Annotated in this window: 63 protein-coding genes and 1 pseudogene; 35 read left to right on the plus strand and 29 right to left on the minus strand. The window is 42.9% G+C overall.

Features of this window, described 5'->3' with window-relative positions:
* Both A9957_RS00680 and A9957_RS00685 read right to left on the minus strand, forming a co-directional pair.
* Window positions 1-417 (minus strand): annotated as a pseudogene (locus A9957_RS00680) (ArsR family transcriptional regulator); the annotation flags it as partial.
* Between the two features lie 149 nt (window positions 418-566).
* Window positions 567-2,039, minus strand: coding sequence for a cobyric acid synthase (locus A9957_RS00685; RefSeq protein WP_292342835.1), 1,473 nt, complete (start codon window positions 2,037-2,039; stop codon window positions 567-569).
* Between the two features lie 82 nt (window positions 2,040-2,121).
* Here A9957_RS00685 and cbiT point away from each other — a divergent pair, with 82 nt between their 5' ends.
* The 7 genes from cbiT to A9957_RS00720 are packed head-to-tail and all read left to right on the plus strand — an operon-like array spanning window position 2,122 to window position 6,365.
* Window positions 2,122-2,697: a precorrin-6Y C5,15-methyltransferase (decarboxylating) subunit CbiT gene (gene cbiT / locus A9957_RS00690; protein ID WP_292342837.1), complete on the plus strand. Its 576-nt coding sequence runs from the start codon at window positions 2,122-2,124 to the stop codon at window positions 2,695-2,697.
* Entirely contained in the window at window positions 2,691-3,308 is a 618-nt protein-coding gene (locus A9957_RS00695) for a cobalt-factor II C(20)-methyltransferase (RefSeq protein ID WP_096711877.1), read from the plus strand. Before cbiT ends, A9957_RS00695 begins: the two co-directional genes overlap by 7 nt.
* Window positions 3,309-4,037 carry a cobalt-precorrin-4/precorrin-4 C(11)-methyltransferase gene (locus tag A9957_RS00700; protein ID WP_096711876.1) on the plus strand — a complete coding sequence of 243 codons (729 nt, stop codon included), beginning with the start codon at window positions 3,309-3,311 and terminating at the stop codon, window positions 4,035-4,037.
* A gap of 17 nt (window positions 4,038-4,054) precedes the next feature.
* The gene (locus A9957_RS00705; RefSeq protein WP_292342839.1) at window positions 4,055-4,546 is read left to right on the plus strand and encodes a cobalamin biosynthesis protein CbiG; all 492 of its coding nucleotides are present in this window, start codon (window positions 4,055-4,057) and stop codon (window positions 4,544-4,546) included.
* Window positions 4,543-4,896 carry a cobalamin biosynthesis protein gene (locus A9957_RS00710; RefSeq protein WP_105459907.1) on the plus strand — a complete coding sequence of 118 codons (354 nt, stop codon included), beginning with the start codon at window positions 4,543-4,545 and terminating at the stop codon, window positions 4,894-4,896. The genes A9957_RS00705 and A9957_RS00710 overlap by 4 nt, the downstream gene beginning before the upstream one ends.
* A complete protein-coding gene (gene cobJ / locus A9957_RS00715; protein WP_096711873.1) occupies window positions 4,880-5,662 on the plus strand; it encodes a precorrin-3B C(17)-methyltransferase in 783 nt (260 codons plus the stop codon). Before A9957_RS00710 ends, cobJ begins: the two co-directional genes overlap by 17 nt.
* On the plus strand, window positions 5,652-6,365 hold the full coding sequence (locus tag A9957_RS00720) for a precorrin-8X methylmutase (protein WP_096711872.1): 714 nt from the start codon (window positions 5,652-5,654) through the stop codon (window positions 6,363-6,365). The genes cobJ and A9957_RS00720 overlap by 11 nt, the downstream gene beginning before the upstream one ends.
* Here the strand turns inward: A9957_RS00720 and A9957_RS00725 are convergent, their stop codons facing one another.
* The 7 genes from A9957_RS00725 to A9957_RS00755 all read right to left on the minus strand — a co-directional run bounded on the left by A9957_RS00725 (window position 6,366) and on the right by A9957_RS00755 (window position 11,181).
* Window positions 6,366-7,007, minus strand: coding sequence for a cytochrome c biogenesis CcdA family protein (locus A9957_RS00725; protein WP_096711871.1), 642 nt, complete (start codon window positions 7,005-7,007; stop codon window positions 6,366-6,368).
* A gap of 18 nt (window positions 7,008-7,025) precedes the next feature.
* Window positions 7,026-7,529, minus strand: a complete 504-nt coding sequence (locus A9957_RS00730; RefSeq protein WP_105459909.1) for a co-chaperone YbbN — start codon at window positions 7,527-7,529, stop codon at window positions 7,026-7,028.
* 79 nt (window positions 7,530-7,608) lie between these two features.
* Window positions 7,609-8,289, minus strand: a complete 681-nt coding sequence (locus A9957_RS00735) for a 2,5-diamino-6-(ribosylamino)-4(3H)-pyrimidinone 5'-phosphate reductase (RefSeq protein ID WP_105459910.1) — start codon at window positions 8,287-8,289, stop codon at window positions 7,609-7,611.
* A 27-nt stretch (window positions 8,290-8,316) separates the two neighbouring features.
* A complete protein-coding gene (locus A9957_RS00740; RefSeq protein WP_096711868.1) occupies window positions 8,317-9,174 on the minus strand; it encodes a CBS domain-containing protein in 858 nt (285 codons plus the stop codon).
* 35 nt (window positions 9,175-9,209) lie between these two features.
* Window positions 9,210-9,659, minus strand: a complete 450-nt coding sequence (locus tag A9957_RS00745) for a universal stress protein (RefSeq protein ID WP_096711867.1) — start codon at window positions 9,657-9,659, stop codon at window positions 9,210-9,212.
* Window positions 9,660-9,686: 27 nt separating this feature from the next.
* Window positions 9,687-10,796 carry an amidohydrolase family protein gene (locus A9957_RS00750; protein WP_096711866.1) on the minus strand — a complete coding sequence of 370 codons (1,110 nt, stop codon included), beginning with the start codon at window positions 10,794-10,796 and terminating at the stop codon, window positions 9,687-9,689.
* Window positions 10,797-10,851: 55 nt separating this feature from the next.
* Window positions 10,852-11,181, minus strand: coding sequence for a pyrimidine dimer DNA glycosylase/endonuclease V (locus A9957_RS00755; protein WP_096711865.1), 330 nt, complete (start codon window positions 11,179-11,181; stop codon window positions 10,852-10,854).
* 135 nt (window positions 11,182-11,316) lie between these two features.
* Here A9957_RS00755 and hisS point away from each other — a divergent pair, with 135 nt between their 5' ends.
* From hisS to A9957_RS00820, 12 genes are all read left to right on the plus strand, one after another.
* On the plus strand, window positions 11,317-12,558 hold the full coding sequence (gene hisS, locus A9957_RS00760) for a histidine--tRNA ligase (protein ID WP_292342840.1): 1,242 nt from the start codon (window positions 11,317-11,319) through the stop codon (window positions 12,556-12,558).
* Window positions 12,559-12,839: 281 nt separating this feature from the next.
* Entirely contained in the window at window positions 12,840-12,992 is a 153-nt protein-coding gene (locus A9957_RS00765) for a uroporphyrinogen decarboxylase family protein (protein WP_241645886.1), read from the plus strand.
* 109 nt (window positions 12,993-13,101) lie between these two features.
* Window positions 13,102-13,416 (plus strand): DUF6951 family protein, encoded by a 315-nt coding sequence (locus A9957_RS00770; protein WP_096711863.1) that lies wholly within the window; start codon window positions 13,102-13,104, stop codon window positions 13,414-13,416.
* A gap of 47 nt (window positions 13,417-13,463) precedes the next feature.
* The gene (locus A9957_RS00775) at window positions 13,464-14,561 is read left to right on the plus strand and encodes a uroporphyrinogen decarboxylase family protein (RefSeq protein WP_243641535.1); all 1,098 of its coding nucleotides are present in this window, start codon (window positions 13,464-13,466) and stop codon (window positions 14,559-14,561) included.
* A gap of 73 nt (window positions 14,562-14,634) precedes the next feature.
* Entirely contained in the window at window positions 14,635-15,330 is a 696-nt protein-coding gene (locus tag A9957_RS00780) for a class I SAM-dependent methyltransferase (RefSeq protein WP_292342843.1), read from the plus strand.
* Window positions 15,331-15,392: 62 nt separating this feature from the next.
* Window positions 15,393-15,764 carry a GTP-binding protein gene (locus A9957_RS10625; RefSeq protein WP_279387845.1) on the plus strand — a complete coding sequence of 124 codons (372 nt, stop codon included), beginning with the start codon at window positions 15,393-15,395 and terminating at the stop codon, window positions 15,762-15,764.
* 154 nt (window positions 15,765-15,918) lie between these two features.
* Window positions 15,919-16,377: a 30S ribosomal protein S15 gene (locus A9957_RS00795; RefSeq protein WP_128754262.1), complete on the plus strand. Its 459-nt coding sequence runs from the start codon at window positions 15,919-15,921 to the stop codon at window positions 16,375-16,377.
* A gap of 202 nt (window positions 16,378-16,579) precedes the next feature.
* Complete coding sequence (locus A9957_RS00800; protein WP_096711858.1) at window positions 16,580-17,902, plus strand: DHH family phosphoesterase; 1,323 nt, start codon at window positions 16,580-16,582, stop codon at window positions 17,900-17,902.
* A complete protein-coding gene (locus A9957_RS00805; RefSeq protein WP_241645881.1) occupies window positions 17,886-18,122 on the plus strand; it encodes a KEOPS complex subunit Pcc1 in 237 nt (78 codons plus the stop codon). Before A9957_RS00800 ends, A9957_RS00805 begins: the two co-directional genes overlap by 17 nt.
* Window positions 18,115-18,651 carry a uracil-DNA glycosylase gene (locus tag A9957_RS00810; protein ID WP_096711857.1) on the plus strand — a complete coding sequence of 179 codons (537 nt, stop codon included), beginning with the start codon at window positions 18,115-18,117 and terminating at the stop codon, window positions 18,649-18,651. Before A9957_RS00805 ends, A9957_RS00810 begins: the two co-directional genes overlap by 8 nt.
* 122 nt (window positions 18,652-18,773) lie before the next feature.
* On the plus strand, window positions 18,774-20,282 hold the full coding sequence (locus A9957_RS00815; RefSeq protein ID WP_096711856.1) for a serine--tRNA ligase: 1,509 nt from the start codon (window positions 18,774-18,776) through the stop codon (window positions 20,280-20,282).
* Between the two features lie 122 nt (window positions 20,283-20,404).
* Window positions 20,405-21,007 carry a 30S ribosomal protein S3ae gene (locus A9957_RS00820; RefSeq protein WP_292342844.1) on the plus strand — a complete coding sequence of 201 codons (603 nt, stop codon included), beginning with the start codon at window positions 20,405-20,407 and terminating at the stop codon, window positions 21,005-21,007.
* A 26-nt stretch (window positions 21,008-21,033) separates the two neighbouring features.
* On the opposite strand, the gene A9957_RS00825 is transcribed toward A9957_RS00820, so the two are convergent.
* From A9957_RS00825 to A9957_RS00835, 3 genes are read right to left on the minus strand one after another with little or no spacing between them, the layout of a single operon-like run.
* Window positions 21,034-22,746, minus strand: a complete 1,713-nt coding sequence (locus A9957_RS00825) for a glutamate--tRNA ligase (protein WP_292342846.1) — start codon at window positions 22,744-22,746, stop codon at window positions 21,034-21,036.
* A gap of 38 nt (window positions 22,747-22,784) precedes the next feature.
* A complete protein-coding gene (locus A9957_RS00830) occupies window positions 22,785-23,084 on the minus strand; it encodes a hypothetical protein (RefSeq protein ID WP_096711853.1) in 300 nt (99 codons plus the stop codon).
* Complete coding sequence (locus tag A9957_RS00835; protein ID WP_096711852.1) at window positions 23,084-23,809, minus strand: fumarylacetoacetate hydrolase family protein; 726 nt, start codon at window positions 23,807-23,809, stop codon at window positions 23,084-23,086. Before A9957_RS00835 ends, A9957_RS00830 begins: the two co-directional genes overlap by 1 nt.
* 181 nt (window positions 23,810-23,990) lie before the next feature.
* Here A9957_RS00835 and A9957_RS00840 point away from each other — a divergent pair, with 181 nt between their 5' ends.
* Window positions 23,991-24,317, plus strand: a complete 327-nt coding sequence (locus tag A9957_RS00840) for a hypothetical protein (protein ID WP_128754259.1) — start codon at window positions 23,991-23,993, stop codon at window positions 24,315-24,317.
* Between the two features lie 3 nt (window positions 24,318-24,320).
* Here the strand turns inward: A9957_RS00840 and A9957_RS00845 are convergent, their stop codons facing one another.
* The 10 genes from A9957_RS00845 to ahbD all read right to left on the minus strand — a co-directional run bounded on the left by A9957_RS00845 (window position 24,321) and on the right by ahbD (window position 33,453).
* Entirely contained in the window at window positions 24,321-25,097 is a 777-nt protein-coding gene (locus A9957_RS00845) for a dihydroorotate dehydrogenase electron transfer subunit (protein WP_128754258.1), read from the minus strand.
* Window positions 25,097-25,996, minus strand: a complete 900-nt coding sequence (locus A9957_RS00850) for a dihydroorotate dehydrogenase (RefSeq protein ID WP_292342848.1) — start codon at window positions 25,994-25,996, stop codon at window positions 25,097-25,099. The genes A9957_RS00845 and A9957_RS00850 overlap by 1 nt, the downstream gene beginning before the upstream one ends.
* Window positions 25,997-26,002: 6 nt before the next feature.
* Window positions 26,003-26,929, minus strand: a complete 927-nt coding sequence (gene hemC / locus A9957_RS00855; protein ID WP_096711845.1) for a hydroxymethylbilane synthase — start codon at window positions 26,927-26,929, stop codon at window positions 26,003-26,005.
* A 14-nt stretch (window positions 26,930-26,943) separates the two neighbouring features.
* The gene (gene hemL, locus A9957_RS00860) at window positions 26,944-28,206 is read right to left on the minus strand and encodes a glutamate-1-semialdehyde 2,1-aminomutase (protein WP_096711844.1); all 1,263 of its coding nucleotides are present in this window, start codon (window positions 28,204-28,206) and stop codon (window positions 26,944-26,946) included.
* A 19-nt stretch (window positions 28,207-28,225) separates the two neighbouring features.
* Entirely contained in the window at window positions 28,226-29,203 is a 978-nt protein-coding gene (gene hemB / locus A9957_RS00865) for a porphobilinogen synthase (protein ID WP_292342849.1), read from the minus strand.
* Window positions 29,204-29,218: 15 nt separating this feature from the next.
* The gene (hemA, locus tag A9957_RS00870) at window positions 29,219-30,490 is read right to left on the minus strand and encodes a glutamyl-tRNA reductase (protein ID WP_096711842.1); all 1,272 of its coding nucleotides are present in this window, start codon (window positions 30,488-30,490) and stop codon (window positions 29,219-29,221) included.
* Between the two features lie 24 nt (window positions 30,491-30,514).
* Entirely contained in the window at window positions 30,515-31,210 is a 696-nt protein-coding gene (locus A9957_RS00875; protein WP_096711841.1) for a bifunctional precorrin-2 dehydrogenase/sirohydrochlorin ferrochelatase, read from the minus strand.
* A gap of 23 nt (window positions 31,211-31,233) precedes the next feature.
* Window positions 31,234-31,704: a siroheme decarboxylase subunit beta gene (gene ahbB, locus A9957_RS00880; protein WP_096711840.1), complete on the minus strand. Its 471-nt coding sequence runs from the start codon at window positions 31,702-31,704 to the stop codon at window positions 31,234-31,236.
* Window positions 31,694-32,149: a siroheme decarboxylase subunit alpha gene (gene ahbA / locus A9957_RS00885; RefSeq protein ID WP_096711839.1), complete on the minus strand. Its 456-nt coding sequence runs from the start codon at window positions 32,147-32,149 to the stop codon at window positions 31,694-31,696. Before ahbA ends, ahbB begins: the two co-directional genes overlap by 11 nt.
* Before the next feature lie 242 nt (window positions 32,150-32,391).
* Window positions 32,392-33,453 (minus strand): heme b synthase, encoded by a 1,062-nt coding sequence (gene ahbD / locus A9957_RS00890; RefSeq protein ID WP_096711838.1) that lies wholly within the window; start codon window positions 33,451-33,453, stop codon window positions 32,392-32,394.
* Between the two features lie 136 nt (window positions 33,454-33,589).
* Here ahbD and A9957_RS00895 point away from each other — a divergent pair, with 136 nt between their 5' ends.
* The 15 genes from A9957_RS00895 to ablB all read left to right on the plus strand — a co-directional run bounded on the left by A9957_RS00895 (window position 33,590) and on the right by ablB (window position 47,240).
* On the plus strand, window positions 33,590-33,709 hold the full coding sequence (locus A9957_RS00895; protein ID WP_096711837.1) for a CcmD family protein: 120 nt from the start codon (window positions 33,590-33,592) through the stop codon (window positions 33,707-33,709).
* A gap of 10 nt (window positions 33,710-33,719) precedes the next feature.
* Entirely contained in the window at window positions 33,720-34,100 is a 381-nt protein-coding gene (locus A9957_RS00900; protein WP_096711836.1) for a cytochrome c maturation protein CcmE, read from the plus strand.
* Between the two features lie 28 nt (window positions 34,101-34,128).
* The gene (locus A9957_RS00905; RefSeq protein ID WP_105459919.1) at window positions 34,129-35,007 is read left to right on the plus strand and encodes a polyprenyl synthetase family protein; all 879 of its coding nucleotides are present in this window, start codon (window positions 34,129-34,131) and stop codon (window positions 35,005-35,007) included.
* Between the two features lie 12 nt (window positions 35,008-35,019).
* A complete protein-coding gene (locus tag A9957_RS00910) occupies window positions 35,020-36,204 on the plus strand; it encodes a radical SAM protein (RefSeq protein WP_096711834.1) in 1,185 nt (394 codons plus the stop codon).
* Window positions 36,205-36,468: 264 nt separating this feature from the next.
* Entirely contained in the window at window positions 36,469-36,795 is a 327-nt protein-coding gene (gene ahaH, locus A9957_RS00915; protein ID WP_096711833.1) for an ATP synthase archaeal subunit H, read from the plus strand.
* Window positions 36,788-38,722, plus strand: coding sequence for a V-type ATP synthase subunit I (locus A9957_RS00920; RefSeq protein WP_292342850.1), 1,935 nt, complete (start codon window positions 36,788-36,790; stop codon window positions 38,720-38,722). The genes ahaH and A9957_RS00920 overlap by 8 nt, the downstream gene beginning before the upstream one ends.
* 4 nt (window positions 38,723-38,726) lie before the next feature.
* A complete protein-coding gene (locus tag A9957_RS00925; RefSeq protein WP_172425447.1) occupies window positions 38,727-38,957 on the plus strand; it encodes a V-type ATP synthase subunit K in 231 nt (76 codons plus the stop codon).
* Between the two features lie 55 nt (window positions 38,958-39,012).
* The gene (locus tag A9957_RS00930) at window positions 39,013-39,564 is read left to right on the plus strand and encodes a V-type ATP synthase subunit E (RefSeq protein WP_292342851.1); all 552 of its coding nucleotides are present in this window, start codon (window positions 39,013-39,015) and stop codon (window positions 39,562-39,564) included.
* 7 nt (window positions 39,565-39,571) lie between these two features.
* Entirely contained in the window at window positions 39,572-40,645 is a 1,074-nt protein-coding gene (locus tag A9957_RS00935) for a V-type ATP synthase subunit C (protein WP_292342852.1), read from the plus strand.
* Window positions 40,645-40,947, plus strand: coding sequence for a V-type ATP synthase subunit F (locus tag A9957_RS00940; protein WP_105459924.1), 303 nt, complete (start codon window positions 40,645-40,647; stop codon window positions 40,945-40,947). Before A9957_RS00935 ends, A9957_RS00940 begins: the two co-directional genes overlap by 1 nt.
* Window positions 40,938-42,674, plus strand: a complete 1,737-nt coding sequence (locus A9957_RS00945; RefSeq protein WP_096711828.1) for an ATP synthase subunit A — start codon at window positions 40,938-40,940, stop codon at window positions 42,672-42,674. The genes A9957_RS00940 and A9957_RS00945 overlap by 10 nt, the downstream gene beginning before the upstream one ends.
* Before the next feature lie 2 nt (window positions 42,675-42,676).
* Window positions 42,677-44,059 carry an ATP synthase subunit B gene (locus A9957_RS00950; RefSeq protein WP_096711827.1) on the plus strand — a complete coding sequence of 461 codons (1,383 nt, stop codon included), beginning with the start codon at window positions 42,677-42,679 and terminating at the stop codon, window positions 44,057-44,059.
* A gap of 17 nt (window positions 44,060-44,076) precedes the next feature.
* The gene (locus A9957_RS00955) at window positions 44,077-44,694 is read left to right on the plus strand and encodes a V-type ATP synthase subunit D (RefSeq protein ID WP_096711826.1); all 618 of its coding nucleotides are present in this window, start codon (window positions 44,077-44,079) and stop codon (window positions 44,692-44,694) included.
* 409 nt (window positions 44,695-45,103) lie between these two features.
* A complete protein-coding gene (gene ablA / locus A9957_RS00960; protein WP_128754254.1) occupies window positions 45,104-46,417 on the plus strand; it encodes a lysine 2,3-aminomutase in 1,314 nt (437 codons plus the stop codon).
* Entirely contained in the window at window positions 46,410-47,240 is an 831-nt protein-coding gene (gene ablB / locus A9957_RS00965) for a putative beta-lysine N-acetyltransferase (RefSeq protein ID WP_096711824.1), read from the plus strand. Before ablA ends, ablB begins: the two co-directional genes overlap by 8 nt.
* A gap of 31 nt (window positions 47,241-47,271) precedes the next feature.
* Here the strand turns inward: ablB and A9957_RS00970 are convergent, their stop codons facing one another.
* The 7 genes from A9957_RS00970 to A9957_RS01000 form a co-directional block, all read right to left on the minus strand.
* Window positions 47,272-48,675 (minus strand): hypothetical protein, encoded by a 1,404-nt coding sequence (locus tag A9957_RS00970; RefSeq protein ID WP_292342853.1) that lies wholly within the window; start codon window positions 48,673-48,675, stop codon window positions 47,272-47,274.
* 10 nt (window positions 48,676-48,685) lie between these two features.
* On the minus strand, window positions 48,686-49,426 hold the full coding sequence (locus A9957_RS00975) for a hypothetical protein (protein WP_241645879.1): 741 nt from the start codon (window positions 49,424-49,426) through the stop codon (window positions 48,686-48,688).
* 56 nt (window positions 49,427-49,482) lie between these two features.
* Window positions 49,483-49,956, minus strand: coding sequence for a hypothetical protein (locus A9957_RS00980; RefSeq protein WP_128754252.1), 474 nt, complete (start codon window positions 49,954-49,956; stop codon window positions 49,483-49,485).
* A 9-nt stretch (window positions 49,957-49,965) separates the two neighbouring features.
* Entirely contained in the window at window positions 49,966-50,775 is an 810-nt protein-coding gene (locus A9957_RS00985; protein WP_128754251.1) for a hypothetical protein, read from the minus strand.
* Between the two features lie 12 nt (window positions 50,776-50,787).
* Window positions 50,788-51,396: a hypothetical protein gene (locus tag A9957_RS00990; protein WP_241645877.1), complete on the minus strand. Its 609-nt coding sequence runs from the start codon at window positions 51,394-51,396 to the stop codon at window positions 50,788-50,790.
* A gap of 1 nt (window position 51,397) precedes the next feature.
* Complete coding sequence (locus A9957_RS00995) at window positions 51,398-51,904, minus strand: hypothetical protein (RefSeq protein WP_292342855.1); 507 nt, start codon at window positions 51,902-51,904, stop codon at window positions 51,398-51,400.
* 175 nt (window positions 51,905-52,079) lie between these two features.
* Window positions 52,080-52,599: glycerophosphoryl diester phosphodiesterase membrane domain-containing protein (locus tag A9957_RS01000; RefSeq protein WP_292342856.1), on the minus strand; the 520-nt coding region annotated here is incomplete at its 5' end.

Below are 52,599 nucleotides of genomic sequence, written 5' to 3' on the forward strand. Positions count from 1 at the left end.
GTGGTACACATTGAAAATTTCCACATTAGTATCACTGACAATCTTCGAATCATAAAGACTACCTATGGATTCGAGTAAGGGTTGTGGTATAGCCTCCATATAATGGGACTTCCAGAATTCTTTATGTTCCAATACAGTACCCATGGTCATGACAGAATCTGCAACTCTGGAGGCTACAATTTTACCCAGGGGTGTTAGCCTGTATTCATGTTCTACACTTTCTATCAACTTATTGGATTCAAGAATTCTTATCTTTGGCAGCAGGGCCTGTGAAGTACTTCCTGTCACTTCACGTAGTCTTGCCAGTGTGTTGTTGTCTTCATCATAGAGTGACAAAAGCATCTGTGCCTGCAACCTTGACCTGTAGATAGCCTGCACATCCTTTTTTACATCCTCATATATATCGAGTATATCCATCCGATCTCACTCTCTTTCTGGAAGACAGTGGCATTTAATCTATTTAATAATTTCATATTGGATAATTTTGGATATAGCAGCCGCTTTTCATAGACAAATCCAAAAAAAAAGAATATGGCAAACCAAAAGCGTCCTTTGTATATCCACCTTCAATTCTCTTTCAGGCCCAGAATAGAATATATTGTCCCGATATCCAGGTATTCTTCCATTATCTGTGCCAATTCTTCGTAAGGGTCATCTTCGAGATCTTCTTCATTGTACTCGATTCCCTTTTTCTCCAGAAGATAGGAAACAAAGGCTTTCCTTATGTTGGCATTGGAAAACAAACCATGTAGATAGGTTCCCACTACCATTCCGCTTTCATCAACGCAACCATCGTCACCAAATACCGGAGTATTTGAACCAGTATCTCCCATGTGGATTTCATAACCGCATATGGTTTCACCTTTTATTGAATCAAAAAAGGGACTTGCCCTGTTTACTTTCTTGGTTACCTGAACGGTTTTTTTCTTATATGCATCAAAGATGGTATGGATATCCAGCAGGCCAAGTCCTTCATAGCTCGCATCCGCTTCACCCTCAATCGCTGCATCTTCTATTTTTTTACCCAGCATCTGGTAGCCTCCACAAATGCCCAGGATAGGTACCTTCCTGTACAGGGATTTAATCTTTTCAGCCATGCCGCTCTCAAGCAAATCCTGCAAATCACTTATGGTGTTCTTGGTACCGGGAATTATCACGGCATCAGGTGTGCCTAATTTATCATCCAGATTCACATAGCGTATATTTACAAGGCGTTCCAGGGGTTCAAAATCTGTAAAATTGGAAATTCTGGGAAGCCGGATTACAGCCACATCGACATCATACATTCCTGATGGAGATGACTTGTCCCCGATGGACACCGAATCCTCGGAAGGGATTCCAAGTTTTGAATAGGGCATGACACCCAGTACAGGAATGCCGGTAATCTGTTCCAGCTCATCCACACCAGCCTGGAGTATGGCGGGGTCTCCCCTGAATTTATTAATTATCATTCCCCTGACATTTTGCCTGACATCTTCAGGCAGAAGCTGGATAGTACCATAAAGACTTGCAAATACCCCACCTCTTTCGATGTCCCCGACAAGTATTATTGGCGCATTGGTAATCCTTGCAGTACCCAGGTTTACAATATCCCTTTCATAAAGATTTATTTCAGCCGCTCCGCCTGCACCTTCCATTACGATAACTTCATAATCGTTCCCCAGTGTTTCAAGTGCCTGGCGAAGTACGCCATGAGTTTCTTCTATTGAATCGTAGTAGGCACCTGCACTTTTGTCGGCATAAGGTTTGCCCATAAGTATGACCTGTGAAACCCTGTCACCTTTTGGTTTCAGAAGCACGGGGTTCATCTCAGCTGTGGGTTCAACACCTGCAGCCATTGCCTGTATTGCCTGTGCGATTCCTATTTCCTTGCCATCCGTTGTGATCCACGAATTCAGGCTCATGTTCTGTGCCTTAAACGGGGCAACCCTGTATTTGCGGGAAAATATTCTGCAAAGCCCGGTGACTATCGCACTTTTGCCTACATGCGACGCTGTACCCAGAACAAGTACACTTTTGGGAATACCATCTCCTTTCATTTACAACAACCTTTTATGTAGCTAGTGATATTGTATAGGTACAATATCCAATCAATTCCAATAAACTTTACTTGGGAAAACAATGTCTGAGCTACTACATATAAGCGGCGGGCCTACGAAACCCGAAATAATAGCTGTATCATTATCTAAACTTGACTTGAGTGAAGGATGCACCTTTTATGATATAGGATGTGGTACAGGTGCAGTTTCCATTGCTGCATCAAAGTTGGCAAGGAATATAAAATTCACTGCCATTGATGCGCGTCAGGAAGCCATTGAAGTTGCAGAAAAGAATTTCAAGAATTTCGGACTCGATTGTGTAAAGCTCATACACGGTGAGTCATCAGAAGTTCTTGAACAACTTCCTCCCGAAAAAAAAATTGATTGTGCCTTTGTAGGCGGTACAAAGAATATTGATGCTATTCTCAAATCTCTTGTAAAACATGAAGCAGGAAGCATCATCGTCAATGCAGTAAGGATTGAAACTGTGGTTTCTGTAATAAACCAAATGAAAGAACTTGGAATTTTTGACACTATTACTAATATATCAATATCAAGAGGATATCCAATTACCGGGGAAACCATGTTTAAACCAGAAAATCCCGTGTATATGATATCCGGAAAATACAGTAACATTCAAGGTGATAAAAAATGTTGATAGGAGTAGGACTTGGACCGGGTGACCCGGATCTTCTCACGCTTAAAGCTGTAAACGTCCTTAAGGACAGTGACAAGGTGTACGTGCCTGGCAAAATGGCAGAGGAACTGGTTAAACCATATACTGATTCGGAAATACTGGATTTTCCGATGTTGCGTGATTATGATGTGCTAAATGAAATATGGAAAAAGAATGCTGACATCATTGCCAATGAAGCAAGAAATGGAACTGTTGTATTCGGTCTGATCGGCGATCCTAACTTTTTCTCAACATTTACACATTTAAAGAGAGTCATGCGTAAATACTATCCGGACGTTGAAACTGCAACAGTGCCTGGTATCAGTTCAATTACTTCTTTTGCCTCACGTACCGATTCAGAAATCGATTCCTCTTTTGAAGTATCGGATGGTTCTGACAAAAAATCAAAGATTGTACTGAAGGCAAAACATACACAGGACATTATCCGTAATCTGGCAGAAGAAGGATATGATAATTTCATATTTGCTGAAAGGCTGTTCCTGGATCGGGAAAGGATTATAAAGGGCAAGGAGAACATTCCCGGGAAAGGTAATTACTTCAGTATTCTCTATGCAGAAAAAGGGGGTAAATAAATGGATGACAAAATCGCTTTTGTCGGTGCTGGTCCGGGAAACGCCAAATTGATCACCGTACTTGGTAAGGAAAAACTGGAAGAGGCCGATATTGTGGTATATACCGGTTCACTGGTAAATCCTGAAGTGCTCGAATATTCAAAAGGCAAAAAGATAGACAGCTATGGAATGACCCTTGAAGAGACTACCAAAGTGATGGTGGATGCACTTAATGAAGGCAAGAAAGTTGTCCGGCTTCACAGTGGAGATCCATCCCTTTATGGTTCTATCATCGAACAGATGGAAGAATTGAAAAAATACGATATTGAAGTCGAAAGGGTACCCGGAGTATCCTCTGTTTTTGCAGTTGCTTCATCTCTTAACACCCAGCTGACATTAAACGGTGTTTCCGATTCCCTTATAATAACCCGTCCCGCAGGCAAAACACTTGGGGAAGATAAAATTCCTGCCCTTTCCAGACATGGTGAAACGATGGCAATCTTTTTGGGGACCCAGAAGATTGAACAGATCATGGAAAAACTGGAATGTCCTTCAGACACTCCGGTTGCTGTAATTTACCATGCATCCTGGGATGATGAACAGGTAATCTACGGAAACGTGGAAACAATTGCCCAAAAGGTCAAAAAAGCAGGAATCCAGCGCTCTGCCATGATTATTATCGGAGGTGTGGTGGATCCGAAAAATTACAGGAGGTCACACCTATACGGAGTACACCAGCCACCGCTGTAATAACTTTCAATCGTAATATGGATGTGGCCCGCCAAATAGCAGAACATGTGGGAGCAGACCTGCTTATCTATAGCAAGGATATTTTCAAGGAAGCCTTTGAAAAATATGACCGGATAATTGCTGTGTTTGCTACAGGTATAGTTGTCCGGGACATCGCTCCTCTCATTAAAGATAAGTGGACAGATCCGGCGGTTGTTGTGGTGGATTCGAATCTCAATTTTGCAATCCCTGTCCTGGGTGGGCACCATGGAGGCAATGAACTGGTCCGAAAGATTGCTGAAATTGGTGCGACACCCGTGATAACAACGGCAACTGAAGTCCATAATCGCAACTCTGTCGAGGGTATTGCCAAAAAAATGGGATGCGACATAGTGAACAAGGAATCCACAAAGGATGTGAATTGTGCACTGCTGGAGCAGGATGTCGGGATTTTGAAAATAAAGGGACCAAAAATTGTGATCGTGGACAATGATGTGTCCGTACTTAAAAGTGAACAGGAAGACACATGATTATAGGAATCGGTGCACGCAGGGGAATCCACAAGGAAGAAGTCCTCGAAGCCATCGCACAGGCACTGGAAACAACAAATACCAGAAAGGAAGATATCGAAGCACTGGCCTCAGCCGAACTTAAAAAAGATGAACAGGGACTTAAAAGTGCAGCTGAAACTATAGGTGTGCCAATTCACTTCCTGTCCCACTCCAGGATTAACGAAATAGATGTACCTTCTATATCAAGGGCATCAAGATTTGGACTTAAAGGTGTGGCAGAACCCTGTGCACTTGCACTTTCTACTAACAAGAATCTGATAATGAAAAAGAAAGTATATGGAAGGATAACAATTGCAATCGCAGAATGATAAAAAAGGAAAACTCTATGTAATCGGGATTGGGCCCGGTTCGGTGGAACAACTTACCATTGCATCCAGGGATGCCATCCTGAATTCTGACTACATAATTGGTAATGGCACATATCTTGATCAGGTCAAGGAACTCCTCAATGACCAGGAAATTATCAGGAGTCATATGGGAAAGGAAGTTGACCGTGCCAAAAAGGCAGTGGAACTTGCAGAGAACAATGTTGTCTCAATGGTAAGTGGTGGGGATGCCAATGTATATGGCATGGCCGGTCTTGTGCTGGAAGTTGCCGAACATTATGAACTGGATGTGGATATCGAAGTCCTGCCTGGCGTTACCGCCATCACAGCAGGAGCAAGCGTACTGGGTGCACCTATTGTCAATGATTTTGCAGTGATAAGCCTCAGTGACCTGTTAACTCCATGGGAACGTATAGAAAAAAGGCTCAGGGCTGCTTCAGAGGCGGATTTTATCATATCTCTCTACAACCCGAAGAGCAGACAACGTAATTCCAACTTCCGGCGGGCCATTGAAATAATACAAAAAACAAGGGATGGATCATCTCCTGTGGGCCTTGTGAAGAATGCACTGCGAGGGGATTCCCAGGAAATGAAGGTAACAACCCTTGGCAAGGTGCTGGATTATGACGACTGGGTGGATATGAGGACCATGATATTGGTCACAACCCCTGAATCCCGTATATGGGGCAAAAAGGGCATGGAAAAGATAATAACCCCCAGGGGGTATCAGAGAAAATATGACTACTGAAGAACAAAACAGTCTGGAACTCGACAAACTTGTGGAAATCACAATGGAAGCAGAACCTGAACTCGTGGAAATGTGCAGGGATATGGGCGCCCAGACAGAAGAAGCAAAAGCCATTTACATGACCAGCAGGCGTATTGCCAGCAAACTGGTTGGAGATGATTCTCCTCAGGGACGTGTCAGGCAGAGATGCATGATATCCACAGGCGATCCTGAAGTTGCCGAAATAATGCGCTTTACGAATGACCCAATAAAAGCAGGAGTAGAAGCTATCAAAAACGGTGCTCCCATTTTTGTCGACATCAATATGGTTAAAGCCGGTATTACCAAAAAGGGGCATGATTGCCCGGTAATCTGTGTCCTTGATGAGGATAAGGATGCAGAAATTGCTCACAAATATGGTATTACAAGAACAGCAGCCGGATTTTTGAATTGCCGTGACAGGCTTGAAGGAGCAATCGTAGCCATAGGAAACGCTCCTTCCGCTGCATTTGCAGTATGCCGGATGATCGACCATGGGATAAAACCCGCTCTTGTGATTGGAACACCTGTAGGATTTGTCAATTCCGCTGAATCCAAGGAGGAGGTTCGCAAACGGGACATTCCTTCAATAACCTGTGTAGGTACGCGGGGCGGGACACCTATAGCTGTAGCCTGTGTCAATGAAATTGTGGCGATCAAAAGAGATGAAGAAACCTGTGACTGATCAGAAGGTCACAAAAGGGTTGATGCTGAGCATCCAGATACCTGCGATAATCAGCACCAATCCAGCTCCTTTTTTTATATAATTCTGATATTTTGCAACATTGCCATAATTACCCGTAAAATGGGCGGAATAGGCAACCAATAACATCGGTATCGCAAAGCCCAGGGAATAAATGGAAAGCATCGCTGCTCCGTAGTATATATTCCCTTCAACAGCTATCCTGGTGAGCACTGCGCCGAGAATCGGGCCGATACAGGGAAGCCACACAACCCCAAGAGACAGGCCCAGGAGCAATCCGCCGCTTAATCCCCGATTTGCGCTGGCAGGTACGGGAACTTTTGAAAAGATATTGAATATTTCCACATTGCTGACCATAACGATACCAAAACCTATAATGACAGCAGCAGCCAGGATGTTAAGGTAGGCCAGGTAGTCGTGCAGAGCATAACCAAATGCAGAAGTTACAATTCCCATCGATACAAAGGATATGCATAATCCCAAAACAATGGAAAGGGGCCTGAAACGACCCCGGCCTGTTGAGGAGGCGAATAGGGCAGGCAGCAGGGGAAATACGCAGGGAGAAGCAATGCTAGCAATACCTGCAACAAAGATCGCAATGGGAGTTATGGTGTCGGCAACCATTTGTATCCCGCCTTTATATCATGATGTATTATTCTGCCTGTAGGCGATAGCATTGTCCAGTGCCTGCCGGAGGGTATTGTCGTCTGTCAGCCCCACATAACGTGTGGATCTCCGGTCAAAAGAAACATTGCCCTCAGGTCCCATGAACAGATACCTGTCATCCTTAATTCCTGCAATGACACTCATGTCGGGTATTGAATACACTTCGAAGAAAGAGGCTACACGAGGCTCTTCATTAATGTTCACCATGATCACAGAGGCCTTTCCCTTATAATCATCTGCAATAATATCCAGAATGAAATCCTGGTCCCTACAGGGGGCGCAGGTAGGTGAACCGAATTTGATGAGCACAGGTTCCTTTTCCAATAAGGTGTTCAGTTGCTCGATATCCTTAATGTTCGACTCCTGTACAATGGTTTCCTGTTGCTGGTTAACTTCGGGAGCTGTACAGCCGGTAGTCACAAATGCCAATAGCATCACAATCAGCACAAATCCGTACGTAATTCTGTTACCCGCTATCATCCACTAAAAGAGTGGTATATTAAAATATAAGTATTATGCATGGTATCCCCAAATATATACAAAACCCGGATGTAAAAAATCAGGCATTTTTAAGTTTCCACTTCAACAGTACTCCTTCCTCCATCTTTTCAGCACCTATAAGAGAACATACCGGCATGTCGGCTTCACCAAACCCATCACCGTCAATAAGAGTAGGAGCGGTTGCCCCTCCTATTATGAGATTTCCTATAAAGGAATATATTTCGTCCACAAGCCCGTTTTTTACAAGCCCCCAGTTAAGGCTGGCGCCACCTTCAACCATAAGCCGGTGTATGCCCATTTCATCAAGTATGGATAACAATTCAGGAAGATCCACCTGATCTCCGCCAATCATTATGACCATAGCCTTTTTTCTCAGTGATTCGACCCTGTCAAAAGCTGCACTTTCAGAAACTGCAATTATTCTTTTACCAGCACCCTTCCTGAATATATCAGCATCTGTTGGAATACGTGCCTTGCTGTCCACCACGATTCGTACGGGATTTTCATCGAGTCCATTTGCAAGCCTTTTAGCCCGCTTTTCATCGGATTTGACAGTAAGGCTGGGATCATCAGCAAGAACAGTTCCAATTCCTACCATTACTGCATCAGAACTTGCTCGTAATTCGTCCATTCTTTCAAAATCCACATCCCCTGATATCCTTACCTGACGCCGCTGTCGGGTGGATATTTTCCCGTCAATGGACATTGCAGCATTTATAAATGTAAAGGGAGTGGGCATGGAATCCCTTCAGCTTCAATTATAAGATTAGCTATCAATCAATGCTTTCATGAGATAACGGTCTCTCAGCAGTCCAATGAATGCACCGTTTGCATCCACCACAGGAACCTGATCGACCCTGTTTCTTTTCATCTTAAGGGCACATTCACTAACACTCATATTACTGGATGCCTTGATCAGATCGGTGACCATCACTTCTTTTACAGGCACATCCGGAACTTTTATTCTGGATACGCTATAATATATGCTGAGAGTATCCCGCATGGATTCCCACGTCCATTCATCATCGTCAGAACCAGCAGACATATCCGACATTTCAAGGGAATCTTCTATGACACTTGCACTGATAATATCACGATCAGATATTATACCTACCAGATCAAGTTCTGAATTAAGAACCGGAACTGCTTTTATATGTGCAAGTTCCATGTTCCTGGCAACTAAGGGCAAAGGTGTTTCACACCATACCGGACCAACACCTTTTCTGCCCAGATATTTACTTATTGGATCATCGAGTTGCATAGAGGCCATACTTGCAACAATATCGGCAACTGTTACCATTCCCTCGAGTTTGCCGTCATCATCCACAACGGGCAACCTTCTGAAACCATAATCAATTAGGTATTGAGCAGCTTTTTTGATATTATCTTCCGGTTTTATCTTTATGGGGTCCCGTGTCATAAGCAAAGCAATCTGTTCTTCTTCAGGATTGCTCAGGAGATTACTTCTACTTACGATACCAACCACCCGATTATCTTTGATCACCGGCACGCCGGATACCTTTTTATCTTTCAGTATACTCAGCACTTCGTCTCGTGAACCGGGCAGACTGGCTGCGGCGACATCAGTCACCATGATATCCTTAATAAGGGTTTTTTCTGGCATTTTTAAATAACCTCAATAAAATCTTTTATTGATTTTTATTCTTCTCCATTTCCCCTTACTACCATAACGGGGACATGTGAGTTGCGGGTGACCTTTTCTGCAACGCTTCCAAGAAGGAATCTGTCAAGTCCACTTTTACCGTGGGTACCCATGACTATAAGGTCAATTCCATTGTTTTCAGCAAAATCAATTATCTCATGACCTGGATCGCCTTCAAGCAACTTTGACTCTATTTCGATATCTTCTCCGGTGTCAGATATCACTTTATCGGTTATTTCCTGCCCTTCCTTTTCAAGAATTTCATACATCATTTCCCATCCGCCATCCATGGGAATGGAATCAAATGATGCGGTATCCACGACATACGCCACGTATACTCTGGCACCACTGAGTTTTGCCAGTTCAATTCCGTAAGAGACCGCTTTTTTGTTCTCTGTGGAACCATCGGTAGCGATCAGTATCTTTTTGTAGATTTCACTTGCCATGTTTGATCTCTCGAATAAATGAATAGATTAATGGATTATTGATAAAATATCGTCTGGCCTTGCCCGACGAACAAGACCACTTAATACATCCTGTATTCCTTTTAGATTATTTGACGTGCCATCCAATACCATCAGATTTGCCTTATCCCCTTCCCGCAGAGGGCTTTTTCCCTCCATCTCCAATATCGATGCCCCATTAAGTGTGCACATTTTAAATACTTGTCTATCCTCAAGTCCAAACACCTTTGAAAGGAACTCCATCTCAGAGAACATATTTACAGAATTCAGCATAACATTGTCAGTACCTACGCCCACATTTATACCGGCTTTCAACATTTCAGCAACAGGTGCCATCCCCACTCCTGTAAGGAAATTGGACCTGGGACAGACAACTACCGGAATCGATGCATCGGCAACGTTTTTGAGGTCTGACTGTACTGCCTGTGTCAGATGGACAAGCATATCAGGCTGCAGGGATAGGGCATCTTTAATATCGTGGTGGGATTTTTCACCGGCATGTATGCAAAAAGGACTTCTGGATTTGTGACAGGTATCTGCAATCTGTGCCAGTAGATTCAAATCCACATCATGTGCACCGCTCATACCTATACCATCGGCCTGGGAAAGAAGTAGGGATACCCCCTCCTGCACAGGCATATTGAACTCCCTGCTGTCGGGTCTTGCAAATATCCTGGAATCAATATCCATATCTTTTAATGCATCTTTCAGTGCCAGCACGCCCCTGTTTCCTCCCTCCCGGAAATCTGCAAAACTGGTGGTTCCTGTGGCAAGCATGTCCCTGATGGAAAATTTCATGTATTCTATAAGTTCCCTGTCAGAAGTTTTTGCAAGAATGCGGTGTTTTAAGCCATCCGGTGGCCTGACCAGACTGTTCAGGTCCCTTTGTATCACAAAATCCTCAGGCAGGCCTATGCAGGGGTCTTTACAAACCGAGTCCCCTATATGGGTGTGACAGTTGGTAAAACAGGGAGCAATAATATTTTCAGAAGATGTCTGCTCCTCACATACTTCATGTATTATACCATCCCGGATACATACATAACCTTTCACCAAAGACAGATCATCCCCATAGAGGATGTTACCATAAATAATCTGTTCACGGGTCATTGGGGACATAATCCTGTATGCATATGTATTAATAATTATAAAATTAACGCTGGATATATCCTATTTAAATTTTGCAGTTACAACCTTTTTTCCTGAGAGCGTCTTTTTGCTCATCGATGGATGTTATAAGAGTGTCCTGCCTGGATCCCCCTGTCGCAAGGGTAGGTTCAAGGGGACTGTGGTGGTTATACTCCCGCTTCTTCATTTCACTAACAATATTTTCATGGCGCAGGTAGAGGGCGTGTAATTTACCTTTCCAGCGAAGAGTTTCAGGATGATTGGAATAAGCCTTTTTATTTTTAGTGATAATGGACCAGAGAGCATGCAATTCCCTGTGTTCTCCAAGCAGATGCTGTCTGCAAAGGTCGGATGGTGGTAAATCCCATATCCTCATGTAATATAGATTGGTTTGTTCTTATTTGAAATTAACAATCTGTGATTCAGGCATCAAAACAAAAAATATATTTAACAATGATGTAACCTACTGAATCTTCAATTACAATCATTAATTCATATCAGGTTAGATACGATGAAAATCAGCAGACCAAGAGGAACAAGAGATTTCCTTCCTGAGAATACGCGATTGAGACGTTTTGTTGAAAACAGAATGAGAGACGTAGTTTCCAGATGGGGATATCACGAAATAATCACCCCTACCTTCGAAAATCTCGAACTTTTCACCCTCAAATCCGGAGAAGGGGTTACAGGGGAGATTTACAATTTTTTTGATAAGGGTGGCAGGGAGCTTGCCCTGCGTCCGGAACTTACGGCACCTGTCATGCGTATGTATGTGAACGAAATGCAGGCAACCCCCCGTCCGCTAAAACTTTTCTATTTCGAAAATTGCTTCCGTTATGAGAGGCCCCAAAAGGGACGTTTCAGGGAATTCTGGCAATTTGGGGTTGAGACTATTGGCAGCAGCCGTCCTGACGCTGATGCCGAAGTAATAGCTCTTGCAGAAGAAATGATCGAATCTGTAGGGATCAAGGGAGACCTGCATGTAGGGCATCTGGGGATTATCCGTCATATACTTGAAGGACTCGAACCGGAGCAACAAACAAAGATAATGAGGCTTGTGGACAAAAAGGATGATACCGGACTTGATGAGTATCTTGAACAAATCAATGCATCAATAGAGCTTCGCAATGAGCTGTTTGAACTTGTCAGTATCACCGGAGATGGTGCAATAGAAAAAGCAAGGCAAATTGTAGGGGATATTGACGAACTCCAGATTTTTGAAGAACTGACACAAATCCTGGATGCCTATAATGTGAAATATTCTGTGGACTTTGGTATTGCCAGGGGCCTTGATTATTACACTGGTATGGTTTTTGAGATATATGCCAGCAATCTTGGTGCCCAGAACCAGATATGTGGGGGTGGCTCCTACCAGTTGATACAGCTTTTCGGGGGAGGAGATGTTCCTTCAACCGGATTTGGACTTGGTTTTGATCGTATAATGGAGATATGCGAACTTGAACCTGAGCAAAAAAGGGAAGTTGTGCTTGTGGCAACAGATGACACCCGGCTGGATGCAATAGGGATTGCGCGCGAATTACGTAGGGATGTGCCGGTATATCTCGATATAATGCAGCGAAACTTCAAGGGCCAGCTGTCTCATGCCAATAACATTGGTGCCCGATATGTAGTGATAGTGGGCAAGAGGGAAATGGAGGCCGGCAAGGTTACCCTGAAGGATATGGAATCAGGTGAACAACACCAGTTGACTGTTGAAGATGCCAGGGAGCATATTCTCAAAAGTGGATGGTAACGGATATCACCTAATATGTGATAGCCAATGCAGATTATGTATTGTATCAATAATACTAATTCCATTAATTTAGAAGTATAGTATCATGAGTTGTAAATACTGCAAATTATCTTATGGGAAACCTGTAATTCATAGAAACAGAGGAATGGTAATCAATTAAGCACTCCTGCAAAACCAATAGTAAAAAGCAAAATAATAAATAGCATGGAGTCCCAAGCTATTTTTCACACTGTTTACTATATAACTGAATTCTATGTATGGACAAATGTGTATAAAAACATTTGTTTCTTACTAAAAAATGTCTTTCAGATGAAATCGATGTGCTTTCTCCAGGAAGTGGAATAAATCCTAAAACTCCTTTTGAGAATGTAAAGGCACTTGTTCGAGCAAGAGATGAGTACTATGCCAAAAAATCCCATCCTGCAAAAAGGTAAAAAATCCCATCAAAAATATAGACAAACAACCCAATTACAACAATTTGTGGCCATTAATAATAGCAGTTTTTATGAAATTCTATTGCTCTATTTGTGAGGAGGAAAGCAAATGACAGAAATAACTGTATATTCGAATGTATGTGATTTTACGCATAAAATAAATGGGAAATTGGATGGTGACAAGATCATCATCGATATAGACACACCCTGTGAAAAGGTCAAGAAGATGTCCCATCTGGAAGTTCCTATGATGGACCTGTTCGATATAAAGGACAACTGTGTCATGCAAAAGGCCCAGGAAGCAAAATGCAGTGTTACATGCCTTGTTCCCTGTGCTGTCCTCCATGTGTGCTGTCTGGAAGCAGGCATGATGTCGAAATCTTTGGTCCATAAGACAGGGGATGTTCGTATAGAATTTGAATGATCTTTGGAATAGGGAATTAATACGAATAATCCGGGGAGAGTGATATATTGTCAGAGAAAATGACGTCCAAGGAGCGGTTTGTTAATGCTCTCGAGATGAAGGATGTGGACAGGATGCCTTATGGGTATCTCTGGTTTGGGGCAGGCAACGGCGTCCTGGAGCGCATGAATGCCAAGATGAGTGATGTCTACTATTCTGCAGAGGGAATAGCCAGGGCGCAGATACTTGCAAGGCAGATGTACCATCATGACAATGTTATGTCTCCCTGGGGATGTCTGCTTGTTGAGGCAGAAGCACTTGGCACCCGGCTGAACATCAAGGATAACCGGTATCCTACGATAGCCGGGTATCCACTAAGCTCTGCAAGTGAATATGATCGGATTAATCCCCTTGATATTGAAATGTCCCACAGGATCGATACGGTTGTACATTCAGTAGGGATACTCAAAAAGGAGCTCAAGGACGAGGTCTTTATCACAGGTGCCATGCTTTCCCCTTTGATGCTTGCTTCTCAGTTACTTGAAGCCAGCAGTCTTTACATAGAAATGCTCACTGAAAAAGAGAATGTTCATGAGTTACTTGAAAGACTCACACAAAGCTGTATCCTGTATGCTGACCGGCTGATTGAAGAAGGGGTTGACGGCATCTTCGTTGAGAACGGGGGGAACACTGCAGACCTTTTTAGTCCAGATATGGCTGAGGAATTCATGCTCCCTTATACAAAACAGCTCTATGCACATATCCAGAATAATGGCATTTATGTAATCTCCCATAATTGTGCTGAACATGCCTTCCATGATATGGAAGCATCTTTAAGACCAGATGCCCTGAACTTCGCTTTCGGGGATGTTAACACTCTGGGCAAGAAGTATGGTATCGAATGTACAGAGATTCATAAGAAGGTCGGATGTAGTCCAAGATATTGTTTTAAGGAACTTGAAAAACATGGTATCTGCCTTATGGGTAACATCAATCCCAATGTTTTCTGCAGGGATTCTTTAGATGATATTGAGCACGAGGTAAAAAGTTGTATGGACTGTGCTCCAGAAAAGGGTTTTATTCTCTCGACAGGCTGTGAGATCCCTCTTAGCACACCGATCGAGGAAATGGAAACCCTCTGGAGATCGATAAGTCCTCGTTTGTGAGCAGGGTCATACGGACGATCTATCTTCAAATCCTGTCTCGAAATGAATTGAACCTTATTGGAGAAGTGGTCCCATGAATCAGAAAATAGCATGTATGGACGAAGAAATATTGAATAAGCAGCAGTGTCATTGGGAAAATGTATTTTTAAAGAACAATTCGATGTTCGGTGAAAGATGCAGTGGTCCTGCCATGGAAGCAGCAGAACTCTTCAAGGAAGAGGGTAGAACAAAGATTCTTGAACTTGGAGCAGGTCAGGGAAGGGACACTTTGTTCTTTGCAAATAATGGTTTCGAGGTATATTCTCTTGATTACTCCAGACAGGGGATTGAATGTATAGATCAGAGGTCCCGGGATATGGGACTATCTGGATCGATAACAGCCTTGCAGCATGATGTCAGGGAATCTCTGCCTTTCGATGATGGGTCTTTCGATGCCTGTTTTTCTCATATGCTCTACTGTATGCCCCTAAAAACATCTGAACTTGTATTCATTTCAAAAGAGATCAGGAGGGTCCTGAAACCAGACGGTCTGAACATATTCACCACAAGACACACAGGTGATCCTCAATATCGAACAGGAGTTCACTGGGGAGAGGACATGTGGCAGATAAAGGGTGGATTCATTGTCCATTTCCTGAGCAGGGAGAAGGTGAAGCGCATTTCGCAAGGGTATGATATCGTTGATGTAGAGGAATTTGAAGAAGGGCAGCTTCCAAAAAAACTTTTCAAGATCGCCCTTAGAAAAAAAGCAATAAAAAAATTGATATGATTGTAAATGAGAGTATCGCGGAAAATATCTAATTGGGACTATACCCATAGAATATCCCTGACCTGTCGTTTGATCCTATCGTACATGTTGTGGATGCCAGCAGCTTTGGATATGAGATCGACAATCTCTCGAAGTTTGTAATTACACAGATCGAGGAGTCCGTTATACTGTGCCTGAACAAGGTGGACATCGCTGATCATGAATATTTGATATCTGTCAGGCAACTTCTTAAGACCATCAACCCTGATGCCAGGATCTTTGAATTTTCGGCAAAGATGTTGGATGAGGGCTTCTCACAGTTCATCGATGAGCTGGCAGGTAAGATGCACCTGAGAAGTAAAAACATAGAGGATGGAGGATTCGAGGAAGTATATTCAAAAAAGGCAAGATGTGAAAGGGTGCATAAGAACATAAAGTGGACTGTGAATATTTGATAATCTCCATGCATACAGCCGTAATGGCACAAAATATATAACCCATGTGCCTTTAATTAGCACCACTTCGCCAATACAGGGAATCTCCCAATGTTCATACCTGTAACTTTATCGCCACTTTAAATTTAAATCAAAATAATAAGGAGTAATCATAATGGCAAAAATGCACACTCGCAGAAAAGGCCAGGCAGGGTCCACAAAACCCATTCGTACAGAAGTACCCGCATGGTCTTTGCAGGATGCAGAAGAAATCGAAAAGGTGGTTCTTGACTTGTGGAAGCAAGGCAATCCCACCAGTGTCATCGGAATGAAGTTGAGGGATAACTATGGAGTTCCTGATGTCAAACTCGCTACAGGAAAGAAGCTCACCGCTATCCTGAAAGAGAATGAAGTAGCAGCTGGTGTTCCTGAAGATCTGTACAATCTTATCGTAAAAGCTATTGGTCTGAGAAAACATGTTGCAGCCAATAACAAAGATGTACATAACAAACGTCCTCTTCAGCTTACCGAATCCAAAATTCGCAGACTGGTTAAATATTATAAGGCAAACAAAGTCCTTCCAGCCGAATGGAAATATAAACCAGAAACTGCAGAAATGCTTATTACTAAGTAAACGGGAATTTGTACAATTCCCCAACTTTTTTAATTTAGTTTTTTCCTGCTGTATCTTCGGTTAATTGCCATTTATTAAAGGCAATGTGAAGGCAAACCCACACAAATCAATAGAAGTATAAATGTGTGCTACATAATGAATCCTTTAATATCAAAATCACTCCATCTATAATTAGCATATGTGGACTGGCAGGTGAAAGTTTTTGGAAAAATTGCGACCCAGTGCAAAAAGGGCATCTGAAAAAATCAGTGAATACTCACGTGTAAGACTCATATCCCATAATGATGCAGACGGGATTACCGCAGCAGCTATAATGTGCCATGCCCTGCTGAGGGAAGATATAATTTTCCACGTAAGCATTGTAAGCCGGCTAGATGAAAATGTTGTGGAAACAGTTAACAATAGCACTGATAATGGTGATCTCGTACTTTTCTGTGACATGGGGAGCGGCCAGCCTGAATTGATTGAAAAAGTCAAAAATGACACCATTATAATAGACCACCACGCACCTGTGGGTGACACAACGGCACACATAATGGTAAACCCTCATCTTGCAGACATAGATGGTGCTTACTATATGTGCGCCTCAACCACTGCTTATGTTGTCGCAACAGAACTTAATCCCGAAAATAAAGAGCTTGCAGGGCTTGCAATTGCAGGTGCCATAGGGGATAAACAGCTTTTTGACAGGGAGAATGGCCAGATCCTGAAAGAAGGAATTGAAAGTGGCTCTATTTCCATAAGGAAAGGATTAAAGATAGGAGATGGTGATCTGGCAGAAGTGCTGGAAAGAACACCTGAACCCTACCTTGACATAACAGGTGAAAAAGAAAAGATCGCAAACTTCCTTAATATTCTGGGTATCAGTGGCCCAGTCGAGGAACTTGATGAAAATCAGATGAAAAAACTTACTTCTGCCGTGGCACTTAAACTGACAAAAAAAGCCAGTCCTGAAGCGATTGATGCCAGTATCGGTGAAGTCTACATTCTCAATCATGAGACCATTCCAAATGTCTACGACATGGTAACCCTCCTCAATTGCTGTGGCAAACTTGAACGTGGGGGTCTTGCCCTTACTGCCTGCCTGCGAGATGAAAAGGCTGCAGAAGAAGGCTGGAAGATTGCGGAACAATACCAGCAAGTTTTGATGGGGCAAATCAAAAAGGCAGAGAAGAAAATTCAAAAACTGCAGCATCTCAGATATATTCAGGGAGAAGACATGGAAGCCACCGGCATGATTGCAGGTATTGTCATCAGGTACATACACCCTGATCTGCCCTTCATTGCCCTGAACAAAGTTGATGATGTTGTAAAAATTTCAGGAAGAGGAACCCGCAAACTTGTTGACGGTGGACTGGATCTTGCAGTTGCCTTAAGAGAGGCAGCTTCCGGAGTAGGAGGTAGCGGAGGGGGACATAATATAGCATCCGGTGCGGCCATACCGCCAGGAAGTGAGGAAGAGTTCCTGAAAGCCCTGGATTCCATTATCGCAAAACAGCTGGGAAACAATGCAGATGAAAATTAAAAGCACTCTTAAACTGCCTGTAGGCCAAAGGGGAAAAACAATTATTGAGTCATTAAGGCCGGACAATCTTGCGAACATGGAAAGTAAAATCCTCCCCGATGAAAATTCCATAACTTTGAGGACAGAAAAACTTTCTTCCCTGATATCTGTTATGGACGATCTCCTTATGAATGCCAAAATTGCCGAAGACCTGGATTTCAATGGAGCAAAAAATGATTAATTCATTCAAAGATTTAGAGGGAAAAATAAATTCATGTACTGCATGCCAGCTCCATGAATCTGCAACCCACAAAGTAATAATGAAGGGGGGGGAAAATCCAAAAGTACTTTTCATAGGTGAAGCCCCCGGCAAGAATGAGGATGCAAGTGGAATACCTTTCTGTGGCAGGGCCGGCAAAATCCTGGATGATATGATAGAAGATATGGATATTCAGCAGAATGATTGGGCGGTGATCAATACAGTCAAATGCAGACCTCCTGATAACCGTAGGCCACGTAAAGGAGAACTTGCCGCCTGTCGGGCTTTTTTTGAAAGGCAAATCGAAATGCTTGATCCAGATGTGATAATTCTGCTCGGAAATACTGCTGAGGAAGCTTTTTTGGGAAACAGGCAACTTCAATGGGGTGAATGCAGGGAAATAGATGGGAAAAATGTGGTGAAATTCTATCATCCTGCAGCCCTCATCTATACCAAAAGTCGCCAGTCTGAACAGCAAGAGTTTATAGAAAAAAACAGTGCATTATGGTAAGTACATTCTTTTTCCAACATGCTGGTTTGTGCCATCAGGTAAAACTTATAATAATTAGTAACAATAACTGAGTCGCTGTAAGGACTTTATTAATCATTATTTAATCATTTCGAGGAAATATAATGGATCTGGAATTCAGATTAAAAGCTGCCTTCAAAACTAGCGGGGACCCCGCACCCGCCGTAGATACCATTCAGGAGTTTCTTGAGGGAGAAGCCCCAAAGATACTCGCCAAAGGAGCACCAGAAGGGGAAGGAGCAAGAATTAAAAGATGGAATGTAAAGGATAACCGGATAAACATTGAGATAGTCTCCGGCCGGTATGTCCGATCTCATGATGCAATTATCCGGCTGCGTAAACCTCTTGCTGGCAAAATTGGAAAGGAATACCATCTGGGCATCCGGGGTATTGATGTTGATGAGTTTGTCATAAAAATGGCTTCTGAAAAATCAGTCGGAGATCTGAAGATACCACATGTCAGTTCAATGGATTATGACGGAGAATACATCACACTCAATCTGGATGTTGGAGAAGCAGAACTTGAAAACCGTATTCCTGACAGAATACTTACCCTTATGGAGGACAAGATAAGAGAAAAGGTCTATGGCGGCAAGACCGAACACTGGAACCTTCTGTGGCAGAGTGAAAAAAAAGCACACCCATTTGAGAAGGATCCTACCCAGGAAATGCTAGAAAAAGGGTGGATTAAAAGAGGGGCCAGCAGAGGACAATGGATCCACGGTCCCCAGTCCACGAAATTGTTCCGCACTTTTGAAAAGATTGTTCTTGAGGAACTTCTTGAACCCCTGGGATACCAGGAAATGATTTTCCCGAAACTTGTTCCCTGGGATGTGTGGAAAAAATCCGGGCATGCCAAAGGGGTCTACCCCGAAATCTACTATGTATGCCCCCCGAAGACCCGTGATCCGGAATACTGGGAAGAGGTCGCTGACTACTACAAGGTTACAAAAGAAGTGCCTACAGAACTAATCAAGGAAAAAATCGGCGATCCTATAGGTGGTCTGTGCTATGCCCAGTGTCCCCCCTTCTGGATGTATTTACAGGGCGAAACCATACCAACAGACTCGTTCCCCCTGAAGGTATTTGACCGCTCCGGGACATCCCACAGGTATGAAAGTGGTGGCATCCACGGCATGGAACGTGTTGATGAATTCCATCGTATCGAAATTGTCTGGCTGGGTACAAAGGAACAGGTAGTCAAAGCCTCAGAAGAGCTCCACGAACGCTATATGCATATCTTCAATGAAATCCTGGACCTTGAATGGAGAAAGGCCTGGGTCACACCATGGTTCATGGCACAGGAGGGACTTGCAGGTGTATCGGATGAGCAAAGTGCCGGTACTACAGACTATGAGGCGCCTCTGCCGTACAGGGGAGAGGACGGCGAATGGCTTGAGTTCCAGAACGTGAGTGTCAACGGGGATAAATATCCTTCCGGTTTTAATGTGAAAAGCCAGTCGGGAGACAAACTCTGGTCCGGATGTTCGGGTGTTGGGCTGGAAAGGTGGACCTCGGCTTTCCTTGCACAGAAAGGCCTGGATCCGGAAAACTGGCCGGCAAAATTCCGGAAGCGTTTTGGAGAAATGCCTGAAGGAATAAGGTTCTTCTAAACTGGATAACCGATTTGTTTATATATGGACATGTCTAGTATAGAAGGCCACTAATAGCCTATATTATAGAATTACATTGATCATCGACAGAGAAATATCACACTAACACTGGAGGAAATTTATTGGCAAGAAAAGTACAGAGAAAACTGGACAAATGGAAGAACAAAACCTGGTATAACATTGAGACTCCTGAATTTATTGGCAGGACCGTTATTGGGACAACCACTACTGATGATAGTGAGAAACTGGTTGGAAGGACGATCGAAACCACTGTAGGAGACATTACCAATGACTTCTCAAAACAGAACATCAAACTACGTCTGGCTATCGACAACGTAACCGGCGACACTGCAAACACTGCTTTCATTGGTCACGAGATCACTACAGATTACCTTCGTTCCATTGTAAAACGCCAGACATCCCGTATAGACAATAACCTTGAGGTAACAACCAAGGACGGACGCAAGCTTCGTATCAAGCCCATTGCATTTACTGTAAAGAGGGCAAGAAGCAGCCAGATAAGAGCAATCCGGGAAATTATGGGTAAAATCGTCCTTGAAAGATCTGCAGAACTTGACTTTGAACACATTGTCGAGGAAATCGTAACCGGTAAACTTGCAGCCAATATTTACAGGAATACAAAAACCATCTATCCAATCAGAAGGGTAGAAATACGCAAGACAGAAGTTCTTCCTGTAAAGGCTAATGCTTCCGCAGCAGCCTGAAAGTTAAAAAATTAAAAAGTAGCCTTTCACTTATGAGTGAAATAGGCTACTACTTTCTTTTCTTTTACATCATCTATCCTGCAGAACCCAAAACGCTCAAACTGCACAACTTTATCTATCTCATTTGCAATTTGTAATTCCCCCAATCCTGTGAATCTACCCTCGGGAGACAAAACTTCCACGTCCAGATTGTCTTTAGCTACCCACTGGACGATAGGTGGGCGTTTTTTTCTGACCTCATCCATTGAATCACCAATATGTTTTGCCCGGAGAGGTTGGGTTGATACAATTTCAATGTTGTACAGGTCCTTGAGTCTTAATAGAGATCCGGGAGATAGTTCTTTTGCATCCTCACCACTAATATAAACAATATTATCCACTTCTACACTCCTGTTACCCATATTTTCCACAGGATGCAGAGGTGGAGTGGCAACAGTGTGTTTTCCGTCTATAATCTCAATCTTTTGAGGATCCGGGACAAAGAAGAAACGCTTTGTCTGTGAGTCAATAAGTTTTCGGTTTTCAGAATAAAGGGAATCCATGCTTATACTCACATCGGTTTCCCCGACACCCATGTCTACCATAAATTTACGCAGGGCCTCTGGTTTGATGCCACGCCTGCGAATAGCCCTGATTGTTGGAAGCCTTGGGTCATCCCAGCCGGTGTATTCGCCTTCTTCTATAGATTTCCTGAGTGCACTGGTGCTGAATTTACCAAATTCATGCATTTTAATGCGGCCCCAGTGGGTGGTCTTTGGATACTCCCAGCCCAGGTAATCATAGATATACTTCTGACGCTTTTCACTGTCCATCAAATCTTTGCCCCGGATGATATGGGTCATGCCAAGTTCATGGTCCTCGATTGCTCCCTCAAAGTCAAGAAGGGGCCATACTACGTATTTATCACCTACTTCCGGGCGGGGATGTGTAGCTTTTACTATCCTGAAAGCACCAAAATCCCTCAGTGCAGGGTCCTTATGATCGATTTCTGTCTTGATACGCAATACAGCAGATTTTTCTTCGTAATCACCCTCAATCATCTTGTGCCAGTGTTCCAGATTCTTGGCAGGGTCCCTGTCACGATCAGGACATGGGGCACATGAATCTTTATACTTCTTGAAATCAGTCCCGTCACAGAAACAGACATAAGCGTGCCCCATTTCGATAAGTTTGCGGGCATATTCGTAGTAAAGGGTTATTCTGTCTGAGGCCTTTACCACCCTGTCAGGTTCGATACCCAGCCAGTGACAGTCATCCAGGTACCATTCATAGGCTTCAAGTAGCGGACGCTTGGTCTGGGGATCGGTATCGTCAAAACGTATTATGAAATCCCCTCTATACATTTTGACATATTCGGAGTTGATTACCATACCTCTTGCACTACCCAGGGTAGCGGGCCCGTTGGGATTGGGCGCAAATCGCATAACAACCTTTTCTCCTTCTGCAACATCAAGGGGCTTGAGACCCTTTTCAGGTTCCTTCTTTGTATTTAGTTCTTCAATAAGTTCAGGTGCGACTTCCTCAAGTCTCTGCTGCCATTCATCCGGGTTGCCTTCTGCAACCTGGTCTATAACTTTTTGTACTTCTGCCGTAACATCTTTGGCTTTGGGGCGCAGGTGGGGACACTGCCCCATTACACGACCCATGACAGCGCCAACCTGGGGGGGTTGTCTGTATTTTACAGCATTGTGCAATGCAAATTTTTCAATCGTTTTTATATCTTCATCCTCTAATGTCATCTGGCTGACCTCTATAATAGTAAAAACTTATGCAAATATTAAATTGAATTTCTTATCTGCTGGATATGAGATGCTTTTGCAATGATGTCGGCTATTTGTCCGTCAAAATCTTCAAGGAATTTTTCCGTATTCTCACCGGCAACTGCTCCGTGTGATGAAGGCTTGATGAGATGTTCCTGCTCAAGTACTCGCAATGAATATCTTACTTTATGGGTTGGCATCTCTGTTTCATCCGAAAGTTTAAGGATACCGATTGGGCCTTCCTCAATAACCTTCCTGAGAACGATAAGATGTCTTTCAGTTAATTCAAGTTCCCTGTAAATTTGATCAAAAAGCATTATGATACCTCATTGGATAATGTGCCTATACCCTCAATGGTTACGTCTACGCAATCACCTGAATTAAGTTCACCCACACCCGGCGGGGTACCTGTGGCAATTACATCTCCCTTTTCAAGGGTCATCACGGAGGATATGAATTCTATCAGGAAATCAACATCGAATATCAATCTGGAAGTTGATGAATTCTGTCTGGTCATGCCATTAACACTGCACTTAATCTTTGCTGCAGAAGCATTGAAGTCTTCCACAGGAGTTATGAATGGGCCAATCGGGGAAAAAGTATCAAAACTTTTTGCTCTGGTCCACTGTCCATCCCTTTGCTGAATATCACGGGCTGTTACATCATTAAAACATGTGTATCCTTCGATGACATTTTGTGCCTTTTCAGCATGAATACCATGGCATTGCTGTCCTATGACAACAGCAAGTTCTGCTTCATAATCAACACGATTGCTGCAGGAAGGATAGATTATTTTTGCACCATGGCCAATTACAGAAGAAGGGGGTTTCATGAAAATTATTGGTTCATCCGGGATGTCCATATCCAGTTCTTTGGCGTGATCAATATAATTTAACCCCACACAGATAATTTTGGAAGGACTTGAAGGCGCAAGTATATCAAGTGAATTAACATTATAAACATCTCCCCTGGGAGATATTACCTTTTCATCCTGCACATTACCCTCAAATATCTCAGTACCGTGTTTGAATTTTCCGATCATGTTATCCACTTGCTAACAATAAGGAGATGCATTATCCTGGCAGACAAATTAGGAAGATATGGTATAAATATAAATCCTTTTTCTTATCAATTCCGGCAAATGAGCGCCGGTTTGCCAGAGTATAACCAATCGGGAAAACTTATTTGACTGTTTGGAAAGAATACTTTATTGGGGAGTGGATATGAACGATCTTTACTGCACAGAAGAAATAAACCATGTACGCAGGTATGTGAATAACATTCCGATTTCGGGTAGATATCGGAGTGAACTGGTACGATGGATAAATACCTATCTTGATGAAGAAAATGTCGAAAAACACCTTTCAAGTACAAAGGATGCATTTGATATGTCGGTAAAACAGGCAGCACAAAGAGATCTTGAACTAACCATCCTTTTTGCCAAAAAAGAAGACAGGACCAATTCAAGAATAATTTTTCTGGAAGGGGAATTGCTTTTTCTGTTTAACCTGCTCTATGAAAAGGTGAAGGCACAAAAAATTGCTGCCTGATAATTAAAAATGGCATTTGCAACCTGAAGAATCACGTTCGTAATGTCCAAGTTCAGATCCTTCAAGTTCACCGCCATTGAATACAGGGCCGTCCCTGCAGACACGCAGGCCATCGGGATCCATACTGCAGGCTCCACAAACTCCGATACCACATTTGAAATACCTGTGCAGGCTGAACTCTGACTTTACCTGAACATTGCGTGCTTTCAAAATTTCAAAGACCTTATACATCATAATCTCCGGGCCACACACATATATCCTGTCATAATCAGAGGTATTCGTATCTGCCAGCTGATCGGTCACAAAACCGCCCCTGCCTTCGGAACCGTCATCAGTGGTAATATCCACCCTGCCACAGGCAAAGCGTTCCCTGAACAAAAGTTCATCACAGCATCTGGAACCCAGAATTGTGCGGCCTTCAATTCCTCTTGCCTTTACAATATCTGCAAGGGGAGCAATCGGTGCGGCTCCTACTCCTCCTGCAATGAAAAGTACGTTTTCACCCTTTTTGGGAATGGTGAAACCTCTGCCAAAAGGACCCCTGAGCCCCATATGGTCACCTATTCCAAGTTCGAACATACGGGATGTGGCATCACCTACCTTCTGGACTGTAATGGAATTTTTACCGGAGAGGGTCATAGGGACCTCATCGGTTCCATGTACCCAGACCATTACGAATTGGCCGGGAATGGCTTCGTCGAATTGTGTGTCAAAGAAAAAAGTACGCACATTGGGTGACTCTTCGACGATTTCGGTGATTTTTGAATGAATGGGACGCATCAGATCATCTCGTGTGACAGACCTGTTATGTCTTCTGTGTATGAATGACCGTACTTTTGCAGATATGTATCAATACCTTTGCTTATTTTTTCAAAGATTTGTGTGTCTTCATGTACGGCAGATCCGATCTCAACAGCACTTGCCCCAGCCAGCATCATTTCGATTGCGTCTTCCGGGCACGTAATACCTCCTACTCCTATCACGGGCACATCAAGCACTTCATACAGGTCATAAACACATTTTACAGCCACCGGCTTTACTGCAGGACCGGATAGTCCTCCAAAACGGTTGCCGAGTATCGGATACCCGGAATGGATGTCAATGGCCATGCCCCGCACTGTATTGATAGCAACGACTGCCGATGCACCTGCAGATTCTGCTGCCCTGCCAATAGAAGTAATATCCGTAACATTGGGTGTGAGTTTCACCCATACGGGTACATCCACAGCATCAACTACCGCGGCCGTGATTTCATGTACAAGATCAGGATCAGTTCCCACCGAGGCTCCATAACCTTCAGCATGGGGACAGCTGACATTAAGTTCAAAGCAATCAGGCTTTGAGGAAAGCAACCCTTTCGCAACTTCAGTAAATTCTGCAGCGTTCCCGCCGAATATGCTGGCAATTAACGGTGCATCCGTTTTGCTTTTCGCAATTCCGATTTCCTCACAGAAACCCGAGTAGGAAGGATTGGGCAGTCCCATCGCGTTAATGTATCCGCATTCCAGCTCCACCATTGAAGGGTTATTATGGCCTTTTTTGGGAACCGGGCCAATTGACTTGGTTACCACTGCACCGGCACCGTTGCGGCTCATTCTTGCAAGGGCTGCTCCTGTGGTTCCCATTATGCCTGAAGCCAGGATTGTAGGATTTTTGAGTTCTATGCCTGCTATCTTCATGAATGATCAATCATTTTTTGGGGACAACTGCGAGATGGCTTCTTTTACCAGCTCTTTTCCGCCCAGAGCAACAAGTTTTTGACCCAGCTCTTTAGCATGCTCTCGATAATTATCTACCGGGATCATTTCATCCAGGCGGATATCCCGCTTTCCGTCAAGGGATAAGATCTCGGCACGTATATGTATCGTGTTGCCGTTGTCCACAAATTCTGCAAATGAACCAACCGGTACAATACATCCGCCTTCCACATCCCTGATCACCAGTCTCTCGACCTCTGTAGCGATGCGGGATTCGGCATGATCGATCTGGGAGCAGAGTAATTCCGCTTCACTGCCTGCCAGGGTAACCACGGCAATGGTTCCCTGATTGGCTGAGGGACAGAAACCATCGGCGTCCAGCCTATGACATTCGATGTCCCAGCCCATGCGTTGTAAACCCGCTTCTGCCAGTATAATTGCGTCATACGTACCGGATTCAAGTTTTTTAACACGGGTATTTATATTACCTCGCAGGTCCTGGACGTTCAGATCCGGACGGTAGCGCAAAAACTGGGCCCGCCTGCGCATGGATGTTGTCCCTACAATCGCTTCCTCGGGCAATTCGTCAAGGGTTGAACCATCATTCGTGAGAAGTACGTCATGAGGAGAATCACGTTCGATAACTGCTGCGATGGAAAGTTCTGCGGGTCTTTCAGTGGGCAGGTCCTTCATCGAATGGACTGCAATATCGATCTCCCCGGAAAGCATCCGGTCATCCAGTTCCCTCACAAAGGCACCAACACCTTCCACTTCGTGGAGGGGGCGGTCAGTGAAGGTATCACCGCTTGTCTTTATAATCTTGCGGGTAGTGGGGAATCCCCGGTTATCCAGGAGGCCACCAACGGTCTTTGCCTGTGCAAGAGCCAGGTCACTTCCCCTTGTACCAATTATCAAATCAACACATCCTATTACAGGCAGGATTCATAAGTTTCAAAGGTCGCTTCCAGATCATCTTCGGTATGTGCCAGAGAGAGGAAGTTTGTCTCAAACTGGGAAGGGGGTATAAAAATTCCCTGGTTCAGCATTTTATGGAAGAAATTAAAATAGCCTTCCTTGTCACATTTGAGTACATCCTGATAATTTGTTGGCATATCTCCAAAGAAGATCTTGAACATGGAACCCACTCCTGAAACACTGTAATCCAGTCCTTTATCAGTGACCATCTCGGAAAGTCTGCTGCGTACATCTTGCCCCATCGTATTGAGTTTCTCATGAGCATTTTCCTTCTCAAGCACATCAAGCACTGCATGTCCTGCAGCAACAGATGCCGGATGACCGCTAAAAGTCCCTGCCTGGTATACCGAACCCGAAGGTGCAATCATTTCGATGATATCTTTTCTGCCCCCGAAAACCCCTATTGGCATTCCTCCGCCGATAATTTTGCCCAGCGTTGTCAGGTCAGGTGTCACACCATAATACTCCTGTGCACCGCCCATTGCAAGTCTGAAGCCGGTTATTACTTCATCGAATATGAGCAGAGTATCATATTCCCTTGTAAGTTTCCTTATCTCTTCCAGATAACCTTCCTGTGGCAATACCGGACCGACATTACCCATTACCGGTTCCATGATGACAGCTGCTATATCATCGCTTGATTCAAGCAGGTCTGTCATGGCTTCGATATCATTATAGGGTGCCTGAAGAGTATGTTTGGTGAAATCCTGTGGTACACCCAGAGAGTCGGGTTTACCTAATGTGGAAGCACCTGAGCCAGCTTTGACAAGTACTGAATCGTGAGCACCGTGGAAACCGCCTTCGATTTTAACAAATTTGTTCTTTCCTGTATAACCACGTGCTGCCCGCAGGGCACTCATTGTGGCCTCGGTACCTGTGGATACAAAACGAAGCATATCGATGCCTGGATATACGGCTGCAATCCTTTCGGCCAGTTTGAACTCGGACTCTGTGGGGGTTCCATAGAGCCACCCCTTTTCAAGTTGATCACTTATTGCTTGCTTGACCACGGGATTTGCATGACCCAGCATATTGGGCCCGTAACCGAGGCAGTAATCGATGTATTCATTACCGTCAACATCTGTAATACGGCATCCGGAAGCTTTTTCGGTGTAGAATGGATAGGGTTTGATTGCTCGTACCGGACTGCTAACACCACCAGGGAGATATTCCCTGGCCTTTTCAAACATTGCTTTTGATTTTTCCAGATTGACCATGTAATCACATCAGTAAATTTTATTCATTCAGTAATTGTGCCATTTCCTTGGCAAAGTAAGTAATTATCATGTCCGCTCCGGCCCTTTTTATTGACATCAGGGATTCGTACATGACCTTTTTCTCATCCAGCCAACCCTGCTGGGCGGCTGCCTTGAGCATGGAATATTCTCCGCTGACACTGTAAGCCGCAGTTGGCATACCAAACTCCTGTTTTATCCTATAGATAATATCAAGGTACGGAAGAGCCGGTTTTACCATGACGATGTCGCCACCTTCCATGATATCCAGTTCTACTTCCCTCAGGGCCTCATCCGAGTTTGCAGGGTCCATCTGGTATGTAGAGCGATCACCGAAACAATAGCATGAATCAGCAGCATCCCTGAAGGGGCCGTAAAATGCGGAACAGTATTTTGCAGCATAGGACATAATTGGCACATCACTGAAATTTTCCTGATCCAGGGATTGCCTGATTGCACCCACCATGCCGTCCATCATACCCGAGGGGGCTACCATATCTGCGCCCGCCCTGGCATGGCTTGCCGCAATCTTGCCCAAAATGGGTAGAGTCTCATCATTGATCACATCATGGGTTTCATTATCAATAATACCGCAATGGCCATGGGATGTGTATTCACACATGCAGACATCGGTAATCACAACCATGTCGTCACCAAGTTCTTCCTTGATAGCACGCGTGGCCTGCTGGACAATATCATTGTCCCCGTAAGCACTGCTTCCCTTTTCATCCTTCTGTGAAGGAATGCCGAAAAGCATTAAAGAACTGATACCCAGGTCCGCCACGTTCCAGGCCTCACTGACAACCTCGGAAAGAGGCAACCTCAGGACTCCTTCCATGGAAGGTACTTCAACTATGGATTCTGCGGTTTCGTCAACAAACATCGGGTATATGAGGTCATCAACCCCCAGGGAAGTTTCACGTATAAGATTGCCTATCTTTCCGTTCCTGAGCCTGCGCATTCGAATATTTGGGTACATTGGTATCACAAGTCCTTATTTGCAATTTTCCTTTTCTTTTTTAGCATAGGGTTTGATGTTAAAAAGCTTGCAGGCCGAATCAAGAAAAGCCTCATCATTGTATTCAGCTGCATTACGCAATACCTTGGTAGGCTCTGCCAGGACCTTATTTGCTATGGCCCTTGTCAGGTCATCCAGGACTTTGCATTCCACATCCCCGATTGTGTGATAAGCTCCCAACCGGTTCACAGCCCTATCCATCTCATGTTTTCGCAGAGTATATATCTGGCTGTAAAGTTCGGACAAAAGAGCATCTGCCTTCTGTCTTTTGTACTGGTTTATGAGCATTTTGTATTCTTCATCAATTATAGTTTCAACTTTCTTTGCCTCTTCCATTCTCATCTGGAGGTTACGCTCATTAATTACCCTCAGGTTGTCGATGTTACGCAGGATAACTCCTGGAAGGCTTTCAATTTCGGGATCTATGTCCCGGGGGCTGGCGATATCTATCAGCAGAAGATTATCGTTCCTGTTCTTAAGGGATTTTTCCACTGTTGCTTTCTTCAGGACATAATGGGGAGCAGATGTAGCACTGATTATGACATCGGCCTGCTGTGTATAGCGATCAAGACTCATGAAATCCACGGCCTCACCCCCCAACTCATCTGCAAGTACTTTTGCCTTTTCATATGTGCGGTTTGCCAGATACACAACATTCATGTCCCTGTGTGATAATGCCCGGGTCACAAGAGTGCCCATCTCACCGGTTCCAATTACAAGTATATTGCGTCCCTGCAGGCCTTTTAACATTTCATCGGCAAGATCCACTGCAGCAGATGCAATAGATACAGAACCTCTGTTGATGTTGGTTTCCGTACGGGCTCTTTTACCTACCTGGATTGCCTTGCTAAACGCGGTCTCCAGTATTTTGCCCATGGTGCCTGCATTTTTGGAGATGGTATACAAATCCTTTATCTGTCCCAGGATTTGATCTTCTCCTATTATCATAGATTCAAGGCCACAGGAGAGTCTTAAAAGGTGGTATAAGGATTCTTCATGGTCATAGAATTCGACAATGCGGGAAGAAACACCCATTTTTTTTGCAAAATGGAAAAGTACGCTGCTCCCTCTGGGGGATACCACATACATTTCCAGTCGGTTGCATGTCTTAAGGACTGCGCATTCGTACACGAGCTCATGGGAACTTAGCTGGGAAAGTATATCCTCGATTTCACCCTGCCAGGCATCTTCCATTTCCTCCACTGTTGCCTTTGCATGGGAAATAACCATGCTAGATATTTCAGTCAATGTTATCCTCCGTTATTCAAGTGATTAATCCAGCTGCTCCTTTGAATCTTTGTCTGCGTGATTCCCAATGTGCTCCAACATTATATCATATGCTATATTATACGCTTTTTCATAGGACTCTTCAAAAGCATCCCATATCCTATCATCTTCAAGCACATCCCACAGAATTTGTTTCCTGAGGGGCTGGTTATCAATTCGTTCTTTTAGATTAGTGCGTAATTCATCCTGCAGATGTGCCATGTCTGCGTAATTCGGAGTGATAGTATGTTCGAGTTTTATGCGCGTATATCTGGAAAGAGCAGGGCTGTGGCCCAATGTGGAAATACCTACCGTTACAGGTCCGCGTTTTATCACCGAAGGGACTATCACATTCCCTTTAGAATCCACGGAATTCACGAATATATCCATATCAGATGCTATCAGGTGTATTTTCAGGTTTAATTCCCGGTTGCTGGTAGCAGGTATGACCAGAAACGCCCCTTCCAGATAACTGCGAATCATATCAGAGGGTATTTCATTTACATTTATTTGTACAATATCGATTTTATTGGATTCGTGCAGGGCAAGGATCTCTTCGGAAAAATCTTCACTGATAACGGTCACTTGAGCAAACTTGGAAAACAGTGATGCTTTGCGTTGTCCTACACTACCCCCTCCGAAAATCACTATCTTCTGGAAAGATAAATCTAGAAAAAGTGGCATATATTGGCGATCATACATTCTTGGACCCTCTCACATTACAGTTACAGCCTTACACCTGTTTTCTTGAACTCATGTTCACTGAACAAAAGACGATAATCATATATCCCGGTTGCATCTGCAATTTTTCCGGCAATTTCCTCACAGTCTTTTTTACTGTAGGAATGGACCATTGTAAAAAGATTGTATGGCCAATCAGGGTATCTGGGTCGCTCGTAACAATGAGTTACTTCGCTAAAACCGGACATCACTTTGCCTACGTCTTCCACCCGCTCGTCCGGTACATTCCAGATACACATGGCATTGGCAGTTATGCCGATGGTACGATGGCCTATTGATGCACCAAAACGACGTATGATTCCCTGATTTTGCATTTGCTTTAGTCGATCTACAATTTCCTGTTCACGTAATCCCGTCTCCTCTGCTATTTTTTTGAATGGGGAATGGGTAAATTCAATCCCGTGCTGTGTTACTTCCAGGATTCTGCGCGAAAGTGGATCGAGTTTATCGGACATCGAATTTCACCCCTATCTTGAAAAGACGTTTTGTGGGCAGGTCAAGTATAGGGCAACCTGTTTCCTCTACAATCTGTTTGATTATAGTGTCAAGGCGTTCACGATTTGCTGCAGAGATGGTAAACCATATATTATACTCCGCCGGGCGCAAATAGTTGTGAGAGACTTCCGGATGTTTATTAATGATTTCTCCAATCTCATGGGTTTGTGAATCCGGGGCTTTCAGGGCTATGAGGGTACTGGTTCCCCCGATCTTGCGGGTATTTATTATAGGGCCAACACGCCGTACAGCACCCTGATTATTAAGTCTCTCCAGTCTTTTTAGCAATTCCTCTTCAGGAATACCTATTCTTTCAGCCAGTACTGCATAGGGATTAACGGAAAGGGGAAATTCAAGCTGGATCTCATTCAATATCTTTTTGTCCATTTCATCAAGCCGGATCATGGGGAACTCACATTTATTCTTGAGAATAGAATAGGTTACGAGATGTAATCATGGATTATAATGTTTTCTTTCAAATTATCTGAATATTTGCAACAATAGTACTCTATATGGCACTCCAGTCCGAAATTATAGATTCATAGGTGAAAACATACTATATAATCAAAACAGCGACAGAAGGCAATAAATTACCGCATCGACTACCAAAAATAAAATGGGACTTTTCACCCACTTATAAACCTGTTTTATTTTTGGCGCGGATGATAGATACAATAAGGTTCTTCTTCCAGATAATCCCCGGTTGCCGCAAATGCCCGGGCACGGCACCCGCCGCACACATTCTTGTATTCACACTTGCCGCATTTTCCCTTAAGGAGACTGAAATCCCTGAGTTCGTTAAAGAGGGTTGAATTGTTCCAGATTTTCCCGAAAGATTGGTTCCTTATATTGCCGGCTATTGCAGGAAGGTAACCGCAGGGCTGCACATCCCCGGTACTTGAAACAAAACAAAAGGCAGTACCTCCCAGACACCCCCTGCTCACAGCATCAAAACCATGGGTGTTGATTGAAACTTCCATACCTTCTTTTTCCGCACACTGGCGCATTATCCGGAAATAATGGGGCGCACAGGTAGCTTTGAGTTCAAGGGAAGTATGCTTTTTCTGTTCATAGAACCAGCGCAGTATCCTTTCATACTCTGCCGGAGGTATCTCTTCATCTGCAAGGTTTTCTCCTCTGCCTGTAGGCACAAGCAGGAAAATATGGAGGGCTTCGGCGTTCAGGGAAATAGCCATTTTAAGGATACGTGGGATTTCCCCCAGATTTCTTTTGGTTATTGTAGTATTAATCTGAAAATCCATGTCTTCTGTCTTCAGGGCATCAATTCCTTCCATGGCTTTGTCAAAGGCGCCTTCAACTCCCCGAAATCCATCATGGGTTGCAGAGTCTGCCCCATCAAGACTTATGCTTACTCTCTTAATTCCCGCTTCTTTGAGTTTTCTTACAGTTTTCCTGTCAAGGAGGGTGCCGTTTGTGGCAAGTACCACCCTGAGGCCTTTGTTTGTGCCATAGTGGGCAAGTTCATATACATCAGGGCGAACAAGTGGTTCACCTCCACTGAGAATTAATATCGGGGACCCAAGGGAAGCGACCTGATCAATGAATGTTTTTGCCTCGAATGTGTCCAGTTCACCAGTAGCTTCTTTGTCGGTGGATGCACCTCTGCAATGCACACATGAAAGGTTGCATCTGGATGTCAACTCCCAGGCAATTAATCTTGGAGGAGTGGGTTCTTCTGACATAGTCATATCACAGTCATTTCAATTTATTTAAATAATGGTATACTGATTGTACCATTGATCAAATATATAGAATACAGGACCACATTACACATATAAGAGATAGGTAATCTAGTTAATTGCAAATTGAGTTGCGGTGTGAAATATGGACTCACTGAATACAGCATTTTTGATTGTTATCATAGCAATAGTTTCATATACAATATTCCTGATTCGAAAACGTTTACAGCTTCTTCGTGAATTTGAAAGGTTAAATCCTGAATGAAGGGAAAGTGATGGATAAAAAACAAAAACAAATTCTTGCAGTTATTACAATATTTGCCTTTGCTATCCTGGGCTTATGGGGCATAGATACCGGCCAGACTTATTACATGGTATCAGAAATTAAGGAAAATCTAGATGATTTTGAAGGGAATGACATCAACACAATGGGAGCCATCAAGCAAGGAACACTGGATGTAAAACCCGGTAATATAACTTTCATGCTCCAGGACATAGAGCAACCTGAAAAGTACATTGAAGTTGAATATACCGGTGACCTGCCGCCCAATCTTGAGGAAGGTAAAGAACTGAGTATTGAAGGAAAAATAGATCGGCAGGGAAATCTTAAAGCAGAAAAAATTGTCATGGGTTGCCCTTCCAAATACTCCGAATAACCTATGGTCATATTAAAGGGGCAAATCGATGGATATTGAAAAATGGGACGAATATCGGAGTATAAACAAAGCACTAATTGACTTTGTGGAAGAAATTGACCACGGTTCCAAAATGAAGAAAGTAGTTGCCCACATATGTCAATCCGGCGGGAAAAAGACCCGTCCTGTGGTTCTCCTCTTGTCATCCCGTATATGTGGCAGTGAAATTGGAAATGCCCTTGATGCTGCTCTGTCAATTGAACTTATCCACTCTGCATCCCTTATTCACGATGACCTGCTGGACAGGGGTATATTGAGAAGGGGAGCTAAGACCGCCCATGAAGTATATGGTATCCCTGCAGCAATGCTTGCGGGAGATTACCTGATATCCAAGTCCATTGAACTAATATCTGCATACGGTAAAGAAGTAGGCATAGAATTTGGCAGGGCAGGTATGGAAATGGCCGAAGGCGAGGCCATGGATGTAGATTTGCTGGAAAGAAATAGCAACAATCTAGCTGAGTATTTCAATTGTATTGAAAAGAAGACTGCTTCACTTTTTGCTGCCTCGGCAGCGATGGGGGCCTATGTTGCAGGAGCGGATGAGGATACAGTTTCTAAATTCAGGCTCTTTGGCAATAAACTCGGAACTGCCTATCAAATCGTTGATGATATGCTGGAATACACCAGTAAGGTAAATAACAAGGAATCAATACACATGTCCCCTTCGCTGGTAGATGTATACAGGCAGGATATGGCGGATTCAAAAGCAATAGCAAAAACCAGGGAAATTGTTGAACAACTAGTTTCTGAAGCACATGAAATAATAGATCTTTTCCCGCCTTCCCAATCCAGAAATAGATTACATGAGATAACCAATTATGCCACAAAAGGCCTTTTCTCTGAAGTTGGAACAAGGAAATGCTAAAAAGGTGAATTTATGAGAGTATATGAAAAACCCATGATTAAAGTTGATGCAAATGTGGAAGATGATAAAGTTGTACTCACCAGTGAGGGTCCCCTTTCCACCATTGCAAAACCTATTCTGAAACGTATTAACCGTATTTTTCAGGAAGAAAAACCCATTACATTTAATGATGAAGAGATCATATTTTCGACATGGGCCCCCCCGATTCCCAGCAATGCATTCAACAGGATGATCAGTTCCCAGATTGCCGCCATCATGAAAAAACGTGTGCCTGACCAATTCTCAATAGCTATTACCGATAGGTGCCCAAATAATTGTATTCACTGCGGAGCTGCGGGTTTCCTTACTGAGGAAGAACTAACTACCGAACAGATCAACAGTGCTATCGATCAATCCCTTGATCTTGGTGCTTACCTTATTTCTTTCGATGGCGGGGAAACAATGCTTCGAAAGGATCTTCCCGAAATGGTGAGGGCAGTGGATAAAGACCGGTGCATTGCAACCTGTTTTACTTCTGGCTTTGGCCTTACACCTGACAGAGCTGTGCGGTTGAAGGATGCGGGCATGTATGCCATGAGAATAAGCATCGACAGTCCTTTTGAAAAGGAACATGACCGTATTCGTGGCAGGGATGGGGCATACAGGGATGCTATTGATGGTATTAAGAACACCCTGGGAGCTGACATGCTGGCAGATATGTTTGTGGTGATCTCACCCGATAATATCGATGACCTTGAAGATTTCTATGGTCTTGCTGCAGATATGGGCATGCAGGAGATGTCCATCTATGAGATCGTTGCTGTGGGTCGCTGGCTTGAACATGAAGATGAAGTCATCACTCAAAAGGATGTGAAGACCATGGAACGTTTCCAAAAACGGATGAACAGTGGGCCAGACGGGCCACGTGTTACTTCATTCCCGTATTTCATGGGTCCGGATATGTTTGGTTGCTTTGCCGGAAGGCGATGGATGCATGCTACACCTTCAGGTGAGGTCATGCCCTGTGCTTATACACCGCTGTCCTTTGGGAATATAAAGGAAGAAAAGCTTTCTTCAATATGGGATAATATGGGTAAACACCAGGCATATCGTTCCAATTCCGATTATTGCATGATGCGGAATCCTGAATTCAGACAAAAATATATCCATACGATACCCAAAGATGAAATATTGCCATATAGAGTAAGAAATGAATAATTCTGTATTATATTTCTAAAAAGTAGTCATGTTTTTCATGAATAATTATTATAATCGGTAGGTTACGAACCGGTAAGAACCGAATGGCTTATATGCAAAGTTGTTTATGGGTATCTGCTGTTAACTTGAACTCCCTATACGAATGATTAAACATTACAATTATTCAATAGCAATCACCTGAAACCGAATAACTTATATGCGAGGTTGCTATAAGGGGCATAAAATCACGCTGCTTAACATATCACAGACGCGATGAGGATTCACATGGCCAAGGACAAAATCTTATCCGAGATAAAAGAAGCAGAACAAAGTGCTGCCAAAAAGGTGGAAGCAGGCCTGAAGGAGAAGGAGGACAAAATCGCCAGTGCCCGTGCAGAAGCCAGAGAAATAATTAAAGAGGCAGAATTAGATGCAGAAAAATCTGCAAATAATGCACTTAAATCTGCACAGGAAGACCTCCAGAAAGAGCACGAAGAAATCGTCAGCAAAGGCAAAAAGGATGCAGAAGAGCTGATAAGCAACGCAGAATCCAATGTTGATAAAGCTGTTGCAATGCTAGTGGAGGAATTCGAGAGGGCGATCTATGCTTAAGCCAAAAAGTATGACCCGTGCTGTTATCGTCGGACACAAAGAAGTCATGGATGAAACAGTAGACACGCTACACGATATCAATATCTTCCATATTGAAGAATATAACGAAGAAGATTCTACTTTCAAGATAGGGAAACCCTTTGAGAATGCAGGGGAAGTTTCCAAAAAACTTGTTCAACTGAGGTCAATTTCCAGTTTTCTTGGTATCAAGCCAAAAGAAGTTCCAAAACAGGACACAAATGTTCTGTGGGCAGAGCTTGATGATAAACTGGCTCGCCTGGAAAGTGAACTTGATGAAAAGACCGAAAAAAAGAACAGTTATGAAACAAGGTTAAAAGAACTGGATTCTCTCCAAAAAGAACTCGAACCATTGGTTTCAATCCCCATAGATCTTAAAAATTACAGAGGTTATGAGAGCCTATCTGTGTTTGCAGGTACTGTAAAGGGAGACATCAGTTCTGAAATATCTGGAATTACAAATGATTATGAACTCGAATTTGATCCAAATACACACACTATTGCTCTTTTTGTCAGGAAAGACAAAGAAGAAATCGTGGCTGAGATGTTGGCTGATTACGAGTTTCGTGAGATACGTGTTCCAAATATGGAAGGGACTCCTTCGGAGATAATTGCTGATATAGAAAGTGAAAGAAACACTATCAATGAGAAAATCACTTCACTTGAAAAGAGTATTTCTGACATAAAGGAACGTTATTCTGATTTCATACTTGCAAGTGATGAAATTCTATCCATTGAATCCCAGAAATCCGAAGCACCTCTGAAGATTGCCACATCAGAGCATACTTTTGTAATTGACGGATGGGTTCCATCAGATGAGTACAACAGAATGACCCGGACACTTGAATCTTCTACTAATGGAAGAGTATTTGTTTCCAAGCAGGAGGTTACAGAAGAGGAAGAGGAGGAAGTGCCGGTAGAGTACAATAACGCAGGGATCATAAAACCTTTCGAAACAATAATGAACCTTTACGCAAGGCCCAAATACAAAGAAATTGATCCAACTGCATTAATATTTATCAGTTTCCCACTGTTTTATGGAATGATACTTGGAGATATTGGTTATGCTTTAATTCTTCTGGGGTTGGCATTTGGAGTTAAAAAACTGTTTAATTCCGATGCAATAAAACCCCTGATGAATATATTGATATACTGTCAGGTATCGACCTTGATCTTTGGTATCCTTTATGGAGAATTTCTGGGATTCCCTCTTGCAAGCCTGCATGGGGCACATGGAATTGAACCCGGTCTCATAGCCGGATTTGAAACTATAAACCTGTTCCAGTCTCCTATCGGTGGGGAAATGATCACATACCCTATACACAGAACACATCTGGTAATGACCCTTATCGTGCTTACTGCTCTCATTGGTGTTGCTCACATAAACCTGGGGTATATCCTTGGTTTTATCAATGAGAAAAAGAAACACGGCTTCAATGCAGCGATGCTTGAAAAGGGCAGCTGGATAGTAGTTGAGATTGGCATTGTGCTTGCAGTTCTCGGATATGTAGGATACCTACCAATTGCTGTAGGTGCCGCAATATTCGTGATAGGTTTCATAATGCTGACTAAAGGAGAAGGTATTAAAGGTCCCATTGAGTTACCCGGTTTGTTGAGTAACTCCCTGTCATACACACGTTTGATAGCCGTGGGCCTTTCATCAATTTATATTGCATCCACTGTGAACCTCATCGCTTTTGAAATGATCTGGCCACAGGGAGGTATAGCAGCGGTATTTGCAATATTGGTATTCATATTCGGACATGCACTCAATACAGCCTTAAGCATAATCGCCCCCGGTCTACATGCTTTGAGGCTTCAGTATGTCGAATTCTTTACTAAATTCTATGAAGGCGGGGGCAAAGAGTACAGCCCATTTGGATATATAAGAAAGTACACGGAGGAATAATAATATGGTAGGAGAAGAAGCAATAATGGATCCGGCAGGACTTAAAGCAATTGGTGCAGGACTTGCAGTTGGCCTTACAGGACTGGCATCCGGTATTGCTGAAAAAGATATTGGTGCCGCCGCTATCGGCGCCATGGCCGAAAATGAAGGACTTTTTGGTAAGGGCCTTATCCTTACTGTAATTCCTGAAACCATTGTCATTTTCGGACTTGTCGTTGCACTGCTGATAAGCTAAGCGAAGTTTGAGAGCATTCAAAAATGCTCTTAATTTCTTTTTAAGGTGTGAGAGCATGGGACTCGAAACAGTAATTAAAGACGTCATGGATGTTGCGCAGGCGAAGGTCTCTGATATTAATGCAGAGGCAGATGCCGAAGCGTCCCGTATTATAGAGGATGCAAAGCAATCCGCCAAAGAAATCAAAGGGAAACGTCTTGCCAAAGCGGAAGATGAAATTCAGCGTATGAAACGGCAAGAATTATCCAGTGCAAATCTCGAAGTCAAAAGGACAATGCTCAATGCACGTAAAGAAGTGCTTGAAAAAGCCTATAACCAGGCATTCAATGAGATTGCAGGGTTATCTGCGGATAAACAGGAAACACTTCTCAAGAATATCATAGAAAGTCATGAATCTAAAGGCAGCCGTATCTATTCCAATAAGGAATCAGAAGATTTGGTGAAAAAACTGTCCTCTTTAGAGTATGCAGGCAACATCGATTGTGTTGGAGGTGTTGTTATAGAGAATGAGGATGGAAGTATCAAGCTTGATTATACCTATGAAGGGATTCTTGACAGCGTATATGAGCAGAACCTGAAACAGGTCTCAGATATCTTATTCGGGTGATATCAAGATGAGGCTTTTCCAGAAACTCCGGAGAAAAGGTTCCTCTGCAGCAAGCAGTGGGAGCTCAAATTATGCTTATGTTACTGCGCGTGTACGTGCAATGAAGAGCAATCTGCTTCCAAAAGAGACATATTCACGGCTTATGAACATGGATCTTGATGAAATTACCCGTTTTATCGGAGAAACCCGGTATAAGCAGGATGTAGACGAACTTGCGCGGAAATTTGAAGGAGTAGATCTCATCGAGCACGCATTAAACAGAAATCTTGCAGTCACATTCTCTAAATTGATTGATATTTCCGAGGGTGAACTCAACTATCTCATCACGGAATATCTGAAAAATTATGACATCTGGGATATCAAAACTATTCTCAGAGGCAAGTATTACAATGCGCCGATTGAAGAGATAAAGGATAATCTCGTTTCTGCCGGCCAATTCAAGTATAATTTCCTGTCAGAACTTGCTGAGAAAGAATCTTATGAGCATGTTATAGATGCACTCAGCAATACGGATTATTATCCAATTCTTATGAATTATGACGGAACGAATCTTCCTGAAATTGAAAATCAACTTGACAAATTATATTACCAGAGATTGTTCAATGCAATCGGTACACCAAAGTCAAGTGATCGTAAACTATTCTCCAAGCTCATTCGTACAGAGATTGACATTAAAAACATTAAAACAATGTTCAGGATGAAGAAAGAAGGTATTGAAGATGGTGAACTTGAAGATCTGGTTATAGATGGTGGGCTCCGGCTTAGTCTGAAGGAAATAAACTCATTGGTTCCTCTGCCTTTTGCAGATTTTATAAATTCACTTGAAAAATATCCATACTGGGATGCGATCTCAGATTTTGCATCTCCTGATATGGAATCTCTTGTCGATCTGGAAACAAGCCTCACCAAGTACAGTATAAAGTCCGCTGCCAGTTTTTCACATGAATATCCCCTTTCAATCGTTCCGATCATGGATTATATGATCAATAAAAAGAACGAAGTAAACAATCTGAGAATAATCATCAGAGGAAAGGCAGTTAACCTCGATGACGAGATAATCAGAAATCAATTGGTGATTTGATGGATCTGGCAGCTGTAGGTGATGGTCAATTCGTAACCGGTTTCAGATTAGCCGGTGTGCATAAAGTGTATGAAATCAATGATGATAACAGCCTGGAGGAAAAGGTAAAGGAAATTTTCAATGATCCCTCCGTAGGCATCCTTGTAATGCACAGTAATGATTTTGATAAACTACCGGAAACCTTGAGAGACACTTTAAGTGAATCCGTCGAACCAACATTGGTAACCCTTGGCGGAACCGGCCAAAGTTCCAACTTACGGGATAAAATAAAACAAGCGGTAGGTGTAGATTTGTGGAAATGAATGGTGAAATTTATCGAGTGGCAGGACCTGTTGTCACAGTCACCGGTATCAAGCCGAAGATGTATGATGTGGTAAAAGTAGGTCATGAAGGACTGATGGGTGAAGTAATCCGTATAGAGGGTGAAAAGGCTACAGTTCAGGTATATGAAGACACATCCGGCATAAAACCGGGAGAGCCTGTAGCAAATACGGGAATGCCTCTTTCAGTAGAACTGGGTCCAGGTCTTCTGGAAAGTATTTATGATGGTATACAGAGACCTCTGGAAGTTCTCCAGCAAAAGATGGGAGACTTCATTGAAAGAGGAGTAACAGCAAACGGTCTTACCAGGGAGAAGAAGTGGGAATTCACCCCTACAGTATCCAAAGGAGACAGTGTCAAAGGCGGAGATATTATCGGTGTCGTACAGGAAACACCCAATCTCGAACACAAGATAATGGTCCCTCCAAGAAAGTCAGGAACTGTAGAAGATATCAAAAGTGGTAAATTCGTAGTCGATGAAACTGTTTGTGTACTCTCTGACGGCTCTGAACTATCCCTTATGCAGAAATGGCCTGTAAGAGATCCCAGGCCGGTAGACAAGAAACTCTCGCCAACAAAACCTCTTGTAACAGGACAGAGAATCCTTGATGGGATGTTCCCTGTGGCAAAAGGTGGTACAGCAGCTATCCCAGGTCCTTTTGGATCAGGAAAAACTGTTACACAGCAGCAACTTGCAAAGTGGAGTGACACTGATATTGTGGTTTATATCGGATGTGGAGAACGTGGAAACGAAATGGCCGATGTACTGAATGAATTCCCGGAACTGGAAGACCCAAAGACCGGAAGGCCACTCATGGAACGTACAGTTCTTATCGCAAACACATCCAATATGCCTGTAGCTGCTCGTGAAGCATCTGTTTATACAGGTATTACCATTGCTGAGTATTACCGTGACATGGGTTATGATGTATCTCTCATGGCAGATTCAACTTCCAGATGGGCAGAAGCAATGAGGGAAATTTCTTCCAGGCTTGAAGAAATGCCCGGTGAAGAAGGATATCCAGCATATCTGTCCGCCAGGCTTTCTGAATTCTATGAACGTGCAGGAGCAGTCCATTCCCTGGCAGGTCTTGATGGTTCCATTACTGTCATCGGTGCAGTCTCACCTCCCGGTGGTGACTTCTCCGAGCCGGTTACACAGAATACCCTGCGTATCGTAAAGGTATTCTGGGCACTGGATGCAAAACTGTCCCAGAAGAGACACTTCCCTGCAATTGACTGGCTTACCAGTTACAGTCTTTACAATGACAGGCTTGCAGGTTGGTTTACAGAAAATGTCGGCAGCGACTGGAATGAACTAAGGGATAATGCAATGGATATTCTTCAGGAAGAAGCAGAACTTCAGGAAATCGTGCAACTCGTAGGTTCAGATGCACTCCCTGAGGACCAGCAGCTTACCCTTGAAATTGCCAGGATGCTTCGTGAATACTTCCTGCAGCAGAACGCTTTCCATCCCGTGGACACATTCTGTCCCTTTGACAGGCAGTATAAACTTCTGAAATCTGTATCGCAGTTTGGTGAAAAGGCAACCGATAAAATGGAAAATGGTGTCCCCATCAACAAGATCATGGAAATGGAGTCCAAGGATGAACTTGCCAAGGTCAAATATGAAGAAGACTTTGATGCAGCCCTTGAAACAATCATGGCAAAGATGGATGAAGAGTTCACACAGCTTGGAGGCAACTGAAAATGACCAAAGAATACAAAACCATTGTAGATATTGCAGGACCACTCATATTCCTTGAAAAAACAGAGCCTGTAGGATATGGGGAACTTGTTCAGATTAATCTCCCTGATGGGACCACCAAGAGAGGTCAGGTCCTTGATACCTCCGCAGATGTGGTTGTTGTACAGGTTTTCGAAGGAACTCAGGGTCTGAATGATGAATCCGGTGTAGTATTCAGTGGAGATACCATCAAACTTCCTGTTGCAAAAGATCTTCTCGGTCGTATCCTCTCCGGGTCTGGAGAACCCCTTGACGGCGGTCCAAGAATTATCCCCGAAAAAAGGGTAGATGTGAATGGGGCTTCAATGAACCCTTTTTCCAGGAGACCACCTGATGAATTTATCCAGACAGGAATATCCACGATTGACGGTACAAACACTCTTGTAAGAGGACAGAAACTTCCTATCTTCTCTGGATCAGGTCTGCCACACAATGAGATTGCTCTTCAGATTGCAAGACAGGCAAAAGTACCCGGTTCTGAGGAAGATTTCGCTGTGGTGTTTGCTGCAATGGGTATCACCAATGAGGAAGCCCAGTCATTCATGGAAGACTTTGAGAAGACAGGTGCTCTTGAAAGAGCGACAGTTTTCCTCAATCTTGCAGATGACCCTGCAGTCGAACGTATAATCACCCCGAGGATGGCACTGACAGCAGCAGAGTATCTTGCATACGAACACGATATGCATGTACTTGTAATCATGACTGATATTACTAACTATTGTGAAGCACTCCGTCAGATGGGTGCAGCCCGTGAAGAAGTGCCCGGTAGACGTGGATATCCCGGTTACATGTACACTGACCTTGCATCCCTCTATGAACGTGCAGGTGTAATCAAAGGTAACAAGGGATCTGTAACCCAGTTTTCCATCCTGACTATGCCTGGTGACGATATAACCCACCCGATACCCGATCTTTCCGGTTATATCACCGAAGGCCAGATTGTAGTATCCCGTGATCTTCACAGGAAGGGTATCTACCCACCAATCGATGTGCTACCATCCCTTTCCCGTCTGATGAACTCCGGTATAGGGGAAGGTAAGACAAGAGATGACCATAAGGCAGTATCCGATCAGTTGTATGCCGGATATGCTGAAGGACGTGATCTTCGTGGACTGGTTGCAATCGTCGGTAAAGAATCCCTTTCCGAAAGAGACCAGAGAATCCTGGAATTTGCCGATCTTTTCGAAGACCGTTTTGTAAGACAGGCAAAAGATGAGGACAGGAATATCGAAGATACCCTGTCCATAGCATGGGAAATCCTTTCCGAGCTTCCGGAAGCACAGCTTACCAGGATAGACAACAAGTATATCGATAAATATCACCCTGCACATCAAAATGCAGAGTGAACAAAGAGTGATCCACTATGGGCACAAAGGATGTTAAACCAACTCGTTCCGAACTTATTGAACTGAAGAAAAAGATAAAACTGTCCCAGAGCGGCCACAAGCTGCTTAAAATGAAAAGGGATGGTCTTATCCTGGAATTCTTTGAGATTTTGAACAAGGCCAAGGGTGTAAGGAACGAACTGGATGACGCCTATGATAATGCCACTGAAAAAATAGGGATCGCTGAGGCAGTCGAGGGCAGAATGGTAATAAAATCCACTGCTCTTGCTCTCAAAGATGGACCAGAAATAAGTCTTGAAAGCCACAATATTATGGGTGTGGTGGTCCCTAAGATCGAAGCATCCAGTGTGCATAAACCCATCAACAAAAGGGGATACGGTATTCTCGGAACAAGCTCCTACATCGATGAAACTGTCGATTCATATGAGATCCTTGTTGACAAGATTATTCTTGCAGCAGAGATTGAGACCACTATGAAGAGGTTACTTGACGACATCGAGAAAACAAAAAGGCGTGTTAATGCCCTTGAATTCAAAGTAATTCCCGAAATGCAGGAAGCAATGGACTTCATCCGTTTCCGGCTGGACGAGATGGAACGTGAAAACACCTTCCGCTTAAAGAGGATTAAGGCATAATGCCTACCGCAGCACCTGATCGGCCTAGACTGGCCGACAGGCTTTTTTTTAGAATCACACAACCCCACAACCTTGCGCGTATTCTGCGCTGGGCATGGTTAATATCCCTTATGATGCTGGTATTTGGTTATCTTATCATTTATTTCAGGATTTCAGATTACTTGAATATCTGATTACATAATTGATTGGAACCATTCAGTAAAGTATATATATCTTCTTCCACTATATATAAACCGATAAATAGACAACATGCGGTTCTACTAGTTGTGATATTTTGCTCAACAAAGGTGATATACCTATTTAATTTCATTTTGCCTGCGTTATTTTTTAGCTGTGCGTATGGTCTTATGCAACTTTTGCAGGCAAATTCATTCAATAAGTAATTATAAGTTAAAAATGTGGTACATTTATGACACAGCACACACAAACACAAAAAGAAATAGCTAAAAAAATCGATTCTGATACTGTTATTGCCAACTGGAAGGACTGGAGATGGCAACTCAAGCATTCCATCGGTGATATAGATACATTTGAAACCTTGCTTGGCATCAAATTCAAACCCGGGGAAAAGGATAAACTCAAACAAACCCTGGAAAAATTCCCATTATCCGTGACTCCTTATTATCTCTCTCTTATAGACGCCGATGATTTCAGGAATGATCCCATATTCCTGCAGGCTTTTCCTTCACCAAAGGAGCTGGACATCGATGAAGATGACCTTGAAGATCCTCTCTCTGAGGAGGAGGATAGTCCTGTTGAGGGGATCACACACAGGTATCCGGACAGGGTATTGTTCCATATAAGTAACACCTGTTCGATGTACTGCAGGCACTGTACACGTAAGAGAAAAGTGGGAGATGTGGATTCCATTCCTACCAAAGATGCAGTCTCTGAAGGACTGGAATACATCAGGAATACCCCACAGGTACGGGATGTCCTGCTTTCGGGCGGAGATCCTTTTATGTTGCCTGATGCTTATCTGGACTGGATTCTGACACAATTGAGAGAAATACCTCATGTAGAGGTAATTCGTATCGGTACAAGGATGCCTGTGGTGCTTCCTTACAGGGTAACTGATAATCTTGTAGAAATACTCAAAAAGCATCATCCTCTCTGGATCAATACCCACTTCAACCATCCACGTGAAGTAACAGAATCTTCCAGAGAAGCCCTGCGTAAACTTGCAGATGCAGGAATCCCCCTCGGAAACCAGACGGTGTTGCTTTCAGGAGTGAATGACTGCCACAGAATCATGAAAAAGCTTGTACAGAAACTTGTGCAAAACCGTGTACGTCCTTATTACCTCTACCAGTGCGACCTTTCGGAAGGCCTGTCCCATTTCCGCACTCCGGTGGGCAAGGGTATAGAGATAATGGAACACCTCATCGGCCACACAAGTGGTTTTGCAGTTCCGACCTATGTTATCGATGCTCCCCACGGAGGAGGTAAGATACCTGTCATGCCTTCCTATCTCATATCCTGGTCCACCAACAGGGTTATTTTGCGTAACTATGAAGGTGTGATCACTTCCTATAAAGAACCGGATTCCTATGAGCCGATATACTGTGACCGTAAATGTGAAGAGTGTAAACTCCAGCTTAAACTTGATGATGCAGCTGAATATAAATCTACAGGTATTGCAAAACTGCTTGCCGATCATGATGAAGTTGTAAGTCTTGTACCGGAAGATACCGAAAGAATGGAGAGAAGGGACGTTGAGTGATATAATCGAAAAAATAGGCAACTCCCTGATCCAGCACGGTACGTACAATAATCGTATTTACCTTATGAAACTGGATATTGGCGATCTGCCGGATCTTATACCTGAAATGGATCGGTTGGCAGAAAAACGCGGCTACAACAAGATATTTGCAAAAGTCCCTGCAGATTCCAGAGATGTTTTTGAAGCAAAGGGATATGTGAAGGAGGCCGGAGTACCCGGCTACTATTCCGGCAAGAAGGAAGCCCTGTTCATGTGTAAATATTTCACAGGGAACAGGCAGGAAGACACACAGGTTGAGGATGACCGGATTATCTCCACTGCCAAAGATAAGGCAGGAGACATCATGAATCCTGAATTACCCGAAGGTTTCCTGATACGGATGTGTACGGAAGCGGATGTACCTGCAATGGCAGAGATCTACGCCGAAGTATTTCCTACATATCCTTTTCCTATCCAGGACCCGGCCTACCTGAAAAAGACCATGGAAGATAATGTTGTATATTTCGCAGTTGAATATAAAGGTAACATAGTTGCCCTTTCCTCTTGCGAGATCGATTTTGAAAACCGGAATGCGGAAATGACCGACTTTGCTACACTCCCTCAGTTCAGGGGAATGGGGATGTCCACTTCTCTCCTCTCAAGAATGGAAAAAGAAATGGATAAGAAAGGGATCCTTACCCTGTATACCATCGCCCGGGCCGCGTCCTATGGTATGAATACTGTTTTTGCAAGGCTTGGGTATGAATTTACCGGAAAACTTGTTCAAAATACCAATATATCCGGTAATCTTGAGAATATGAATGTATGGTACAAGCGTATTTGAGTAACTCTTAAATAAACATTCTCCATATAATTCAGTTTATTATATCCATTTCAAGTTCATTCTGTGTTACATGTAAATAAGTGATTCCTCCGGCCTTCACATCATAGTCTATTGTCACTGAAGAAGTGTCATAATCTACCGGATCACTATTACCAGGACTATTAATATTAAACACCACAGAACCATCTTTTGTCAACAATTTCAAATAGTGCTGTGTGAGATTATTAAGCGAAAATGATGTATTTGTGCTATTGATAACAACATCGGGAAGTTCAGTTGTATCTCCCGAAAAATTCCATGAAAAATCCGGGTCTGCACCGTTTTTGTTGGGAGGAGCATATTTCATCATAAATGAATCATTTAGGAAATCCACTGTGCTTTCGCCGTTATTTACCTGAAATACATCCTTCCCTTCCCATTTTTCTATATACTCAGATCCCACGGATTTATCCTTATAGGTAACTTCAATCTCCAACTGGTCATTACCACCACTTTTGGAAAGGCTGTATATCAGAGTCTTTGTACCCGAAATTGCTTTTATTTCGTAGTTGGATGGATTCAGGCCCTGACTGCCAGCCGCTTCTAAATTCATATAAAAATCATAGATAGGCAGAGTCTTTGATGCATTTACAGCCCCTATTTCAATCTGGTTGGTAAGGGTTGTTGTTCCCATGGGGGGAACTACATCCAGTTCAATAATTGCGGTCTTATTCACATCATCTTTTTCTGCATTGGTATAGGTCATTGACTCCGCATAATTGGCCCATGCATCATAATATTCACTTTCAATATAGATATAGACCTTGTCAGAGGTCACGGGATTTGTTCTTGACGGCGATATGGATGTGTTGGGATACAAGACAAAAGGCCTGTTGTCCGATGTTACGGCAATGTTTACTTCTCCTTCTCCTGACGTTGAGGAGGAGCCATTGATCGTCATTATAGGTAAAGTGAGTGTTTCCCCGTTGTAATGAAATTCCGGGGGTGAAACCATTACAGAACCGCCATTTTCCCTGTACTTTGACCAGACGCCACCACCTTCATAAGCAATCTTCCTTTCATCGAGAGTATATTCAAAGGTACCCAATGAGCAATTGACTATAGGGGTAGAATTTGTAGTGTTCTGGATGACGATTCTTATATTACTGTTGTCGGAATATTCACCGTTAACACCAACTTCGCCTCCCATGAGGGAAAACGATGTAGTCTGGAGAGGAGATTCTCCGAGGGCTACTTTACTCATACGGGAGTCAAGAATCGTAAAAGCCTGTTCTACGTTTTGTGATTTGGAATTATCCTTCAGTTCATCAATTGCAGGGACGCTGTAAACCATCATTGCACTGATGGATACCACAGTAAGAGCAAACATGAGCAGAATACCAATAACAGAAGAGACTGCCTTACAGGAGACGGATAGGTTACTCATTCGTATCATATATCCACCATTATTCCACTCTCACCTTCATAGGTGAATGAGTTATATATACGTCTATATTTTCGGAAAAATCCTCTTTCCTTAAATGTACAGTTGTATTTGTTTCGTCTCTGTTTATTACCTGCATACCCATTGTTTCATTCAGGTAATTTTCCCAGCCAGTATAATAATCACTTTTCACAGTAATATCTACAGATGATACATTTTCATAAGAAAATACCGATGAATACCCTCCGTCTGCAATAACTCTGATCAATCCCTCTCCCGAAATTCCATTTGAACCCATTACTGCAGCAACAGGTATTATCATATTGTTGTCAGAAAGGACAAAACCGGGTTTTTTGACCATAATTGTGCCTTCATTTCCATATTTTGCCCAGACACCCGTATTTTCATAAGCTACTGCAGTTTCTTCATAAGAATGCTTTATTTCTCGCATTTGCCTTTTGAATGTTTGATTCTCCAAACCTGCAGATGAAGAATTCCAGGTCTGCATTGTTACATTGATAGTACTGGTGCCGCTGACCAGGGCATTGCCTCCATACATTTTTAGTTCAACTGATTGTGAGGGAGCCATATCGAAAACGACTTTGTTTATATTTTCACCTAGTACAATATGGCTCTGCTTTATATTTTCGGTATGGCCGTGCTCCTGGATATTTTGAAGAGCAGGATAACCTGCAACTCCTATTATAGATATGGCTATTAGCATTATTCCAAGTATCAATATGGTATCAACTACTTCTGACACTGCTCCTTCGGACTTGAATATTTTTTTGGGAACAATATGCATGAGATCGCCATTTTTTAGTGGACTTCTATTATCTCCGTAGTACTGTTGTAAAAGAAGTAATGCTCACCTGTTACACTGTTTATCGTAGCGGATTCTATATCTGTTGTTGTCAATTCATAGGGTATCTGGACCCTGGTTTCAGCAATGCCGTCGGATTCAAATATTATTTCATGTGTTTGGTTTGAAATTTGCATATAATAATATTCATCCGCTATTTTCATAGGTAACACAATATCGGATTGTATTTCTTCAACATTACCTCCGGATTTTCTGGTAAGGTTTATTGTTGTATCAATCTTAGTAAGCTGAAGAGCAATGCTACTGCCATGTATTTCGAATTGTTCCCGCATAACGGAATGTTCATTCCGATCCATCATTACATAGGAAGAATTCATCACAGACATAAATACCATGATCGTTATTACAAATGTCAATATAAAACCAATAGCTGTAGAAACTGCCCTCCTGTCATGGTATATTTTTTGCATATTAATCACTCACGGGACCGTTACGGGCAAGGTCACATTGATTTTGTTTTTACTTGAAGAGATAGCCACCGTTGCATTGATCATCTTGTATCTCTCACACCTGAATGATTCACCGTCAGTGAGTTCTCCTGATAGTGAATACAGTCCAATAACATTGCTTGAGTTTAAATATTTCAGACTGTATGTCTTCCCTGCTGTACTGTTGTCAAACTGGTAAGTTTCATTTTTGATATCTATTGGGATATGGTCGATGTTATAGGTTTGATTTGAAACATTAACCTTTATATTACTCCCCTCCTCATACATTTTCATAAACCAGATGGATGAACCGGATTGATCTAAGGCATGCACCTCGAAAGGTTCTGATATATCCCCCAGATTACTGGTATTAACTTCCATTGTGAAATTATCCGTAGCATTCACATTATCGATTATCGTCCAGTTCTCCTGCCCTGAGGATAAACCGTTTTTTGTAAAATATGCATCCTGGAGAGTACTGTTGGTAAATGAAAACGATACTCCCTTATATGCATATAATATCGTAACTTCACGGGAATAATTTTCAAGATAGCGACTGAAGACTGTATGATTGAAAGAAGAACCTGTGGTTGCATTGTAATAGGCTGCCTTTGTTGCTTCATCGGTCATACGGGCAATATTGGATACTTCAAAATAACTTATATCATTATTTGATTCAGAGGCTATGTTACTTGCATAAATAATATTATTTAGCATTACAGTTGAAACTACAACCATAAATCCTATGGTAAATGCAGCGAGCAGCAACATCTGTCCTGAATCATTAGATTTATCCATCATTCACTCCCTTTTTTACATACGCCACATTGTGAGTTTTACATCAACTATATTGTAGAAATCCGTTGTATTGTCCATATCTGGAATTGAAGTTCTGTTCTCAAAGGAAGAGGGATTTGCAAGGTCGTTATTTGAAAGTACAACTTTCCTTGAAACTATCACAGCATTATCAGAGGGGTCACCGTTGTATATGTAAGGCGATGTGAGAGTATTTTCTGAATCCAGCCTGAATGTAAATTCCATATTGTGGCCGATTCCTTTTGCTACCAGAGTTTGCTGCAGTAATTCTTTGACCGGACCACTGATAGTATCACTGCTGTTTGTCCTGGATATGTAATGAGTAGCGTTCCAGACATATTCATCACCACTCCACCCTATGATCTCTTTTTTGAGTTGAGAATCCTGATCATATTGTGAATGATCAAGTGCCATTACCATATCCTGGCCCAGGGTATATAGCTGTGATTCAATGTGTGCATTTGCTGTAGAAGATGTCAAAGGAGTAATTGTGGTTGCCTGAACGGCAAATATGAGTACCCCGATCATTACCATCGCTGCCATTATGGCTTCAAGTGTGTGAAGTTGTGCCGAATCATCATTACGAAAAATAAATTTCAGTGCCAATTTACCACACCCTGACAGATATTGTGGCGGTTTGCACATTATTGTTTTCTGAATCTTCAAAAAGAACAGTTCTTTTTGTTTGTCCTATGTTTCCAACAGAAGGCAGTGGCTTTCCAGCCATGTATATTGTCGATGAATTATGTTCGAGAGTTATATTCAGATCATAACTACTAAATTCCCCTTTTAACCCGAGAGAGGACAAAGTCGTTTCATAACTGTTATTTAACAATGAAAAAAAAGTTTCCGTATTTTCGCGGTTAATGAGGTTGGTAGTGGTCATATCTCCAGAACCCATTTCTTTTTCTGTGATAGTTACTGCCACACGATCTGCAATCAGGGTTACTTCATCTGATTCAGAATTAAATGGCGTAAACAACCCGGAAGTATAATTGAACACAAAAAAAATTGCAAATATAAAAATTGTAATTGCGGCCAGATAATCGATTGTAATCTGGCCATCTAAGCCTGTTTTAAGCGTATTATCTTTCCTTGACCTGTATGTCATCATATTTCAGTCCATTCAAAAGATGCCAGAATATAACTATATGTTACCGATTCCTCAAGTATGTTTATTTAATAATATGAATTATAAAAATATGGCGATGAATGTTGATAGTATTGAAAGTGCCTTCTGTGTGTACCAATATGTAAAATTTATGTACACAAAAAAACAAAAGAAAAAATTAAAGGGACCTCTGTACCCCTTCATTTGTATCAGATGATGTGTCATCAATTTCTTCAAAATCTGCCACATAGGTATATGAGGTATCATTATTTTCTATCATACGATATGTGACTACCACAGATGCGATCACAACAATCGGAGTAGTAATCAGTGAACCAATAACTACATAGCTGCCGATGGCACTGATTATCCAGAGAATGATGGAGATGATTGCCGTATCCAGGAAATTGTTTTTTCCAATCTCAATACTTTCCTTGATGGCATCAACTCCACTGTAGCCCCTGATGACAAGTAACGGAAAAGCATACAGTAACAGTATGGAAAGGATAATTCCCGGTATTATGAGCAGCATATAGCCAACTAATAACAGAACAGCCGCCACAATAGCGAAACCCCAACTTCTCACGAAATGATCAAATCCACTGAATACATCTTTGTAATCAATAGGCTCTCCCTTAACACCCCTGACAGCCATATCTACCAGCCCATAGAACAGCGGGGCAATTGTCACAATAAGA

This window comes from Methanohalophilus sp. DAL1, assembly GCF_001683555.1.
Classification (GTDB): Archaea; Halobacteriota; Methanosarcinia; order Methanosarcinales; family Methanosarcinaceae; genus Methanohalophilus; species Methanohalophilus euhalobius.

What these genes read in the sequence shown, in the direction of transcription:
- A9957_RS00685 (WP_292342835.1), bottom strand. Translation starts at nt 2,039, where the DNA reads ATGAAAGGAGATGGTATTCCCAAAAGTGTACTTGTTCTGGGTACAGCG.
- cbiT (WP_292342837.1), top strand. Translation starts at nt 2,122, where the DNA reads ATGTCTGAGCTACTACATATAAGCGGCGGGCCTACGAAACCCGAAATA.
- A9957_RS00695 (WP_096711877.1), top strand. Translation starts at nt 2,691, where the DNA reads ATGTTGATAGGAGTAGGACTTGGACCGGGTGACCCGGATCTTCTCACG.
- A9957_RS00700 (WP_096711876.1), top strand. Translation starts at nt 3,309, where the DNA reads ATGGATGACAAAATCGCTTTTGTCGGTGCTGGTCCGGGAAACGCCAAA.
- A9957_RS00705 (WP_292342839.1), top strand. Translation starts at nt 4,055, where the DNA reads ATGGATGTGGCCCGCCAAATAGCAGAACATGTGGGAGCAGACCTGCTT.
- A9957_RS00710 (WP_105459907.1), top strand. Translation starts at nt 4,543, where the DNA reads ATGATTATAGGAATCGGTGCACGCAGGGGAATCCACAAGGAAGAAGTC.
- A9957_RS00720 (WP_096711872.1), top strand. Translation starts at nt 5,652, where the DNA reads ATGACTACTGAAGAACAAAACAGTCTGGAACTCGACAAACTTGTGGAA.
- A9957_RS00725 (WP_096711871.1), bottom strand. Translation starts at nt 7,007, where the DNA reads ATGGTTGCCGACACCATAACTCCCATTGCGATCTTTGTTGCAGGTATT.
- A9957_RS00730 (WP_105459909.1), bottom strand. Translation starts at nt 7,529, where the DNA reads ATGATAGCGGGTAACAGAATTACGTACGGATTTGTGCTGATTGTGATG.
- A9957_RS00735 (WP_105459910.1), bottom strand. Translation starts at nt 8,289, where the DNA reads ATGCCCACTCCCTTTACATTTATAAATGCTGCAATGTCCATTGACGGG.
- A9957_RS00740 (WP_096711868.1), bottom strand. Translation starts at nt 9,174, where the DNA reads ATGCCAGAAAAAACCCTTATTAAGGATATCATGGTGACTGATGTCGCC.
- A9957_RS00745 (WP_096711867.1), bottom strand. Translation starts at nt 9,659, where the DNA reads ATGGCAAGTGAAATCTACAAAAAGATACTGATCGCTACCGATGGTTCC.
- A9957_RS00750 (WP_096711866.1), bottom strand. Translation starts at nt 10,796, where the DNA reads ATGTCCCCAATGACCCGTGAACAGATTATTTATGGTAACATCCTCTAT.
- A9957_RS00755 (WP_096711865.1), bottom strand. Translation starts at nt 11,181, where the DNA reads ATGAGGATATGGGATTTACCACCATCCGACCTTTGCAGACAGCATCTG.
- hisS (WP_292342840.1), top strand. Translation starts at nt 11,317, where the DNA reads ATGAAAATCAGCAGACCAAGAGGAACAAGAGATTTCCTTCCTGAGAAT.
- A9957_RS00770 (WP_096711863.1), top strand. Translation starts at nt 13,102, where the DNA reads ATGACAGAAATAACTGTATATTCGAATGTATGTGATTTTACGCATAAA.
- A9957_RS00780 (WP_292342843.1), top strand. Translation starts at nt 14,635, where the DNA reads ATGAATCAGAAAATAGCATGTATGGACGAAGAAATATTGAATAAGCAG.
- A9957_RS00795 (WP_128754262.1), top strand. Translation starts at nt 15,919, where the DNA reads ATGGCAAAAATGCACACTCGCAGAAAAGGCCAGGCAGGGTCCACAAAA.
- A9957_RS00805 (WP_241645881.1), top strand. Translation starts at nt 17,886, where the DNA reads ATGCAGATGAAAATTAAAAGCACTCTTAAACTGCCTGTAGGCCAAAGG.
- A9957_RS00810 (WP_096711857.1), top strand. Translation starts at nt 18,115, where the DNA reads ATGATTAATTCATTCAAAGATTTAGAGGGAAAAATAAATTCATGTACT.
- A9957_RS00815 (WP_096711856.1), top strand. Translation starts at nt 18,774, where the DNA reads ATGGATCTGGAATTCAGATTAAAAGCTGCCTTCAAAACTAGCGGGGAC.
- A9957_RS00825 (WP_292342846.1), bottom strand. Translation starts at nt 22,746, where the DNA reads ATGACATTAGAGGATGAAGATATAAAAACGATTGAAAAATTTGCATTG.
- A9957_RS00830 (WP_096711853.1), bottom strand. Translation starts at nt 23,084, where the DNA reads ATGCTTTTTGATCAAATTTACAGGGAACTTGAATTAACTGAAAGACAT.
- A9957_RS00835 (WP_096711852.1), bottom strand. Translation starts at nt 23,809, where the DNA reads ATGATCGGAAAATTCAAACACGGTACTGAGATATTTGAGGGTAATGTG.
- A9957_RS00840 (WP_128754259.1), top strand. Translation starts at nt 23,991, where the DNA reads ATGAACGATCTTTACTGCACAGAAGAAATAAACCATGTACGCAGGTAT.
- A9957_RS00845 (WP_128754258.1), bottom strand. Translation starts at nt 25,097, where the DNA reads ATGCGTCCCATTCATTCAAAAATCACCGAAATCGTCGAAGAGTCACCC.
- A9957_RS00850 (WP_292342848.1), bottom strand. Translation starts at nt 25,996, where the DNA reads ATGAAGATAGCAGGCATAGAACTCAAAAATCCTACAATCCTGGCTTCA.
- hemL (WP_096711844.1), bottom strand. Translation starts at nt 28,206, where the DNA reads ATGGTCAATCTGGAAAAATCAAAAGCAATGTTTGAAAAGGCCAGGGAA.
- hemB (WP_292342849.1), bottom strand. Translation starts at nt 29,203, where the DNA reads ATGTACCCAAATATTCGAATGCGCAGGCTCAGGAACGGAAAGATAGGC.
- A9957_RS00875 (WP_096711841.1), bottom strand. Translation starts at nt 31,210, where the DNA reads ATGTATGATCGCCAATATATGCCACTTTTTCTAGATTTATCTTTCCAG.
- ahbB (WP_096711840.1), bottom strand. Translation starts at nt 31,704, where the DNA reads ATGTCCGATAAACTCGATCCACTTTCGCGCAGAATCCTGGAAGTAACA.
- ahbA (WP_096711839.1), bottom strand. Translation starts at nt 32,149, where the DNA reads ATGATCCGGCTTGATGAAATGGACAAAAAGATATTGAATGAGATCCAG.
- ahbD (WP_096711838.1), bottom strand. Translation starts at nt 33,453, where the DNA reads ATGACTATGTCAGAAGAACCCACTCCTCCAAGATTAATTGCCTGGGAG.
- A9957_RS00895 (WP_096711837.1), top strand. Translation starts at nt 33,590, where the DNA reads ATGGACTCACTGAATACAGCATTTTTGATTGTTATCATAGCAATAGTT.
- A9957_RS00900 (WP_096711836.1), top strand. Translation starts at nt 33,720, where the DNA reads ATGGATAAAAAACAAAAACAAATTCTTGCAGTTATTACAATATTTGCC.
- A9957_RS00905 (WP_105459919.1), top strand. Translation starts at nt 34,129, where the DNA reads ATGGATATTGAAAAATGGGACGAATATCGGAGTATAAACAAAGCACTA.
- A9957_RS00910 (WP_096711834.1), top strand. Translation starts at nt 35,020, where the DNA reads ATGAGAGTATATGAAAAACCCATGATTAAAGTTGATGCAAATGTGGAA.
- ahaH (WP_096711833.1), top strand. Translation starts at nt 36,469, where the DNA reads ATGGCCAAGGACAAAATCTTATCCGAGATAAAAGAAGCAGAACAAAGT.
- A9957_RS00920 (WP_292342850.1), top strand. Translation starts at nt 36,788, where the DNA reads ATGCTTAAGCCAAAAAGTATGACCCGTGCTGTTATCGTCGGACACAAA.
- A9957_RS00925 (WP_172425447.1), top strand. Translation starts at nt 38,727, where the DNA reads ATGGTAGGAGAAGAAGCAATAATGGATCCGGCAGGACTTAAAGCAATT.
- A9957_RS00930 (WP_292342851.1), top strand. Translation starts at nt 39,013, where the DNA reads ATGGGACTCGAAACAGTAATTAAAGACGTCATGGATGTTGCGCAGGCG.
- A9957_RS00935 (WP_292342852.1), top strand. Translation starts at nt 39,572, where the DNA reads ATGAGGCTTTTCCAGAAACTCCGGAGAAAAGGTTCCTCTGCAGCAAGC.
- A9957_RS00940 (WP_105459924.1), top strand. Translation starts at nt 40,645, where the DNA reads ATGGATCTGGCAGCTGTAGGTGATGGTCAATTCGTAACCGGTTTCAGA.
- A9957_RS00950 (WP_096711827.1), top strand. Translation starts at nt 42,677, where the DNA reads ATGACCAAAGAATACAAAACCATTGTAGATATTGCAGGACCACTCATA.
- A9957_RS00955 (WP_096711826.1), top strand. Translation starts at nt 44,077, where the DNA reads ATGGGCACAAAGGATGTTAAACCAACTCGTTCCGAACTTATTGAACTG.
- ablA (WP_128754254.1), top strand. Translation starts at nt 45,104, where the DNA reads ATGACACAGCACACACAAACACAAAAAGAAATAGCTAAAAAAATCGAT.
- A9957_RS00970 (WP_292342853.1), bottom strand. Translation starts at nt 48,675, where the DNA reads ATGATACGAATGAGTAACCTATCCGTCTCCTGTAAGGCAGTCTCTTCT.
- A9957_RS00980 (WP_128754252.1), bottom strand. Translation starts at nt 49,956, where the DNA reads ATGCAAAAAATATACCATGACAGGAGGGCAGTTTCTACAGCTATTGGT.
- A9957_RS00985 (WP_128754251.1), bottom strand. Translation starts at nt 50,775, where the DNA reads ATGATGGATAAATCTAATGATTCAGGACAGATGTTGCTGCTCGCTGCA.
- A9957_RS00995 (WP_292342855.1), bottom strand. Translation starts at nt 51,904, where the DNA reads ATGATGACATACAGGTCAAGGAAAGATAATACGCTTAAAACAGGCTTA.